Genomic DNA, 55,353 nt, shown 5'->3' with positions numbered 1-55,353 from the left:
GTTCTGCGCGACACCTTCTTCTATGAGATTCCCCGAATCGTCCGACGCCCGATCTCGAACTCGGTCCGGAAATCGGTCTTGAAAGGCCTTCGGTCCCAAGGGATCGGGCGCTTCTCCGAGGCTGAACGGATGGCGCGGGTCGAACGCGACCTCGAGGCGATCTCAGCCTATCTGTGGCAGGCCCCGTATCTTTTGGGGGATCACCCCACTTCGGCCGACCTCAGCGTCGGCCCGATGCTGGCTGCGATGCGGGCCACTCCGGCCGATACCCGGCTGACCCGGCGCATCAAACAGGATACGCTGCTGAACAGTTATGTTGACCGGATGGAACAGGCTATCCCCCTGCCATGAGGCTTTTCGATGACCCCAACGTGGCGTCTGCCTACGAGGCATTCGCCGCGGACACCAGAAGCGGCGCTCTGGCTCTGCGCGATCTGGTCTTCGCCACTGCGCAGGAACTTCAGCCGGCGGTTTCGGTGACCGAGGCTCTGCGATGGGGTCAACCGGCCTATCTGAGTCCCAAGGGGACAACCATCAGGCTGGGTGGACACACCTCCGCCCGGTTTGCCCTGTTTGTCCACTGCCAGACCCGGCTTATCGGTGAGTTTACCTCGGCCTTTCCCGACGCTGACAGGATTGACGGCAATCGCGCCATCCTGTTCGACGGGATCGAACAGATCGACCCCGTCCGGCATGGATGGCTGATCACCCGGGCGTTGACCTATCACCTCTGACGGCGCTTGCGCTCGACCTTGCGTTTGATCTTGTCCTTCTTGCGCTTGGTGCTGACCGCCTTGCGCCGTGTCGGACGGCCAGGCCGCCCACGTCCGCCGCCGCGCGGCATGGCCTGATCTTCGATCGACAGCAGCTCCAACTCCAACCCGCCGGTTACCGGCGTGGCCTCGGTCAGGCGCACGGTGACCCGCTGGCCGATGGCGATGGTCAGGCCGGTATCGGCCCCCATCAGGGTGCCGGCCTCGGCGTCGAAGTGGAAGAACTCGCGCCCCAGCGACCGCACCGGCACCAGCCCGTCGGCCCCGGTTTCGTCCAGTTTGACGAAGGCCCCGAACCGGGCGATGCCGCTGATGCGGCCGGTGAACTCGTTGCCGACGCGCTCGCTCAGATAGGCCGCCAGATAGCGGTCGGTCGTGTCGCGCTCGGCCATCATCGAGCGGCGCTCGGTGTCCGAGATGTGGGTGGCAATCTCCTCCAGACGCTCGATCTCGTCGGCGGTCAGCCCGTCCTTGCCCCAGCCATGGGCCGAGATCAGCGCCCGGTGCACGATCAGGTCGGCATAGCGGCGGATGGGCGAGGTGAAATGCGCATAGTTGCGCAGCGCCAGCCCGAAATGGCCAAAGTTCTCGGGGCTGTAATAGGCCTGCGCCATCGACCGCAAGGTGCTGAGATTGATCAGCTCAGCATCCTCGGTGCCGGCGGCGGCATTCAACAGCGCGTTCAGGTGACGGGTCTGCAGCACCTGCCCTTTGGCCAGATTCAGCCCGGCGGCCTGTGCCGTCTCACGCAGGCTTTCCAGCTTTTCGGGCGCGGGTTCCTCGTGCACGCGGAACAGCAGCGGGCTGCGCTTGGCGATCAGCGTCTCGGCCGCGGCCACGTTGGCCAGGATCATGAATTCCTCGATCAGCCGGTGCGCGTCCAGCCGCTCGCGGAACGCGACGCTTTCGACCTCGCCCTTGTCGTTCAGCACGATCTTGCGTTCCGGCAGGTCCAGGTCCAGCGGCTGGCGTTCGTTGCGGGCCGTCTTCAGCGCGCCATAGGCAGCATAGAGCGGCTTCAGAACGCTCTCCAGCAGCGGGCCGGTCCGGTCATTGGGGGTGCCGTCGATGGCCTCCTGCACCTCGGCATAATGCAGAGACGCGGCCGAGGGCATCAGCCCCCGCACAAAGCGGTGGTCGATCTTGTTGCCGTTTGCATCGATCCGCATCCGCACCGCGATACAGGCGCGCGGCACGCCTTCGTGCAGCGAACACAGATCGCCCGACAGACGGTCGGGCAGCATCGGCACGACGCGGTCGGGGAAATAGGTCGAGTTGCCCCGCCTGCGCGCCTCGCGGTCCAGCGCACTGCCGGGGCGCACATAGGCGGCCACATCGGCAATGGCGACCCAGATCACGTGACCGCCCGGGTTTTTCGGATCGTCATCGGCATGGGCATAGCAGGCGTCGTCATGGTCGCGCGCGTCCGACGGGTCGATGGTCAGCAGAGGGATGTCCCGCAGATCCTCGCGCCCTTTCAGCCCGACGGGCTTGGCCCGGTCGGCCTCGGCGATCACGTCATCGGGAAAATCATCCGGGATGCCATGCTGGTGGATCGCGATCAGCGACACCGCCTTGGGCGCGGACGGATCGCCCAGCCGTTCCACGATGCGCGCGCGCGGCAGCCCCATGCGGTTTTTCGGCCCCGCCTGCTCGGCCTCGACCAACTCGCCATCCTTGGCGCCCAGCGACGCGCCTTCAGCCACCAGCCATTCGGTCGATCCGGCCTTGTCGATCGGCACGATCCGCCCGCCCTCGGCGCCCTTGCGGAAAATCCCCACGACCCGGCGCGGATTGGCGCCGATGCGGCGGATCAGGCGGGCCTCGTAATTGTGGTCTTCTTCATGCACCTGGGTCAGCCGGGCCAAGATCCGGTCACCTTCGCCCAGCGCCGGGTCGCTGGCGCGGGAAATGATCAGCACGATCGGCTCGACCCCTTCGCCATGCCATTCCAGCGGCCGCGCGAACAGGTCGCCGTCGGCGTTCGGCGCCTTGACCTGCAGCACGCTGACCGGCGGCAGGCGGTCCGGGTCGCGATAGCTGCGCTTGCGCTTTTCCAGATGGCCCTCGGCCTCAAGCTCTTTGAGGATCCGTTTCAGGTCGATCCGGTCCGCGCCCTTGATGCCAAAGGCCTTGGCAATGTCGCGTTTCGAGGTGAGCGTGGGGTTCGCCGAGATCCAGTCGAGGATCTCCTGCTTGGTCGGTATGCGTTTCATGATTTCCGCCTAGCACGCCGATACGACCGCGTCATGACCAAAAAGTGGCCGGACGCATCAATCGCTCAGGCGAAATAATCGGCCAGGATCCGGGCATAGATCGCCTTGAGCTGACGGATCTGCTCGACCGGGACGGATTCGTCCACCTGGTGCATGGTGCGTCCGACCAGACCGAACTCGACCACGGGGCAATGATCCTTGATGAACCGCGCGTCCGAGGTGCCACCGGTGGTGGACAGCTCGGGCCGGCGGCCGGTCTCGGCCTCGACCGCGCGGGCCACCAGTTCCGACAGCGGCCCCGGAGGGGTCACGAAGCTTTCGCCCGAGACCTTGATCCGCGTGTCGATCTGAACGCCGAACTCGGCCGCCACGTCGGCCGCCTGCGCCTTCAGCCAGTCACTGAGACTGGCGCCTGTATGCAGGTCGTTGAACCGGATGTTCACCGCGCCACGGCACTGGGCGGGAATGACGTTGGTGGCCGCGTTGCCGGTGTCCATCGTGACCACCGCCAGGGTCGAAGCGTCGAAATGGTCCGTCCCCCGATCCAGTTCGTGACTGGCCAGCCGATCGATCAGCCGCGCCAAGGCCGGCAGCGGGTTTCTGGCGCGATGCGGATAGGCCGAATGGCCCTGCACGCCCGTCACTTCGAACCACGCGGTCATCGACCCGCGGCGGCCGATCTTCATCATCTCGCCCATCTCGTTGGGGCAGGTCGGCTCGCCCACCAGACAGACCGACATCCGCTCGTCTTGCGCCTGCATGTAGTCCAGCAGCGCGGTGGTGCCGTCAACCGCGTCGCCTTCCTCGTCCCCCGTGATGGTCAGGATGATCGCCCCGTCTGGCGGGGTGTCGCGCACGAAATCCACCGCCGCCGCGACAAAGGCCGCCACCCCCGATTTCATGTCGGTCGCGCCCCGACCGTACAGAATGCCATCATGGATTTCCGCGCCGAACGGCGGGCGGGTCCATGCGGCCTCATCGCCCACCGGCACCACGTCGGTATGGCCGTTGAACCCGAAACTGCGCGCATGCCCCTTGTCGCCCCACCGGGCGAACAGGTTGCAGACGCCGCCGCGATCCACCCGCGTGCAGGTGAAACCGGCCCGCGCCAGGATATCTTCCAGCAGAATCAGCGCCCCGCCTTCCTCGGGTGTGACCGAGGGGCAACGGATCAGGTCTGCGGTCAACTGGACAGAGTCGGTCATTCAGGGGCCTCGCAGGGTCGGCAGGATGTGGGTTCACGCACAGATTCAACGAATTGGCCGCAATGCCAACCCCGATCGGTGGTTTTCCGGTCGCCCAGCCCGAAAAAACGGCAAAAAAGAAATCCCGGTCGATGACCTCGCGACGACCTTGCCGCGCCATGGCAAATTGCGCTAGAGCGCCGCGAAACAGGTGAACCAGCCATGACGCGCGCCCTTTTCGCATTGATCTGCCTGACCTTCGCGGTCTTTGCACAACACAGCCAAGCCGAAACTCTGACGGTCACGACGGTGGAGCGTCCTCCGTTCTCGTATGTGGATGAGGGCGAGGACACCGGCTTCTCAATGGACCTGCTGGCCGCGCTGGCTGAAGAACTGGATTGGGAATACACGGTCGTTCGTGTCGATGCGTTCGGGGACATGCTGTCGGCGGTCGAAAACCGCGAAGCCGACATGGCGATCGCGAATATTTCGATCACCGCAGGCCGTGAAGCCCGAATGGATTTCAGCCAGCCGATTTTCGAAGCCGGCCTTCAGATCATGGTACCAGCAGACGCGGCGCGCAGCCCGTCCTTGATGCAGGCGCTTCTGTCACGCGAGCTGTTCATCGCCATCGGGCTGGCCTTTGCCATCCTGCTGGGTGGCGGCATGCTGATGTGGGGGTTCGAACGCCGATCCCAACCCTATTTCGACCGCGACCTGAACGAGGCCTGGTTCCCGTCCTTCTGGTGGGCGTTGAACCTGGTGGTCAATGGCGGATTTGAAGAGCGGATGCCCCGGACCCCGTTCGGGAGAGTTCTGGGTGTGATCCTGGTCGTATCCTCGCTGTTCATCGTGTCGGTTTTCACCGCGCGGATCACCTCGGTCATGACGGTGGATGCGATCACCAGCAACATCAACTCGGTCAATGATCTGTACGGCAAACAGGTCGGGACAATCTCGGGTTCGACCGCCGCCAGTTTCCTGAACCGGCGCGAGGTCGAATTCAACGGGTACGAAGACCTAGACAGCATGTTGACCGCGTTCAAGGATGGGGACCTAGATGCCGTCGTGTTCGACGCACCGATCCTGTCGTATTTCGCCGCACATGAAGGCCGCAAGATTGCGGCAATGACCGGCGGCGTCTTCCTGCGCGAAAACTACGGTATCGTCTTCCCGACCGGGTCACCTCTGGTCGAGGATGTGAACCAGGCGCTTCTGGGCCTCCGCGAAGATGGCACCTATGACCAGATCTATCGCAAGTGGTTCGGCACGCGCCGCTAGGCGCCTTCGGGCTTTTCGCCGAAGAAGGGCGTCATCTGCGCAACAATAACCGCGTTTTCCTCAAGCGCCCTCTGCATCAGAGCGCGTTCGTCGGGGTCGATCTCGTGCCCCTGCGCCTCGCGCTCGGCCAGGGTGCCATAGCCGGTTACGTCCAGCGGAGCCGTGTCGGCCTGCTTGAGAATGGCGACGGTTTCGCGCACGGCCTCGGCCTCGTCCACGCCGCTGGCATAGCACATGAGCGCCGCGCCGGTGGCGCCTTCGGGCAGGCCGTCGCCATCCTTGCGGCCAATCTGGACCAACAGAGTATAGACCTGCTGGCGCGAGGGTTTCTTTTGCTTTTCCATGCCGTGGGCCTTAGCCGGGGGCCGGTCGATGGTCAAGCATGGCAGCTGGACGCGGTTCCCGGATGCCGTGTCGTTTTTTGACGCGCTCAGGCCCACCGTCCAGTCAGACTGGTCGCGAAAAACGACGGAGGACATCATGACCAAACGCGGCCGCTGCTTGTGCGGTGAAACCCGCTGGGAGTTTGAGGGCGCCGAGACCTGGAGCTGCTACTGCCATTGTGACGATTGCCGCCGCAACTGCGCCGCGCCCGTGGTCGCATGGTTGGGCGTACCCTTGCGCAATTTCCGATGGACCGCCGCAACACCGCGTAGTTTCGCCAGTTCGAAAGGCGTCCAGCGACATTTCTGCGCAACCTGTGGCTCTCCGATGGGGTTCGAGGCCGACCACTATGAAGGCGGGATGCACCTGTACGCGGCCTCATTGGAAGACCCTGTGGACTTTGCGCCAACCTTTCACGTCAATTTTCAAAGCAAGCTGCCCTGGCTGGAACTGCACGATGACTTGCCGAAATACGACGGCACCCTGCTGCACGCGCCCGAGGATCTCGCCGACTACACGACGGGATAGGTCCGACCCTGCCGAACAAAAAAGGCCGCGGACCAGAGCCGCGACCTTTGGAACTTTGAACAATGCCTGCGATCAATCGCGCAGCAGCTCGTTGATCCCGGTCTTCGAGCGGGTCTTTTCATCCACCCGCTTCACGATCACCGCACAGTACAGGTTGATCCCGTTCTTTGACGGCATCGAACCGGACACCACCACCGAATAGGGCGGCACCTCGCCATAGAACACCTCGCCCGACTCGCGGTCGACGATCTTGGTGGACTGGCCGATATAGACGCCCATGCCCAGAACCGAGCCCTCGCGGATGATGCAGCCCTCGACCACCTCGGAGCGGGCGCCGATGAAGCAGTTGTCCTCGATGATGGTCGGGCCGGCCTGCATGGGTTCCAGCACGCCGCCGATGCCGACGCCGCCGGACAGGTGGACGTTCTTGCCGATCTGCGCGCAGGACCCGACCGTGGCCCAGGTATCGACCATCGTGCCTTCGTCCACATAGGCGCCGAGGTTCACGAAAGACGGCATCAGCACCACGCCCGGCGCGATATAGGCCGACTTGCGAACCACGCAGTTGGGCACCGCGCGGAAACCGGCCGCGCGCCACTGGTTTTCACCCCAGCCGGCGAACTTGCTGTCGACCTTGTCCCACCAGCCGCCGCCCTGCGGGCCGCCGGACTGGATTTCCATGTCCTTGATGCGAAAGCCCAGCAGAACCGCCTTCTTGGCCCACTGGTTCACATGCCAGCTGCCATCGGCCTGCTTCTCGGCGACCCGCAGCGCGCCGCTGTCCAGCGCGTTCAGCGTGTCCTCGATCGCTTCGCGCTGTTCACCGGTGGTGGCGGGCGTGATCGTGTCGCGGGCCTCCCATGCGGCCTCGATGGCGGTTTCCAGTTGGGCGTTGGACATGGGGTTACTCCGTGCTGACTCTCGTTTGGTTGGTGTTGCCTATATGAAAGCCGGGGCCAATGCGCAATGCGACGTTGGCGGAGCCGTTTGCGGCCACCCGGCGCGAAAACCCGTCGGTTTCAGCTGGCGCGGCGGATATGGCGCACCAGAATCGCTGTGGCCGTGGCGGTATCGCGGCGCTTCATCGCCTGCACGATGGCGGCGTGGTCGGTGTCTTTCCGCTGGACCCAGCGGTGACGCCAATGGGCGAACAGATGGCGGGCGCTGGCGATATGCAGATCGTCGATCGTATGCAGCAGGCGCGGCCGCGCGCAGGGTGTCAGGATCGCCCGATGAAAGGCGCGGTTCCGGGTTTCCCATGTGGGCATGTCCTGCGCCTCGTCGCAGGCGATGCGGGCCTTGTCGGCCGCCTTGAGATCCGCCGGTGTCAAATTCTGGATCGCATGTTGCAGGGCCAGCGATTCCAGGGCCACGCGCATCTCGATCACCTCGCGCACCTCGGCCGGGTCCAACGCGGTGACGCGCATGCCGCGCCGTGGTTCGCTGTGGGCGAGACCATGCGCCTGAAGCCGCAACAGCGCCTCGCGCACCGGGACATGGCTGGTGTCGAACGCCCGCGCGATATGGTCCTGCCGCAATTTCTCACCCGCGGGCAGCTCGCCCGTGATGATGCGCTGGCTGAGCCGGTCATAGATGGAATCTGCGATCGTGGCGGTCATGGGATTTTATCTATAATCCCAAGGCTCGGGCCTCAAGGCGCAAATTCAGGCGGTCAGAGGGTCAGGTGCGATATTGCCCCCGCAGACCAGAACCGCGACCCGTTCGCCCGGTTCCGGCGTGTAGACGCCCGAGGTCAAGGCCGCCAGGGCCGTCGCGCCCGCCGGCTCGACCAGAATGCGGTGCGCCTGCCACAGGCGCTGCTGCGCCTCGGCGATCGCGTCATCGCTGACCAGCACCGACGTCATCCCCTGCGCCAGCCCGAAACAGATGTCGCCGATCCGCCGCGCACCCAGCGCGTTGGCGGCTATGCCGGAAACGGACACATCCACGGGCGCTCCGGCCTGCAACGCCGCGTTCAAGGCACATGAGGTTTCCGGCTCGACCGCAACGACCTTGCGCGCGCCCTGAAACCAGGCCAGCGCCCCCGCGATCAGCCCGCCGCCGCCTACCGCCACCAATACGGTATCGGCCTGCAGGCCCTGGCTGTCCCATTCGGCAAAACATGTGCCCTGCCCGGCCACGGTGGCCGGCGCATCATAGGCATGGATCTGCATCGCACCTGTTCGATCTTCGTGTTCACGCGCCATCGCCAGGGCGTTTGCGTATTCACCCGGCACCACGCTCAGATCCGCGCCGATCCGTTCGATCAGAGCAATTTTGGACGGGCCGGCCATTTCGGGCACGAAGATCTTGGCCGGATGGCCCAGCGCCCGCGCGGCATAGGCTGCAGCCGCACCGTGATTCCCGCCCGATGCCGCCACGACCCCTGCCGCCGGAACATCGAGGCTGAGCAACGTGTTGAACGCCCCGCGCGCCTTGAAACTGCCGGTGTGCTGGAAATGCTCCAGCTTCATCTCGACCGGCTGCGCCAGTCCCAGCGCGTCGCTTGTCATGACCGGTGTCACCTGCGCGTGGCCATTGATGCGTTCGGCTGCGGCCGAAATTTCAGTCTTCCAATCCATTCTCGTCTTTCCGTGACTGGCACTCTGCCCGCGAACCCTATAGCTGTTTGAAAAACACGCAAGCAGGGAACCCCCAGCAATGAGAGAAGACCGCCTCAGCCCTTTCCGCGATGCGCATACCGACCGCTCGACCGCAAGCGAAGTCCCCGACACGCCGCAGACACGCTCGCCCTCGTACCGGCTGGCCTTTGCCGATGACGATTTCCTGTGCCGCGAGGAACTGCGGCCCGTGCGTCTGCAACTGGAACTGCTGAAGCCCGAAATGATCATGGCCGAACGCCAGATCACGTCGACCATCGTGATGTTCGGCGGCGCGCGAATCCCGGAACCGGCCAAAAAGGACAGCGCCCGGACGGCCACGTTGGCCGGTCTGTCGCAATACTATGACGAGGCGCGCGAATTCGCCCGGCTGATGACCGAGAAATCCAAGCAAAGCGGGTGCCGCGAGAACGTCATCGTCACCGGCGGTGGCCCCGGCGTGATGGAGGCCGGAAATCGCGGCGCCAAGGATGCCGGTGGCTGCTCGATCGGGCTGAACATCGTGCTGCCGCACGAGCAGGCGCCCAATGCCTATGTCACCCCTGAGCTGAGCTTCAATTTCCACTATTTCGCCATACGCAAGATGCATTTCCTGATGCGCGCCCGTGCGATCACCATCTTCCCCGGCGGATTCGGCACGATGGATGAGTTGTTTGAGTCCCTCACCCTGATCCAGACCGGCCGGATGGAGCGCGTGCCGTTCCTGCTGTTCGGGCGCGAGTTCTGGGAGCGGGTGATCAATTGGGAAGCGCTGGCCGATGCCGGGACCATTTCCGAAGAGGATCTGGACCTGTTCCGCTTTGTCGATACCGCGCAGGAGGCGGTCGACATCATCGAGCGCTGGGAACCCGCCCCGCCGCGCGACGACATTCCGGGGCGCTGAGCGATGGCGCGCACCCCCAAGACAGGTGAGATGCTGCATCTGCGCGGCAATGCCCTGAGCAAAGGCGACCCGGTGGCCTTGCCGCTGACCCAAAGCAGCATGTTCCACCTGCCCGGCGCGCCGGACGGTCACCCGACCTATGGCCGGGTGGACAACCCGACCTGGACACAGGTCGAGCATGTGCTGGCGCATCTCGAAGACGCACCCTGCCTGATTTTTCCGTCCGGCATGGGTGCAATTTCGGCTGCACTGTTCGCCACCGTGCGGGCGGGGTCGCGCATCCTGATCCCGTCGGACGGGTATTATGTCACCCGCCTGCTGGCCGACCGGTTCCTCGCCCCGCTGGGCGTGTCGGTCGAAGAGCGCCCAACGACCGCATTTGCGCAGGGCGGGTTCGACGGGTTCGACGTGGTCTTCGTCGAAAGCCCCTCCAACCCCGGGCTCGACATGATCGATCTGGCGCAGGTGGCCCGCGACGTGCGCGCCGCGGGTGGCATCACCATCGCCGACAACACGACGCTGACCCCGCTGGGACAGCGCCCGCTGGACCTGGGCATCGACATCGTCGTCGCCTCGGACACCAAGGCGATGGGCGGGCATTCCGACCTGCTGATGGGCCACGTGGCCAGCCGCGATGCCCAGATCATGGAACGGGTCGAGGAATGGCGTCGCGCCTCGGGCGCGATCCCCGGCCCGCATGAGGCCTGGCTACTGCATCGCGGGCTGGAGACGCTGGACGTCCGGTTCGACCGCATGAGCAGCTCGGCGCAGGTTCTGGCCGAACGGCTGGCCGATCATCCGGCGGTCACGCAGATCCGCTATCCAGGCCTGCCTTCGGACCCGTCGCACGATCTGGCCCGAAAACAGACCGCACGGTTCGGCTTTCTGCTGACTATCACGCTGGCCTCGGAAGACCAGGCCGAACGGTTCATCAATGGCTGCCCGCTGTTGCGCCCGGCCACGTCCTTCGGTGGCGTGCACAGCTCGGCCGAGCGGCGCGCGCGCTGGGGGGATCAGGTCGATCCCGGTTTCGTGCGCCTGTCGGTCGGGTGTGAACCAGTGGACGAGCTGTGGCAGGCTCTGAACGACAGCCTAAATGCGCTGGCCTGAGCCTTATTTCTTGGGCTCGCGCAGTTCGGTGAAGACGTAGATCGGCAGCAGAACCCCGGCGATCAGGGCGCCCAGCCACACCAGAAGCGTCGCCGCCAGCAGGTTCGAGATACCGCCGACGGTCAGCCCTGCGGCGACCAGATCGGTGATCAGCAGGCCCACGAAGGTGACCACCAGAGCGATACCGCCCTTCAGCGCCGGCACGTTCTTTTCCCCGATCTTCAGGATCAATGGCTCGGCCACGACCTGAACCAGGGTGAACACGATCACCACCACGATGAAGGACACCGGCTTGATCGAAAAGCCGGTCAGCAACAGGCTGGCCAACAACAGACCGATGGCATTGCCCGCCAACAGGGCCAGGGCCGACTTGATTCTGCGTGACATGCGTTTGACTCCATCCGCAACAGTTCAAAACATGCGGATATTATCAGGATGCCGGAATTTTTCGAGAAAATTCAATCTTCTCGGTATTCGGTCCTGTTGAAATTCCATGACACGACACAATCTGAAAGATTAACTGCCAACAACATCCACTGGCGCAACCCATCAGAAACGAGAGATATATGAGCGACAATCCATATTCGGTGTTGGGCGTCTCGAAAGACGCCAGTGCCGCCGAAATCAAGAAAGCCTACCGGCGCATCGCCAAGGACTGCCACCCGGACCTCAAGCCCGGGGACGCCAAGGCCGAGGCCAAGTTCAAGGCCGCCGCCGCAGCCTATGACCTGCTGAAGGACCCCGAAACCCGGGCAAAATTCGACCGGGGCGAGATCGACGCCTCGGGCCAGGAGCGCCCGCAGCAGCAATACTACCGCGAATATGCGGAAACCGCGGGCAACCCCTATCGCGCGGGTGGCGGGGTTGAGGACGATGACATGTCCGATATCTTTGCTCAGTTCTTCGGCAACCGTGGCAACGGAGGCTTCAACGGGGGGCGTGCGCGCGAGTTTCATGCGCCCGGTCACAACGTGAACTACAGCCTGCAGATCAGCTTCCTGGATGCCGTCTTTGGCGCCACGCAAAAGCTTACCCTGCCCAGTGGTGACCGGATCGAGGTGAAGATCCCTGCCGGCATCACCGACGGCCAGACCATCCGCCTGCGTGGCAAGGGCGCGCCGCGCTATGGCGAGGGGCCGCCGGGCGACGCGCTGGTCACGATCCGCGTGGCCGAACACCCGGTGTTCAAGCGCGAGGGCGACGACATCCGCATCACCCTGCCGATCACCATCGACGAGGCCGTTCTGGGCGGCAAGGTCCCCGCGCCCACGATCGACGGCCGCGTGAACGTGACCGTGCCCGAGGGCACAAGCAGCGGCAAGACCCTGCGCCTGCGCGGCAAAGGCGTCAGGAAACGCGGCTCGGACAAACGCGGCGACCAGCTGATCGAGCTGAGCGTGGTGCTGCCCGACCAGATCGACGACGAACTGAAGCAGTTCATGCAGAACTGGCGCAAGTCGCACAGCTATGACCCGCGGAAAGGAATGCCGGCATGACCCGTTCTCTGACCGAAGCCGAACTGATCGAAGCCGTCCAGAACCTGACATCAGAGCGGTTGTCCCGGTTCCTGTCCGCCCGGATCGTGATCCCGCGCCAGTCCGACCAGGGGCTGGTCTACGAGCGGCTGGACATGGCACGCCTGCAACTGGCTTGCGAGTTGGATGACCAGTACGAGATGGAGCCCGACGCCCTGTCGATGGTGCTGTCGCTGATCGACCAGATGCACGGCCTGCGGGCAGAACTGCGCGAGGTGCTGCGCGCCATCGACGCCCAACCCGACCCGGTCCGCAGCCAGCTGGTCGAACGGATCGGAACAGCGCGGTTCCGCCGCGGCTAGGACCTGTCTGCAAGGCAGGTTTGCCCTTCTGGACTCGGTGGTTTTGCCTTAGAAGGCACCATCGATTCAGAACCGGGTGCTGCGATGACACGGACCAAGTCGGAATTGCTGATGCCTGCGGGCAATCTGCGCAAGCTGAAACTGGCCATCCTGTACGGGGCGGATGCGGTGTATCTGGGCACGCCCGACATGTCTCTGCGCACCAAGTCCGAGTTTTCGCTGGACGAGGTGATTGAAGGGGTCGAGTTCTGCCACGCGCATGGCCGCCGCGCCTATCTGACGCTGAACCTGTTTTCGCACAACAAGGACATCCCCAAGCTGGACGAATACATCGACACCGTGCGCAAGGTACGGCCGGACGGGTTGATCATCGCCGACCCCGGCGTATTCCAGTATGTGCGCGACCGCGCGCCCGAACTGCCGCTGCATATCTCGACCCAGGCCAATATCTGTTCGTGGCTGTCGGTGAAGTTCTGGCAGGATCAGGGGGCCGAACTGGTGGTGCTGGCGCGCGAGGTCTCGTATCCCGAACTGGTGGAAATCCGAGAGAAATGCCCCGACATCCGGCTCGAGGCTTTCGTGCACGGCGCCATGTGCATGACCTATTCGGGCCGCTGCCTGCTGTCGAACTTCATGGCGGAACGTGGCGCCAACCAGGGCAACTGCGCCAATTCCTGCCGCTGGAACTATGCGCTGAAGCTGCGGCTGAAGGACGGCACCCATCAGGAACTGCGGATCACCGAGGAAAACGCCGACCTGTTCGAATTCCTGCTGGAAGAAGGCTGCCGCCCGGGTGAACTGATGCCGATCGAAGAGGATGATCGCGGCTCGTACATCCTCAATTCGCGCGATCTGTGCATCATGCCCAAGCTGGACGAATACCTGAAGATCGGCGTCGACAGCCTCAAGGTCGAGGGGCGCGGCAAGTCGGAATACTATGCCGCCATCGTCGCGCGCGCCTATCGCATGGCCATCGACGATTACTATGCCGATCCCGAGAACTGGGACCCGAAGCCTTACATGCGCGAGTTGGAGACCGTGGGAAACCGCGGCTACACGCTGGCCTTTCACGAAGGGCGGCTGACCAATTACGCCCATGATTACGAACACACCGCGACCATCGCCCAATGGGAATATGCCGGGCTGGTGACCGACGTGACCGAGGATGCCTTCCTGGTCGAAGTGAAGAACAAGCTTGAACCCGGCGACGTGCTGGATTTCGTCTCGCCCATCTCGCGCGAGACGGTCCTGCTGCGCGCCTACGAATTCGAACGCGCCAGTGACGGCGCCAGGCTGGACGTGGTGCATGGCAGCACGAAAACCGTGATCCGCCTGCCGTTTGCCCTGTTCGATCACGAAGACCCCGACGACCTGCGCGCCCGTTTCCCGGTATATTCGGTCCTGCGCAAGGAGCGCGCCCTGACCGACGAACATTGGAGCCGCATCCGTTTTGACAAGCTGGTGCAGGGCTTGGAAACCTCGGGGCGCGACAATCCAGCCGCCTATGCCCGCCGCCGGGACGAGCTGGTGGAGAAGATCGGTCAGGACGGCACCGAGCGCCTGTTCAAGACCAACCGCGTGGGCACCGAGGGCTGTTGCGGCAAGGGGTGCAACGGCTGCCTGATCTTCTGGCAGGATGACAAATACGCCCTGGCGCGCGAGGTTCTGTCAAAACGCAAGCAGGGAGAGCAGCTCAGCCGGCGCGAGGCCGCCGCCCTGAAACTGCCCGGCGACGCGGCCCGCGATCAGTTGCCGACGCGGTAATCCTCGGGCACGAAGAACGTATAGTCGCGGTCAGCCACCGCTTCGTGGCAGTCATGGCAATAGGCAACCGCCCCCGCGCGATCCCCCATCGTGTCACCGAACAGAGACCCGTCGGGCATCACCATGACATAGCGCCAGTCGGCGGTGTCGGGGCTGGTGCCTTCGGGCAGTTTCTCCATCACGAACAGGGCGCCGGGATGCACCCGGCCCTCATCCGTGACGGTCATGCTGTCCTTGGCCAGAACCGAGCCCACGGGCAGCTTTTCCCCCGGTTGCAAGGTGCCGTAATTGTGGGCCATCCGGTTGGCATAGCTGTTGACGTAGCGCTGCCCATGCGTGGCCGACAGGTACGGCGCGTCGTTGAACAACGGCCAGTTCTGATAGTTCATCAGTTGATCCAGATGCGCGGTGGCATAGCCGCGATCCATCTGTTTCCTGAGGGCGCGATAGTGCTGCTGCGCGTCCTCTTTGCTCAGGTCCGCCGGGTTCTCGATCGCCAGATGCGCCTCGGTCTCGTTGGATTGCGCCCATGCAATGGCTGCGCCCGATGCAACCAATACGGCGGTCATGCAGATCGTGGACAGGTTCGTCAGTGCGTTCATGTATTGGCCCACCCTGTTCCAGGCTTGCCTGAATTCCGCAGATTTCCCCGACAAATTTGAGCGGACTGGACGAAACGCACCAGAACCGGACTGTCCAACTCACCGTCTTGTGCGCAGATTTTACGTGCGCGCAACCGCGCACCTCTCATGCCTCAAGACTACCAAATTCAGCCGTAGAATTACAGACCATTTGCCCGCGAACCCGCGGGCATCGGATCAACCTTTCAGCCCGGCCTCGGCCTCGATCTGGCGGCGCGACTTGCGGGCGCGCTCGGTGGCCGATTTCAACTGACCGCAGGCGGCCATGATGTCCTCGCCCCGCGTCTTGCGGATGGGCGAGGCGTACCCGGCCTGATAGATGATGTTGGCAAAGGCCCGGATCCGGTTGTTCGAGCTGCGCTTGTAGGGCGCGCCGGGCCACTCGTTGAACGGGATCAGGTTGATCTTGGCCGGAATGTTGTGGCGTTTGATGTGGTCGATCAGGCGATGCGCGTCCTCGTCGCTGTCGTTCACGCCGTCCAGCATCACGTATTCAAAGGTGATCCGCTCGGAATTCGACGCGTTGGGATAGCTGGCCAGCGCCTGCAGCAGTTCCTCGATGTTCCAACGCTTGTTGATCGGCACCAGAACGTCGCGCACCTCGTCCATGGTGGCGTGGAACGAGATCGCCAGCAGGCAACCGATCTCTTCCGCCGTGCGCGCGATTTCGGGCACCACGCCCGACGTCGACAGAGTGATCCGCCGGCGCGACAGCGAAATGCCCTCGGGATCCATCGCGATCTTCATCGCGTCGCGGACGTTTTCGAAATTGTAGAGCGGCTCGCCCATGCCCATCAGCACGATGTTGGAGAGCAGGCGCGTCTCGTTCTTGGGCGCGCCCGGGGTGGGCCATTCGTCCAGATCGTCACGCGCCATCATCACCTGACCGATGATCTCGGCCGCAGTCAGGTTGCGCACCAGCTTCTGCGTTCCGGTGTGGCAGAACGAACAGGTCAGCGTGCAGCCCACCTGCGACGAGATGCACAGCGTGCCGCGATCCTCTTCGGGGATGTAGACGACCTCGACCTCGTGCCCACCGGCGATGCGCACCAGGTACTTGCGGGTACCATCTTCCGAGACCTGGCGGGTGACCACCTCGGGGATTTCGATCACGAAATTCTCGGCCAGCTGCGCGCGATAGGCCTTGGCCAGATTGGTCATCTGGTCGAAGTCGCGCACGCCCCATTGATAAATCCACTGCCAGATCTGGTTCACCCGCATCTTGGCCTGCTTTTCAGGCGTGCCATGTTCGATCAGAACCTCGCGCAGCCGGTCGCGGGTGACGCCCACAAGGTTGATCTTTCCCTCGGGCAATTTGCGGGGAATGGTCATGACATCCTGGGTGATCGGCGCTTTGGCGGACATGGCGGTTCTCGGGCGTTCTGGCTTGGGATGCGCCTCTATATAGGAACGCTGCCAAAGATCAAAAGGATTCGTGCGAACCTGTCCGAATGTCAGTCGAGGAGCCGCAACAGCTCGGTGACACGGGCCCGCCCCAACTCGACCCGGCACGAGGTGATCGCAATGCCCGTTCCGGATCCACCACCAAAAGACGCGCCAACTGCTTCGCACTGCGCATCGCGGTAGGTCTTCCAGGCCTCTTGAGAAGTTTCAAGCGCCGGCAAAGCAACAGCCCGACCCGTCACTTCGTCCAGTTCCTTCGCCGCATCGACCGCGAACCCAAAGGCCTCGACCAAAGCGGCCTCGACATTGGTTTCAGCCCGACCGACGCATGTCCCGATCTCGACCTGAGATCCGGCATCGGCACATTCCAGCGCAGGGTCTGCAAATGCCGATACCGGAAGAAGAATTGCTGCCCAAACCCAACGCATGTCCGTCTCCTCGCCTGTCTACCCACGGTTTCAGACAGAGCTTAGCACAGCGGTCAGGCTTGGGCACGATTTAGGTGCAGCGGGCGATCACACCCCGGCTGGCGGGATGTAGCAGTCCTCGGCATCCAGTGTCTTGACCGGATCATTCGGGCCGCATTGCTCGCCCGTGACCGGATAGGTTTCGGTGGATTTCTCGCACGCGCTCAGAGTTGCCGCTGCAACAATCAGAACCGCAATAAGGGGTTTGGTCGACATGTCTGGACTCCTTCTTCGTTGTCTGAACAGATTGGTTCAGAAATTGAGTCCGTCAGCCTTGATGCGGATCAAGTTTTGGTGCCGACGTTGCGTAAACGGATGGCACAAAAACGCAAAACCCCGCCATTTTGGCGGGGCTTGAGATCTGGACTGGTTGGGCAGTTACTTGGTGCAGCGCTTCTCGGCGTCTTCGATGGCTGCGGTAAAGCCCAGCAACGAGAACGTGTCCTTGGTCTGGGTCCCGCGTTCGGACCGTGCGGTCAACACGGCCTCGGTCCCGCGCTTCATCGCCGTGACGATCTTGGCATCATCCGCGGCGCTGGCGGGCCACGCCCACTCGCCCTCGGTGAACAGTTCGAACTCGGACCCGTCGATTTCCAGGTTCACCGTGGACCCGGGGGCGAATGGGTAGCCTCCGGTGAATGTCACCTGACCTTTGACCTCGGCGTTGGGGCGATAGAACACGAACAGCAAAATGTCGCTGCGACGCACCGATACCACACGGCCACCGCGGGTATTCACGGTCTCCTTGGGGGCGGATACGCTCCAGCACTCGGTCGGATCGTCTTCGACGAACACGCTCCAATCAGTCTGAGCGGACACACGGTTCGTACTGGTCGCCTGCTGGGCGATCGCTGTCGTGGCCATCCCTGCCACACAAAGGCCCGCGCATACGCGGGCGAGCATTGTTTTCATTCGTTCAGCCTCCTGGCTCGACCCACACCTCAACTCCATCCCGGAAGGCCGCGAACTCTGACGGTCCGTCTGTTGCAGTTGCGCATCCGGATGATTGCCGACATACACACACTAACGCAGGTTTCGCCACAGGCGAAAGGGCGATTGGCAGAATTTTGCGCACATTCCGGAGGGACGACATGACGCAGCCAGTACCGATGACCGAACTGTGGCGCGGACCGCTGTTGGAGAGCCTTCATCTGGGCCATGCGGTGATCTGCGACGACAGCGGCCAGATCGTGCGCAGCTGGGGCGATCCGAACGCGGTGATCTATCCGCGGTCGTCAGCCAAGATGATCCAGGCGCTGCCGCTGATCACCTCGGGCGCGGCGGCCAAATACGGGCTGGGCTCCGAGCATCTGGCGCTGGCCTGCGCCTCGCACAACGGCGCGGCGATCCATACCGAGCGCGTGACCGCTTGGCTGGATCACCTGGGCCTGTCCGAGCCCGATTTGCGCTGCGGCCCGCAGGAGCCGGCCGACATGGCCGCGCGCGACGGCCTGATCCTGGCCGACGACACCCCCTGCCAGATCCACAACAACTGCTCGGGCAAGCATTGCGGGTTCCTGACCCTGGCCCGGCACATGGGCGCAGGCCCCGAATATATCGAAATCGACCACCCCGTGCAGCAGGCCTGCCTGTCGGCCTTCGAAGAGACCACGGGCGAGGACAGCCCCTGTTACGGGATCGACGGTTGCTCGGCGCCCAATTTCGCCACTTCGCTGGTGGGGCTGGCGCGGTCGATGGCGTGGTTTGCCTCGGCCGGCGACCGGTCGGACCGGGCCAGCGACGCGGCCCTGCAATTGACCCGGGCGATGGTCGCCCACCCCGAGCTGGTGGCCGGCGAAACTCGCGCCTGCACCGAACTGATGCGGGCGATGAACGGCCGTGCCGCGATCAAGACCGGGGCCGAGGCCGTGTTCGTCGCGATCATCCCGGAAAAGAAGATGGGTGTGGCGCTTAAGATCACCGATGGCGCCACCCGCGCCAGCGAATGTGCCATCGCCGCCATTCTCGTCAGCCTCGGCGTGCTCGAGGCCGATCACCCGGCCACGCGCAAATTCATGAACGCCACGCAATACAGCCGCCGCGGGCTGGAATGCGGCGTGATCCGCCCCGCGCCGGGTTTCCCCGGCTGAGGGTCACATCTCGATCTCGTGGATCTCGGCCACCTCGACCGAGCCCGAGCCGTTGACCACCATGGGGCAGCCCTTGGCCATGTCGGTGGCGGCTTCGATGCTGTCGGCCTTGACGACGGTAAAGCCCGAGGCCGGGTTCGGCCCGCCATTGCCGGCCACGCCATCGGCGCTGACGGTATGGGACTGGCCCACCGGGTTGCCGGGGATTTCCAGCGCCGGCCCCATGTTCTGGAACCACGCGCCCCAGGCGGCCATGGTGGCTTCGATCTCGGCCGGGTCGGTCGGCGTGGTGCCGCCGTGATAGACAAACAGGTACTGAGGCATTTTCTGGTCTCCCTTTTGGTCAGACGGGGTTGGCAAGCCGGGCTTCCAGCTTGCGCAGCGACGAAGTCCAGCCGCTTTCATGATTGGCCGAGACGTCGTCATCGCCCAGATCGCGGTGATCCAGGATCAGGCGCGCTCCGGTGTCGGTCGGCTCGACCGCCAGCTTCACATGGCTCTCGGCGCCGCGCTGGTCCTGGTCGTCATGCCAGCCCCAGGTGAACCCGACCGAGTTCGGTGGGTCCACATGGGTCACATGCCCGGACACCTTGAAACGCTGCCCCTCGCGATTGACCATGACCGAATACCACGGACCTAGGCGCGAGAAATCCAGATCGTGCTCCGGCACCTCGACCCCTTCGGGCCCCCACCACTGCAACAATCTGGTTCCGTCGCTGATCCAGGCGAACAGGGTTTCGGCGCTGACCGGAAAGTCGCGCACCAGCTTCAGGTCGGCCATGAGGAGTCCTCCTGCAGAATGTCGCCCAGGCGGTCCAGGCTGGCCTCCCAGAACTGTCGTTTCGAGATGGTCCATTCGGCAATCGCGCGCAGCCCCTCGGGGCGGATCGAATAGATGCGCTGGGTGCCGTTGACGCGCTGATTCACCAGCCCGGCCTGCCGCAGAACCTTCAGGTGCCGGGAAATGGCTGCGCCGGACATGCCCTTGCCCTGGGCTAGGTCTCCGGCAGGCAGTTCGCCGTGATCCATCAGTTGTTCAACGATCGTGAATCGGGTCGGGTCGGACAGGGCCGAAAAGGCATCGAGCAGCGTGTTCATAGCTATTGATTAACACGAACGTTAAACAATGGGAACCCGAAACCGTCGGATCAGCCCCGCGCAAAGTCCGATCGGGCATATCCCTGCAGGTACAGCAGCGCGGTCAGGTCGCCATGGTTGATGCGCACGTCGCATTGCGCGGCGACCGAGGGCTTGGCGTGCAGGGCCACGCCCGTCCCGGCGCGCTCCAGCATGCCCAGATCATTCGCCCCGTCGCCCACGGCGATCACTTCGGCCTCGGAAATACCCAGCCGGGCCGAGATCTGTTCCAGCGCCTCGACCTTGGCCTGACGGCCCAGGATCGGGCGCTGCACGTCACCGGTCAGCTTGCCGTCCTCCGCCAGTAGCGAGTTGGCGCGGTTCTCGTCAAAGCCCAGCAGCTCGGCCACGCGGGCCGTGAACGCCGTGAACCCGCCCGAGACCAGCGCGGCATAGCCACCATTGGCCCGCATCGTCGCCACCAGTTCGCGGCCGCCCGGCATCAGGGTGATGCGCTGGTTCAGCACCCGGTCGATCACCGACACGTCCAGCCCCTTCAGCAGGCCCACCCGCTCGGTCAGCGCGCCTTCGAAATCCAGCTCGCCATTCATGGCGCGGGCGGTGATGTCCTTGACCCGCTCGCCTACCCCGGCCTCGTCGGCCAGTTCGTCGATGCATTCCTGCTGGATCATCGTGCTGTCCATATCGGCCAGCAGCATCTTCTTGCGGCGGCCCTCGGCCGGCTGCACCACCAGATCGACGCCCAATTTCTGCAGGTCGGCCCAGACATCCCAACGGTTGGCCGGAACCGCCGGCAGGGCAAATTCGGCCGCCTCGTCGGGGCTCAGCCACTGGATGTCGCCCCCGCCCCAGGCATTGCGCAGCGAGTCGATCAGCGCCCCGTCCAGCGATGGCGTCTTGGGGTTGGTCAACAGGGTGGCAACGTACATCTTGATCCTCCGGCAGCCTGCCCTGCGCATATCGCAGGTGCAGCATTTCCGCCAGAGGCCAATTCCGCGCCGCTAGCCCAGAATGCCCGGCAGGCGCAGCCCGTGTTCGCGGGCGCAGTCCTTGGCGATGTCATACCCCGCATCCGCATGACGCCACACGCCCGAGGCCGGGTCGTTCCACAACACCCGCTCCAGCCGCCGCGCGGCGTCCTCGGTGCCGTCGGCGCAGATCACCACGCCCGCGTGCTGGCTGAAGCCCATGCCGACCCCGCCGCCGTGATGCAGCGACACCCAGGTCGCGCCGCTGGCGGTATTGATCAACGCGTTCAGCAGCGGCCAGTCCGACACGGCGTCGGACCCGTCCAGCATCGCCTCGGTCTCGCGGTTGGGGCTGGCGACCGAGCCGCTGTCCAGATGATCCCGTCCGATGACGACCGGTGCGCTCAGTTCTCCGTTCGCGACCATCTCGTTGAAGGCCAGACCCGCGCGGTGCCGGTCGCCCAGCCCGATCCAGCAGATCCGCGCGGGCAGGCCCTGAAACGCGATCCGGTCACGGGCCATGTCCAGCCAGCGATGAAGATGCTCGTTCTCGGGGAACAACTCCTTCATCTTGGCGTCGGTCTTGTAGATATCTTCGGGGTCGCCCGACAGCGCGCACCAGCGGAACGGGCCGATGCCTCGGCAGAACAGCGGGCGGATATAGGCCGGGACGAAGCCGGGAAAGGCAAAGGCGTTCTCAAGCCCCTCGTCCTGCGCGACCTGACGGATGTTGTTGCCATAGTCCAGCGTCGGCACGCCCGCGTTCCAGAAATCGACCATCGCCGCGACATGCTGCTTCATCGAGGCGCGCGCGGCCTTTTCCACTGCTTTAGGGTCTGTTTCCCGCTTTTCGCGCCATTGCGCCAAGGTCCAGCCCAAGGGCAGATACCCGTTGATCGGATCATGGGCGCTGGTCTGGTCGGTTACGATGTCGGGGCACATCCCACCGGCGGCCATGCGGCGGTAGATCTCGGGAAAGATCTCGGCCGCATTGCCCAGCAGACCCACGGACTTCGCCTCGCCCGCCTTGGTCCAGCGGTCGATCATGGCGAGCGCCTCGTCCAGTGTTTCGGCCTTTTCATCCAGGTATTTGGTGCGCAGGCGAAAATCGATGCTGTCAGGATTGCATTCCACCGCCAGACAGCAGGCCCCGGCGAAGACTGCCGCCAGAGGCTGTGCTCCGCCCATGCCGCCCAGCCCACCGGTCAGGATCCATCGGCCGGTCAGGTCGCCGCCATAGTGCTGGCGCCCGGCCTCGGCGAAGGTCTCATAGGTGCCCTGAACGATGCCCTGCGTTCCGATATAGATCCACGACCCGGCCGTCATCTGGCCGTACATCATCAGGCCCTTCCGATCCAATTCGTTGAAATGGTCCCAGGTCGCCCAATGCGGCACGAGGTTGGAATTGGCGATCAGCACCCGCGGCGCGTCCTTGTGCGTGCGGATGATCGCCACCGGCTTGCCGGACTGCACGATCAGGGTCTCGTCGGCCTCGAGATCCTTCAAACTCCCAACAATAGTGTCGAAATCTTTCCAGGTCCGCGCCGCACGGCCGATGCCGCCATAGACCACCAATTCGTGCGGGTTTTCAGCCACATCGTGGTGCAGGTTGTTCATCAGCATCCGCAACGGGGCCTCGGTCAGCCAGCTCTTGGCATTCAGCTCCGGCCCGGTCGGCGGAAAGACGTCACGGGTGTTCTTGCGCGGGTCACTCATTTCGGGGCTCCTTTTTCGGCCAGTGCGCCCGACAAGGCCAAGGCAAGCAGGCGGTCAAGCATCTCTTGCAGGTGCGGGCGCAGGCGTTCAGCCCGGTCCGCGCGCCAGGTCCAGGGCGGGGTCTCGTCCATATAGGCGCGTTGGGCGATCTCCATCTGGATCGCATGTATACCCTTGTCTGGGCGGCCATAGTGCCGGGTGGTCCAGCCGCCCTTGAATCGGCCGTTCAGCACCGCGGTACAGCCCGACGCATGGGCCACGGCATCCACCGCATGCGCGACCTCGGGTGCGCAGGTGGTGCCGTCATTGGTGCCAGTGTTGAACACCGGCAACTCTCCGTCGAACAGGAAGGGGATCAGGGACCGGATCGAGTGGCAGTCGAACAGGATCGCCACGCCATGCCTGGCCCGCACCCGCTCCAATTCTTCCTGCAACGCGGCGTGGTAGGGGGCGTGGAACTTCTCGCGCCTCTCCTCGATTTCATCTTCCGACGGCTCCTGCCCTTCCAGCCATATGGGTTGCCCGTCGAAATCGGTCAGCGGCACCAGGGTCGTCGTGTTCTGCCCCGGATAGAGCGACACGTCCGCCGGATCGCGATTGGCGTCGATCACATAGCGGTGCACGCGGGACTGAACCACCGTCGCATCGCCCAATAGCCTCTTATAGAGCCTATTTATGTGCCAATCCGTATCGGCCAACGCCCGGCCAGTCTGGTTCAGGCGCGCATGGATCTCCTCGGGCACGACGGTTCCGCCATGCGGTTGGCCCAGCACGATCGGGCCCTGCCCCCGCTGCACCTCGACCATGGTCATGCCGTCACCTCCGGCAGCGGTACGCCCAGCGCCTCGAGTATCGCGCCGCTGGCCACAAGATCCTTGGCCTGCTCCAGTTCCGGGGCCAGGTACCGGTCCTCCGCCAAAGGCGGGATATCGGCGCGCAGCCGCGCAATCACCCGCTGCAAGGGCGCGCTGGTGACCAGCGGGGCGCGGAACTCGACGCCCTGGGCGGCGCAGAGCAGTTCGATCCCCAGAATATGGTTCAGGTTTTTCACCATGCGCGTCAGACGCCGCGCCCCATGGGCGGCCATCGAGACGTGATCTTCCTGGTTGGCCGAGGTGGGCGTGCTGTCGGTGACGCACGGATTGGCCAGATGCTTGTTTTCGCTCATCAGCGCGGCGGTCGTGACCTCGGCGATCATGAAGCCGGAATTCAAGCCCGGGTCGGGGGTCAGGAATGGCGGCAGATCGAAGCTGAGCGTCGGATCCACCATCAGCGCGATCCGGCGTTGCGCGATGGCCCCGATCTCGGACAGGGCCAGCGCGATCATGTCGGCGGCAAATCCCACCGGTTCGGCGTGAAAATTGCCGCCCGAAACGATCATGTCGGGATCGGACAGCACCAGCGGGTTGTCAGTGGCCGCGTTGGCCTCGGTCTGCAGGGTGGCGGCAGCCTGCCGGATCACGTCCATCGCGGCACCGGTGACCTGCGGCTGGCAGCGAATGCAATACGGATCCTGCACGCGGCTGTCGCCCTCGCGATGGCTTTCGCGTATTTCCGACCCCTGCAACACGGCCCGCATGGCGCTGGCGGCCTCGATCTGGCCGCGATGACCGCGCAGGGCATGGATCTCGGGTTGCAGCGGCGCGGTGGAGCCCATGATGGCATCGGTCGATACGGCCGAAACGACGAGCGCGTTCTGCGCCGCGCGCCAGCCCTCGAACAGGCCCGCCAAGGCGTAGGCCGTCGAAAACTGGGTGCCGTTGATGAAGGCCAGCCCCTCTTTCGGCCCCAGCTGAACAGGCTCTAATCCGGCCTTTTTCAAGGCTTGTGCGCCTGGCATGACCGTACCGTTCAGCTCGGCTTCGCCTTCGCCGATGATCACCGCCGTCATGTGGGCCAGCGGCGCCAGATCACCCGAGGCCCCCACCGAGCCCTGCGCCGGGATCACCGGTGTCACGCCACGGGCCAGCATCTGCTGCAGCAGCTCCACCAGCGCCCACCGCACCCCAGATGCGCCGCGCCCGAAAGACAACAGCTTGAGCGCCATCATCAGGCGCGCCAACCGCCGCGGCACCGCCGGGCCGACCCCGCAGCAATGGCTGAGGATCAGGTTGCGCTGCAGCGCCGAGGTGTCCTTGGCCGCGATCTTGAGGCTGGCCAGCTTGCCGAAACCGGTATTCACGCCATAGACGGGCTGATCTCCGGCGGCGGCCTCGGCGATGCGGGCGGCGGCGGCCTCGACAGCCGGGCGACGGCCCTGATCCAGAACCACCGGCGTTTCGTTCCAGTAGATCTCCGCCAGTTGGGCCAGCGAGACCAGCCCCGGAACCAAGGTCAAAGCGCTCATGCCGCCCCTCCGAAAATGCGCGCGTGCAGCGGGTTGAACCCGATCCGATAGGCCAGCTCGGCCGGGTGAGAGACGTCCCACACGGCCAGATCCGCCCGCTGGCCCGGCGCGATCGTGCCGACATCGGTCAACCCAAGTGCGCGGGCGGCATTGCGGGTGACCCCGGCTAGTGCCTCGGCCGGGGTCATGCGAAACAGGGTGCAACCCATGTTCATCGTCAGCAGCAGCGACGTCAGCGGCGAGGACCCCGGGTTGCAATCGGTGGCCAGGGCCATCGGCACCCCGGCCTTGCGGAACAGGTCGATCGGTGGGGCCTGCGTTTCCCGCAACGTGTAGAACGCGCCGGGCAGCAGAACCGCGGTCGTTCCAGCCTCGGCCATGGCAGCCACGCCGGCGGCGTCCACATATTCGACGTGATCGGCTGACAGGGCGCCGTAGGAGGCCGCCAGCCGGACCCCTCCCAGGTTTGACAATTGCTCGGCATGCAGCTTGACCGGCAGCCCCAAATCACGCGCGGCGTCGAACACCCGGGCGATCTGAGCCGTATCGAAGGCGATTCCCTCGCAGAACCCGTCAACGGCATCCACCAGCCCCTTGGCATGGGCCGCGCGTAGGGTCGGGATGCAGACCGTGTCGATATAGGCGTCCGCGCGCCCCGTAAATTCGGGCGGCACTGCATGAGCGCCCAGAAAGCTGGTCCGGACCCGCACCGGGCGCTGCTTTGCAATTTCCCGGGCCGCGCGCAACATGCGCAGCTCGGTGTCCTGATCCAGTCCGTAACCGGACTTGATTTCAATGCAGGTCACACCCTCGGCCAACAGCGCGTCTATGCGAGGCAGCGACTCTTGGATCAAGTCCTGCATACTGGCGGCGCGTGTGGCGGTGACCGTCGACAGAATTCCCCCGCCGGCGCGCGCGATCTCCTCGTAGGTTGCCCCGTTCAACCGCATTTCGAACTCAACCGCCCGGTTGCCCCCGAAAATCGCATGCGTGTGCGGATCGATCAGGCCCGGAGTGATCAACCGATCTGCGAAATCGACGATCGGCCAGTCGGTGTGATCCGGCGGCAGATCTCGGTGCGGTCCGATCCATTGGATCCGGCCCGACGAAACAGCAATCGCCGCGTCTTCGACCAAGCCATAGGACGCAACCCCATCCGCCATGGTTGCGATCCGCCGACAACAAATCACCGAATTTCTGGTCATCGCGATTCTTTTGGACTCCCCTCGGGTTTCAATTTTTCGTATACGTGTAAAAAATTAAAGTCTACACAAAAAGAGACACCGATGCAGATCCACGCCAAAACCGCCTTGTTAGGCTCTGACTGGATTTCGGACCTGAGGGTCGAAACTGCGAATGGCGTCATCACGGGATTGGAGACCGGTGCGCGTCCGCAGTCGGCCGACACCTGCGTTGATGTCCTGCTGCCAGCCTTGTCGAACCTGCACAGCCACGCGTTTCAGCGCGCCATGGCAGGTATGACCGAGTTTCGCGCAGCCGGGCGGGAAAGCTTCTGGTCCTGGCGAAATCTGATGTACCGCTTTCTGGACAGGTTGACGCCCGAGCAGATGGAGGCCATCGCCGCGCTGGTGTTCCTTGAGATGCAGGAGGCCGGATATGCCGCAGTCGGGGAATTCCACTATGTGCATCACCAGCCCGGCGGAGCGCCCTACGACCAGCTTTCCGAGCTGAGCCAGCGGATCTTCTCAGCAGCTTTGCGGACGGGAATCGGTCTGACCCATTTGCCGGTTCTCTATTCCTACGGCGGCGTCCGGCAAGAGCCCCTGTCTGGCGGCCAGCTGCGGTTCGGCAATGACGTGGACCGGTTCATGGACTTGTATCACGAGTGCCGATCGGCTGCCGCAGATCTTGCCGCGGACACGGTGGTCGGCATCGCGCCGCACTCGTTGCGCGCCACCTCTCCCACAGACTTGGCCCTGCTGCTGGCGCAGGTTCCGGAGGGTCCGGTTCACATCCATATCGCCGAACAGGTGAAAGAGGTCGAGGACGTGCAATCCGCTTTGGGCCAACGCCCGGTCGCCTGGCTTCTGGACAATGCCCAGGTCGACTCACGCTGGTGTCTGATCCATGCCACCCAGATGAACGACGCCGAAACCCGCGCTCTGGCGCGTTCGGGGGCCGTGGCCGGCCTTTGTCCGATCACAGAAGCCAACCTGGGCGATGGGATCTTCAACGGAGTGCCCTACCTTGACGCTGGAGGACGGTTCGGTGTCGGATCAGACTCTAACGTGCGGGTTTCTCTGCCAGAGGAGTTGCGCAGTCTGGAATATTCCCAGCGCCTTCGCGACCGATCCCGCGCGGTTCTGGCGGCAGCCAACGGTTCCGTGGGACATGCGTTGTACACCGGCGCGGCTCAAGGCGGGGCGCAGGCTCTGGGCCGCAATGCCGGAGAGATCGCGGTCGGCAAACTGGCCGACCTGGTAGCGCTCGAACGGTCGCACCCGACGCTTTGCGCGCTGGCGGATCATCAACTTCTGGACGGCTTGTGCTTTGCCGCACCCGATGGTCTGGTAACGGATCTGTGGTCGGCGGGCCGTCATATGGTGCGGGATGGCAGGCATATTGCGCGCGAGACGATAATCAGAGACTACAAAGCCGCGATTGCAGACCTGTTGACCGACGTCTGACCCGAAAAAGAACTGAGTTGAGATCAAGATGACCCAGACCGCTGACACGACAGGCTACAAGGAAATCAAGCAGACTGTGCTTGACCGCATCCGCTCGGGTCAGTGGCTGCCGGACATGTTGCTGCCCAACGAGCAGGACCTTGCGGTTGAGTTTTCCTGCACGCGTACAACGGTCAATCGGGCACTGCGAGAACTGGCCGAGGAAGGATTTCTGGAACGTCGCCGCAAGGCCGGTACCCGGGTGCTGAGCGCGCCGCAGAGACAGGCCCGGTTCACCATCCCGCTGGTCCGGGAAGAGGTCGAGGCTCTGGGCGGCACCTACCGCTATGCACTTGTCTCGGCCCAAGCCGAACAGGCGCCCGACTGGCTGGCCGCGCGGCTGGCGCTGGGATCGGATCGGCGGGTGATGCATGTTCGGTGCATGCATTTTTCGGACAACACCCCGTTTCAGTTCGAGGATCGCTGGATCGTTACGGCCAGCGTTCCGGCTGTCGAACAGGCTGATTTCTCGACGCTGGGACCCAATGAATGGCTGATTCAGACGGTCCCCTTCACCAATGTCGAGCTGTCTTTTCTGGCAAGCCGCGCCGATGCCGAACTGGCCGGATTTCTGGACGTAACGGTTGGCGAGCCGGTCTTTACCGCGGAACGTATCACCTGGTTGCAAGGCAGCCCAGTTACCTTCGCCAAGATGTATTTCGCGGCCGGTTACCGGATGACCACCCGGTTCTGAGGCTGTCCGGGCCTTTACCGCGGCCCGATTCCGGTACAGGTTCGCCTTGACCGAGCAACGGCAACACGGAGAACGAGATGAGCAACCCGCTATACGATCGACTTTTCGGCATTCACGCGGGTAAGACAACGCCGTTCCTGCATCTGCCGGACGGACGCGTTCTCTCACATGCCGATTTCCTGGACATGGCGGCCCGGATCGCCAACGCTTTGACGGCCTGCGGACTGGAACCGGATGACCGCGTTGCGGTGCAGGTCGCGAAATCGCCCGAGGCGCTGGCGCTTTATGCAGCCTGCGTTCAGGCCGGGCTGATATTTCTGCCGCTGAACACCGCCTACACGACAGACGAGCTGCGGTATTTCATCGAAAACAGCGGTGCTCGGATGGTTGTCGCGGATGCCAATTCACAAGCCGATATCGAGCCGATTGCCCAAGCGCAGAATGCAATGCTCGAAACCCTGAACGCGGACGGTTCCGGCAGCCTGATGCGGCGCGCACTTGGGATGTTGCCAGCCTTCGAACCCGCGCATAGGACCGAGGATGACCTCGCAGCTTTCCTTTACACATCGGGCACCACCGGGCGGTCCAAGGGTGCCATGCTGACGCAGGCGAACCTGCTGTCGAATGCCGAAACGCTGGTGCAGGAGTGGCGCTTCACCGCGGACGACGTGTTGCTGCACGCGCTGCCGATCTTTCACACCCACGGCCTGTTCGTGGCCACCAATGTCATGCTGTCGGCCGGTGGATCGATGATCTTTCTACCGGGCTTCGATCTGGACGACATCCTGCGCCTGATGCCCAAGGCCACCTCGATGATGGGGGTGCCGACCTTCTACACCCGGCTTCTGGACGACGACCGGTTCACCGGAGATCTGACCCGGCACATGCGGCTGTTCATTTCCGGCTCGGCGCCGCTGCTGGCCGAAACCCACACGCGGTTCGAGCAACGCACCAGTCACCGCATCCTTGAACGCTATGGCATGACCGAGACCAACATGAACACCTCGAACCCCTATGACGGCGAACGTCGGGCCGGAACCGTGGGCTTTTCGCTGCCGGGGGTCGAGTTGAAGATCACCGACCCCGAAACGGGCGATCCGCTGCCGCAGGGCGAGATCGGCATGATCGAGGTGCGCGGCCCGAACGTGTTCAAGGGTTATTGGCAGATGCCCGAGAAAACCGCCGCCGAACTGCGCGAGGACGGGTTCTTCATCACCGGTGATCTGGGCCGCATCGACGCGGACGGCTATGTGCATATCGTTGGGCGCGGCAAAGACCTGATCATCTCGGGCGGCTACAACATCTATCCCAAGGAAGTCGAGCTGGTTCTGGATGACCAGCCCGGCGTGCTGGAAAGCGCGGTGATCGGCGTACCGCACCCGGATTTCGGGGAGACCGTGCTGGGCATCCTGGTGCCCGAGGCCGGCGCGGCGCCGGATCTGGATGCGATCATGGAGGCGGTGAGCCAAAGCCTTGCCCGTTTCAAACATCCCCGCAGGCTGATCCTGCTGGACGAACTGCCGCGCAATACGATGGGCAAGGTGCAGAAAAACGCCCTCCGCGAGGCCTACAAGAACATGTTCGCGGGCGGCTGATCAGGGGCGCAGCGGCACGCGTCCGGCTTCGGTCAGCAGCCAGCAGTCGCGCCCCTCGAACACGGCAACCCCGGTTTGGCGGCCATAGCCCGCGCCGCTGTCCAGGTTGATGCGGTTCCCGTAATGGGTGGGGCGGTCCACCACCGTGTGGCCATGCACGATCAGCTTGGGGTGCGGGGTTTCGCAGGCGTGAAAACTCTGACGGATCCAGACCAGATCGTCCTCGGCCTGCGCGCCCAGCGGCACGCCCGGCCGGATGCCGGCGTGGACAAAGGCAATCTCGGGGGTCTGATGCATCCGCACCAGGTCGCGCAGAAAAGCCCTGTGCGCGACCGGCACTGCCGCAACGGCCGCGCGATGCACATCCTGCAGCCGGGTGCGGTCTTCGAACTCGACGCCATAGCTGCGCAGGGTTTCGGTGCCGCCCAGCCGCTCGTGCAGCCAGTGGTAGCCGACCAGAAGATGCGGATCATGGCGCGGCTCATCCTGCAGGAACCACGCGAACATCCGGTCATGGTTGCCCAGCAGCGTGACCCAGTTCCGCCCGGCGTCGCGCCCGGCAATCAGCCGGTCCAGCAGGCCCTTGCTGTCGGGGCCGCGATCGACGTAGTCGCCCAGAAACACGATCCGCGCATCGCGCCCGCCATCCTGTTCGATCAGGGACAGGGCGCGGTCGAACTCGGCCGTCTGGCCGTGCAGATCACCGATGGCGTAGGTGGGCGCGGTCATGTCCATGTCTCCGTTCCAGGCGGGGTTGGATTTGCGGGCCTTTGCAACGACAACGCCTGCACCGGGCGGGTGCAGGCGTCAATCGCTTTCATCCGGGTCTTGCCGGATCAAACCACGTCGAACTCCAGCGGCTTGATCTGGGTGAACAGCCCGGTTTCGGCCAGCTTGGCGCGGGCTTCGGCCGGAACCGGCTCGTCAACATACAGCAGCGCGATCGCCTCGCCACCCGCCTGGGCGCGGCCCAGGGTAAAGTTGGCGATGTTCACGCCATGCTCGCCCATGGTCTTGCCCAGGGTGCCGATGATGCCCGGCACGTCCTCGTTGGTGGTATACAGCATGTGCGCGCCGACCTCGGCATCAATGTTGATGCCCTTGATCTGGATGAAGCGCGGCTTGCCGTCGCTGAACACGGTACCCCCGATCGAGCGTTCGCGCTTGTCGGTCACCACGGTCACCTTGATATAGCCCTCGAAGGCGCCCGACTTGTCCTGGTTGGTGGTCGAGATCTTGATGCCGCGTTCCTTGGCCACGACCGGGGCCGAGACCATGTTCACCTCGGGGTTCGAGCGTTTCATGATCCCCGCCACCACCGCGCAGTTCAGCGCCGCCAGGTTCATCTGCGCCGCCACGCCATCATACAGGATATTGATCGCCTTGATCGGCTCGTCGGTCATCTGGCCGATGAAGCTGCCCAGATGGCCGGCCAGCTTGATCCACGGCCCCATGACCTTGGCCTCTTCGGCGGTGACGCTGGGCATGTTCAGCGCATTTTCCACCGCGCCGGTCAGCAGATAGTTCGAGATCTGCTCGGCCACCTGCAGCGCCACGTTTTCCTGCGCTTCGGTGGTCGCCGCGCCCAGATGCGGGGTGCAGACCACGTTGGGCAGACCGAACAGCGGGTTTTCCTTGGCCGGTTCCTCGCTGAACACGTCGAACCCCGCACCGGCGACATGGCCGGATTTGATCAGTTCGGCCAGCGCCTCTTCGTCGACCAGACCGCCGCGGGCGCAGTTGATGATGCGCACGCCTTTCTTGGTCTTGGCCAGATTCTCACGGCTGAGGATGTTGCGGGTCTGGTCGGTCAGCGGCACGTGCAGGGTGATGAAATCGGCCCGCGCCAGCAGTTCGTCCAGCTCGACCTTTTCCACGCCCATCTTGTCGGCCTTCTCCTGGCTCAGATAGGGGTCATAGGCGATGACCTTCATCTTCAACCCGTGCGCCCGGTCGCAGACGATGCCGCCGATATTTCCGGCGCCGATCACGCCCAGCGTCTTGTTGGTCAGCTCGACCCCCATGAACTTGGACTTTTCCCACTTACCTGCATGGGTGCTGGCATTGGCCTCGGGGATCTGACGCGCCACGGCGAACATCATCGCGATGGCATGCTCGGCAGTGGTGATCATGTTGCCGAAGGGCGTGTTCATCACGATCACGCCCTTTTTCGAGGCCGCGTCCTTGTCGATGTTGTCAGTGCCGATACCGGCGCGGCCGATCACTTTCAGCTTGTCGGCCTTTTCCAGAATCTTCTCGGTGACCTTGGTGGCCGAGCGGATGGCCAAGCCGTCATAGTTGCCGATGATCTCGACCAGCTTTTCCTTGTCCTTGCCCACGTCGGGCATGAAATCCACGTCGATGCCGCGGTCGCGGAAGATCTGAACCGCGGTTTCGCTGAGCTTGTCGGATACGAGTACTTTGGGGGCCATGTGCGTGGTCCTTGAATGGAATGATGACTCCGGGCCGGACGCGGCCCGGATCTTGTCGGGGAAAGGAGTCAGGCGGCTTCGGCCTGGGCTGCGATCTCGGCCTCGAACGCCCATTTCAGCCAGGGCAGCATCGCCTGGATGTCGGACGTTTCGACCGTGCCGCCGCACCAGATGCGCAGCCCGGCCGGCGCGTCGCGATAGGCGCCAATGTCCAGCGCCACGTTCTCGGCCTCCAGCCGCTTGGCGACCGCCTTGGCAAAGCTGGCGCCGTCGCGAATGCGCGGATCGGTGAATTTCAGGCAGACGCTGGTGTTCGACCGGGTGGCCGGGTCCTCGGCCAGGTTGTCGATCCAATCGTTCTGGTCGCAGAACTCGAAAATCGCCTGCGCATTGGCATCGGCGCGGGCGATCAGGCCCTGCAGCCCGCCGACCGAGCGCGCCCAGTCCAGCGCGAACAGGTAATCCTCGACCGCCAGCATCGACGGCGTGTTGATGGTGGCACCCTGGAAGATGCCCTCGATCAGCTTGCCGCCCTTGGTCAGACGGAAGATCTTCGGCAGCGGCCACGCGGGGGTATAGCTTTCCAGCCGTTCGACCGCGCGGGGGCTGAGGATCAGCATGCCATGTGCGGCCTCGCCAGCCAGAACCTTCTGCCAGCTGAAGGTGGTGACATCCAGCTTGTCCCAGGGCAGGTCCATCGCGAAAGCGGCGCTGGTGGCGTCGCAGATGGTCAGGCCGGCGCGGTCATCGGCGATCCAGTCGCCATTCGGAACCCGCACGCCCGAGGTGGTCCCGTTCCAGGTAAAGACCACGTCATTGTTGAAATCGATGGACGCCAGATCGACGATCTGCCCGTAATCGGCGGTTTTCACCTCGGCGTCGATCTTCAGCTGTTTGACCACGTCGGTAACCCAACCCGCGCCAAAGCTTTCCCAGGCCAGCATCTCGACCTTGCGTTCGCCCAGAAGCGACCACAGCGCCATTTCCACCGCGCCGGTATCCGAGGCCGGAACGATCCCGATGCGATAGTCGGCCGGAATGCCCAGCAGCTCGCGCGTGCCTTCGATGGCGGCCTTCAGCTTGTCCTTGCCGACGGCGGCGCGGTGCGATCGGCCCAGCGCGGCACCAGCCAGCTTGTTCAGCTCGAATGTAGGGGGTTTGGCGCAGGGGCCCGAGGAAAAACGCGGATTGGCCGGCCGCGCTGCCGGTCGTTCGATGGTCATTGGTGTTACCCTTCCAGATATACGCCCCTCGTTGGGGAGGGGTGTCCCGCGGCCAGACCTAGGGGGCCGCGGTTGGGCGGGCAAGCGGAAAAGACGCTTTGAATATCAAAAACGACACGGGCGGTGACGCCAAATCGGAACACAGGTTTCCGATCGGCGCATTTTGCACCCGCAGAAAGACCTCAGCGATCCAGCCGGACGGTTTCGCCCGTGGCCAGCGATTGCTGCGCCGCCAGACCCATGCGTACTGCCCACATGCCGTCGGTCAGGCTGACATCCGGGGCGTCGCGCTCACCGCGCACCAGCGCCAGAAAGCCCTGGTGCTGATAGAAGGTCGAGCCGTTGTGGTCGCCCGCCGCCAGCAGGCGCGGGTCGACGGGAATGTCGCGGGCGACAGGGCCCTTGGGGTCGCGCGGGCTGACGATCAGCTGCGGCACCGGCGGCGCGCCCAGATGTTCGGGCCAGAACCGGCCCGGCCCGGGGACCAGCGCCTCGATCTTGGCCTTGGGGCCGACGACCGAGATTTCCTCCTGATACTGCGCACCTTCGGCGAACATGCACAGCTCCAGCATCGCCCGCGCGCCCGAGGCGAAATCGACGATGACATAGCCGTGGTCGAGGATGTCGGGCGTCTCGCCGTCATAGGTTTCGTCCAGATGGTTCACGGCCTGCCCGCCGCTGGCGCTGACGCGTACAGGATCGGATTGCAGGATCAGGCGCATCAGGTCGAAGAAATGACAGCATTTCTCGACGAAGGTGCCGCCCGTGTTGCGGTTGAACCGGTTCCAGTTGCCGACCTTTTCCAGGAACGGAAAGCGGTGTTCGCGGATGCTCAGCATCTTGACCCCGCCGCTGGTGTCCTGCGCCTCGGTGATCAGGGCGGCGATGGGCGGCATGTAGCGATATTCCATCGCCACCCAGATCGGACAGGGATAGCTGCGCTCGATCTCGGCCAAACGGGCCGCATCGCCGGGGTTGGTGAACAGCGGCTTTTCCACCAACAGCGGCAAGGGACGGGTCTGGGCGATCTGGGCGATCTGATCCACATGCAGATGGTTGGGGCTGGCGATGACCAAGCAGTCCAACTCCTCGACCGCCAGCAGATCCTGCACCGAAGCCACCATTCTGGCCCCCGGCGCAATCGCCTGCGCGGCGCGCGCCATCTCGGGGTCGGGCTCGAAAATGGCGGCCACTTGCGTGCCCTCCAGCAGGGCGATGTTGTGCTGGTGTTCCTGCCCCATCATGCCACATCCGATCAGCCCGTAATTGATGGTCCGGGTCATGCGCGTTTCCTCGTCATTTCAGTCGTTGGACGTAAGTTGCCCGGTCCGGGTCGAACCAGGTTTTCGAAAACTCTACGGGTTCAGGCCGTTCCGACCAGCTGAACCGCTCGATGTAACCGACGGTCTCGCCCGCCGGCCGGGTGAAGTTCGCGGGGGTCCAGTCGGGCAGCCGACCGACCGAAACCCGATCCTCGGCGCGGGTGATCCAGAACCCAAGCTGCTGCTGGTAATAGCGATAGAGCGAGTCCGACAGCAGCCGCCGGTCGATCAGACCGGCTGATTCGTCCAGCCATATCTCCTCGACCGCAATGATTGTGTCATTCAGATAGCGCATCCGCCGCACGCGCGACCCGCGCCGCGAGGTGCCGAAATCGGGCAGGTCGGCGGGCTTGCCCAGGTGATCGACCGACAGGATGTCGGCGCGCGGCAGGCCGCCGCCCTCGGGCAGTTCCAGCCGGAACATGGCATAGACGCTGTTCTGGGTCCCGGTCTCGCGCACATAGTTGCCCGAGCCCTGGATCCGCTCGAGCATCCCCTTTTTTTCCAGCTCGGCGAGCGATTTTCGCAGCGTCCCGACCGAGACGTTCAACTGCGCCGCCATGTCCCGCTCGGGCGGCAGACGCTCGCCGTCGATCAGCCGGCCGGCGGCGATGTCGCGGATCAGCAGCTCGGCGATCTGCACATAGATCGGCAGGGCGTTGGGGTTTCTGGTGGATGGGGGCACGCGGGCGCTTCACTTGGTCGCAGAAAAAATTGATACACTATTGATCTACATCAATGTGGTTGCTACGCAAGAGAAAAGTTGAGCCCGGCAGGAGAGAGAATCAGATGACGATCGTCCCCATCACATCCCCCGATCTGGATGCGGCCGAGGTTTCGTGGTTCGCGGCGCTGTGCTCGGACGATTATCAGTTTCTCGGCGTGCCCGACGGCGATTTGCGCTCCAGCTGGGTACATTGCTCGGGCATCGTGAAAGAGGCCGAGGCGCAGGGCTTTCGCAACATCCTGTGCCCGTCCTCGTATCAGGTGGGGCAGGACACGCTGAGTTTCGTGGCCGGCTGCGCGCCGATCACAGAAAAGATCAACCTGCTGGCCGCCGTGCGCTGTGGCGAGATGCAGCCGATCATGCTGGCGCGCACCATCGCGACGCTGGATCACATGCTGAAGGGTCGGCTGACAGTCAACATCATCTCGTCGGATTTTCCGGGGGAAAAAGCCGAAAGCAGCTATCGCTACCAGCGCTCGCGCGAGGTGGTCGAGATTCTGAAACAGGCTTGGACGCAGGATGAGATCAATTACCAGGGTCAGGTCTACAATTTCTCGGGTCTGACGACTGATCCGGCCAAACCCTATCAGACCGGCGGGCCGCTGCTGTATTTCGGGGGCTATTCGCCCGATGCGCTGAAGCTGTGCGGCCAGCATTGCGACGTCTATCTGATGTGGCCCGAAACCAAGGACCAACTGGCCGAGCGGATGAAGGCCGTGCACGCGGTGGCCGACGAGTACGGCCGCACGCTGGATTATGGCCTGCGGGTGCACATGATCGTGCGCGATACCGAGGCCGAGGCCAAGGAATACGCCGACTACATCGTGTCGAAACTGGATGACGAATACGGCCGCGCGATCCGCGAACGGGCGCTGGACGCCACCTCGCTCGGTGTTTCGCATCAGGCCAGGAACCGCGAGCTGGCCGACAAATACGGCTATGTCGAGCCGGGCCTGTGGACGGGCGTCGGCCGGGCGCGGTCAGGCTGCGGCGCGGCGCTGGTGGGGTCGACCGACCAGGTGCTGTCGAAGATCGAAGAGTATCAGAAGATGGGCATCCGCGCCTTCATCTTCTCGGGCTATCCGCATATGGACGAGGCCCGCCATTTCGGCACCCGCGTGATGCCGCATCTGAAAACCTGTTCCCTTCCCGAAGCCTATGGAAGGGTTCCTGCTGACACCCCGGCGACGCCGCTGGGCAACGGAGTTCGTCGTTGATGCAACGTATCAAGCTTTCTGACACCCTGGAACTGAGCCGCCTTGTCTATGGCATGTGGCGGCTGGGCGATGACAGCGACACCTCGGCCGCGCATGTGGCGGCCAAAATCCACGCCTGTCTGGATCAGGGCATCACCAGCTTCGATCAGGCCGACATCTATGGCGACTATGGCGCCGAGGCGATTCTGGGCAACACCCTCCGCGCCAATCCCGGCCTGCGCGACCGGATGGAGATCGTCACCAAATGCGACATCGTCGCCCCCTGCGGGCGCTATGCGGATGCCAAGGTGAAATACTATGACACCTCGCGCGCGCACATCCTGAAATCGGTCGACACCTCGCTGCGGGAAATGGCGATCGACCATATCGACCTGCTGCTGATCCACCGCCCCGACCCGTTCATGGACCACCATGAAACCGGCGCCGCGCTGGACGAGGTCGTGGCCAGCGGCAAGGTCCGCGCAGTGGGCGTGTCGAATTTCCGCCCCTGGGACTGGCAACTGCTGCAATCGGCCATGAAGACCCCGCTGGTGACCAACCAGATCGAGATTTCTCTGGGCGCGATCGCTCCGTTCACCAATGGCGATCTGGCCTTTCACCAGCAGCACGGCCACCCGGTGATGGCGTGGTCGCCGCTGGGCGGCGGAGCGCTGATGGCGGGTAATCCTCCGGTGGGCGTGGTCGCGGATGAGATCGGCGCGCAGTTCGGCGTCGACCGGGCCGCGGTGGCCGTGGCCTTCCTGCTGGCCCATCCGGCCGACATCCTGCCGGTTCTGGGCACCAATAGCCTGGACCGCATCAAGCGCATTTCGGACGCCCTCAAAGTCAATCTGGATCGTGAAGTCTGGTTCCGCCTCTACGAGGCGGCGCTGGGGCATGAGGTACCATGATGAACGCATTTTCGAACGACATGGCGCGCACCTTCATTCCGCACAAGGACGACACCCGCACCCTGCGGGACGCTTTCGGCCGGTTCGCCACCGGCGTTACCGTGGTGACGTGCGACAGCCCCGACGGGCCGGTCTGCATCACGGCCAACAGCTTTTCCTCGCTGTCGCTGGACCCGCCCTTGGTGATGTGGGCCGGCGACCGGAACTCGCGCCGGTTCCCCTATTTTTACAAGGCGCGTCATTTCAGTGTTCATGTTCTGTCGGCCGACCAGGCCGAGCTGTGCTTTGGCTGCTCGAAAGACGCCTTTGCCCTACGCGAAATCGACCACGACCGATGCGAAAACGGAACGCCGCTGCTGCGCGGATGCCTGGCGCGGTTCGAATGTGAACAACATGCGTATCACGATGCGGGCGATCACGTTATCGTGGTGGGCAAGGTCTTGCGGGCCAGCATGGCGGACGGAGACGCGCTGACCTTTTACGCCGGCAAGCTCGGCCAATTCGCGCACCAATAAGCGCGGGACACGGTCGCGGGCCAAACCCGCGGCCTGAACAGGGAGGATCCGCATGGGCGGATTGACGTCGGTGCTTGCGCCGATTGCATTCGTGAACGAAACCGCGCTGCGTCTGGGCCGCGCGGTTGGTGTCGTTGCGATCGCCTTCATGGTGATCGCGATCCTGATCCAGGTGTTCTTCCGATACGTTCTGGGCAACGCCCTGCCCTGGCCCGACGAGGCCGCGCGGTTCTGCATGTTGTGGATGACCGGCCTGATGGCACCCACCGCCTTCCGGCGCGGCGGGTTCGTGGCCATCGACATGCTGGTCCGCTTTCTGCCGCGCGTACCCGGCCAGTTGCTGAACCTGTTTCTGCTGCTGCTCAGCCTGACGGTTCTGGTGGTCGCCGTGCGCATCGGCTGGTCCGAGGTCACCGGTTTTGGCGGGCGTTTCGCCACCGCAGCGCTGTACCTGCCCACCTCGCTGGGCTTTGACGAATGGTACCGGATTCCGCGCAGCTGGATGATGGCCTCCCTGCTGGTGGGCGTGATCCTGCTGCTGTCGGTCAACATCGAACTGATCCTGCGGTCGATCATCACCATGCTGGGCGGCGGTGACCTGCTGCCCGAGATCCCCGAAGCCGCTGTGGGGGCCGAATAGATGCTGGTCTGGTTCCTGCCCGTCTTTCTGGTGTTGCTGCTGATCGGCCTGCCGGTCTTTTTCGCACTGCTTGCCGCGCCCGGCCTGCTGCTTTGGCTGAACGGCCAGACCAACGACATCACCTTGCTGTATCGCAACGTCTACAACGGGATGGACAGCTTTCCGCTGATGGCCATCCCCTTCTTCATGCTGGCCGGAGAGCTGATGAACCGCGGCGGCATCACCATCCGTCTGGTCGAGTTCAGCCAGGCGCTGATGGGGCATCTGCGCGGCGGGCTGGCGCATGTGAACGTGCTCAGCTCGATCCTCTTCGCGGGGCTGTCGGGCTCGGCGGTGGCCGATACCTCGGCACTGGGCTCGATGCTGATCCCGGCGATGGAGAAGCAGGGCTATACCCGCAAGTTCGCGGCAGCGATCACCGCCGCCAGCTCGGTCATCGGGCCGATCATCCCGCCCTCGGGGATCATGATCATCTATGCCTATGTGATGGGCGAAAGCGTCGCGGCCCTGTTCCTGGCCGGCATCGTGCCGGGCGTCATGGTGGGCATCGGCCTGATGCTGATGATCAAGGTCATGGCCAACAGGTATGATTTCCCGGTGGCCAGCCGCAAATACACCTGGCCCGAGCGCGGTCAGGCCAGCCTCAAGGCCTTTTTCCCGCTGATGACGCCGGTAATCATCCTGGGCGGCATTCTGGGCGGCATCTTTACCCCGACCGAGGCCGCAGCCGTTGCGGTGGGTTATGCCTTCATCATCGGGTTTTTCGTGCTGCGCACGCTGACCTTGAAAGAGGTGCCCGACGTTCTCAGCAACGCCGGCATGACCTCGGCCGTGGTGCTGCTGCTGGTGGGGGCCGCGATGGCGTTCAAGACCGTGGTCAGCCTCAGCCATGCGCCCGAGCAACTGGCCGCGCTGATTCTCGGACTGTCCGAAAACCCGCTAATCCTGCTGTTCCTGATCAACCTGCTGCTGTTCGTCGTGGGCATGTTCCTGGATGCAGGCCCGGCGATCATCATCCTGGGGCCGATCCTGGGCCCGATCTTCACCAGCCTGGGGGTCGACCCGATCCACTTCGCCATCATCATGAGCGTCAACCTGACCGTTGGCCTGGCCACGCCGCCCATGGGGCTGGTGCTGTTCGTGGCCGCCGCCGTGTCACGCGAACGGGTGGAAACCATCGCCAAGGCGATCCTGCCGTTCCTGGCCGTCGAAATCGCAGTGATCTTCCTGATCACCTATGTCCCCGCAATATCCATGACGATCCCGAGACTGACGGGATTTGCAAACTAGACTGAGTACCACAGGGAGGAAACGCATGCTCAGAACATTCTTCAAAACCGCAGCACTGGCCACGTCGCTGGTGGCGGCCTCGGCGCTGGCGGCCTCGGCGGCCGACTATACGCTGCGCGCCACCGCCAACTCGAACGAAAACGACGAGGACTATGACGGCCTGGTCGTGTTCAAGAACTTCGTCGAGAACGCCTCGAATGGCGCGATCGAGGTCGAGCTGTTCATCGGCACGCAGCTGTGCTCGAACGGGGCCGAATGCCTGCAGGGCGTGGCCGACGGCACCATCGACATCTACATCTCGACCTCGGGCGGGGCCTCGGGCATCTTCCCTTACGTGCAGGTTCTGGACCTGCCCTATCTGATGGCCGACGACCGCATCGCCGAGCGGGTCCTGTCGGGTGATTTCACCCGCAAGATGCGCGAAATGGCGCTGGAGGATTCGGGCGGCGCGATCCGCCTGATGACCATTGGCAACACCGGCGGCTGGCGCAATTTCGCCAACACCAAGCGCCGCGTGACCCAGCCGTCCGACATGGACGGGCTGAAGATCCGCACCGTGGTCGCAGACCTGCCGCAGGAACTGGTCAAGGCCCTGGGCGCCTCGCCCACTCCGATCCCGTGGCCGGAACTCTTCACCAGTTTCCAGACCGGCGTGGTTGACGGCTCGAAAAACGGCATCACCGACATCATGGGCATGAAATTCCCCGATGCCGGCCTGCAATATGTAACGCTGGACGGGCACGCCTATATGGGCGCGCTTTGGTGGATGAACAACGCCAAGTTCCAGGAAATGCCCGAAGACCTGCGCCGTGTCGTCGTCGATGGGTTCTATGCGCTGCAGCAGGCCACCTTTGCCTCGCCCAAGCGCAAGTCGATCCAGGCCTACGAGGATTTCGTGGCCGGTGGCGGCGACCTGTACGTGCCGACCCCCGAGGAAAAAGAAGCGTTCAAGCAGGCCGCGACCCCGGTCTATGACTGGTTCCAGCAGAACGTCGCGCGCGGGGACGAGATCTATAGCGCTCTGACCGCGGCCGTGGCCGAGGCCGAAGCCGAGATCAACGCGGAACGCGCCGCCGACCTGGACTGATACGGTTCGGGCCGGGGTGTCGCGTCATCCCGGCCCGCCCTTACCGAAAGGGGTACATCCACCCCTTGTAGTCATTGACCAGCACATGGGCCTTTTCGATCTGTTCGGGCGTCATCTTCTTGACCACCTCTTCCAGGCTGATCGCCGCATCGGGGTCGCCGCCGATGGCGCTGAGCGTGTACCACATATAGGCCCGAACCAAATCGGGCGCAGGCAGTCCCAGGCCCAGCTCGTAATACCACCCCACACCCGATTGCGCGCCCGGATGCCCCTTCATCGAGGCACGCAGATACCATTCGAACGCGCGCTCATAGTCCTGCTCGACCCCAAGACCAAGGCCGTACATCACGCCGATCAGCTCCTCGGCCTCGGCGTTGCCCGACCGGGCCGCGGGCAGAAGCTGTTCGCGCGCGGCGGCAAACTCGCCCGCCTCCATCAGATCGCGGGCCTGTTCCAGTTCGGCCCAGACGGGCGTGGCGGCAAGACAAAGGGCAAGCACAAGCTGGCGCATGGGGCGGCGGGTCTCCTGTTCTGCGGGGCGGCCTGGGCGCAGGATCTGCCCGCGCCGCTGACCGATGACGACTTTCTGTTCTTTGATAGGGAACAGGCCGCGATCGGTCACCAGCTATTTTATGACCCGATCCTGTCGGGCAACCGCAACATCAGCTGCGCCCATTGCCACCACCCCGATTTCGGCACCTCCGACGGCCTGTCGCTGGGCATCGGCGAGGGCGGCCAGGGCCTTGGCCCCGACCGTACGCCCGGCACCGGGGCGGACCGCATCCGCAAGCGCATCCCGCGCAACGCGCCGGGCCTGTGGAACCTGGGCGCGCGCGACATCCACACGATGTTCCATGACGGGCGGCTCAGCCTGTCGGACGTCTATGGCAACGGGTTCAACTCGCCCGCGCAGGAATGGCTGCCCGAAGGGCTGAACTCGCTGCTGGCCGCGCAGGCGCTGTTTCCGCTGACCGCGCAGTTCGAAATGGCCGGGAACGTGGCCGAGAACGAAGTCACCGGCGCCGTGCATGACCGGATCGACAAGGGCTGGCCGATCATCGCCAAACGGGTGCGGACCGACCCGAAATACGGCCCGGCGATGGTGGCCGCTTTTGACGACGTGGACAGCACCGAGGACATCACCATCACTCATGTCGCCAACGCTCTGGCCGCTTTCATGGCCATCGAATGGCGCAGCACCGACAGCCCGTTCGACCAGTACCTGGCCGGAGACAAGACCGCCCTGACCCCCGATCAGAAGGCCGGGATGCGGTTGTTCTACGGCAAGGCGCGGTGCGCCACCTGCCATTCGGGGCCGCTGCTGTCGGATCAGAAATTCCACGCGCTGGCCCTGCCGCCATTCGGCCCGGGCCGCACCCGGCAATGGGACGCCTATGCCCGCGACGTGGGCCGCATGGGCGAAAGCGACCGGCTGGAGGACGCCTATCGGTTCCGCACGCCCATGCTGCGCAACGTGGCGCTGACCGCACCCTATGGCCACAACGGCGCCTTTCCCGACCTCGAAGGGATCATCCGTCACCACCTGAACCCGGCAACCAGCCTGTCACGCTGGACAACCGATCAGGCCGCGCTGCCCCGGGTGCCGTGGCTGGAACAGGCCGATTTCATCGTCTGGCAGGACCAGTTCGAGATGGCACGCCAACGCGCCAAGGTCGACATCACGCCAGTTGACCTGAGCGACGGTGAAATCGCGCAACTGGTGGCGTTCCTACACGCCCTGACCGGGACAAGTGTGGAGACGCCGCCCTTTGGCGTGCCCGCGGACTTCAAGCCCTGAGAAAACCCCCGCCGGATCGGGCGGGGGTTTCGGTGTTTTTATTCTGCGGCTTCTTCGTATGCGTCCATGGGCGGGCATGTGCAGACGAGGTTCCGATCTCCGTAGGCGTTGTCGACGCGGTTGACGGGCGACCAGTATTTGTCGACGCCCATGGAACCCGGCGGGAAGCAGGCCTGTTCGCGGGTGTAGGGTCGGTCCCACTCGCCCACCAGGTCGCGCACCGTGTGGGGGGCGTTCTTCAGCGGGTTGTTCTCGGGGTCGATCCTGCCATCGATGACATCCTGCGCCTCGGCGCGGATCGACAGCATGGCGTCGCAGAATCGGTCCAGCTCGTCCTTGGGTTCCGATTCCGTCGGCTCGACCATCAGCGTGCCAGCAACCGGCCAGGACATGGTCGGCGCGTGGAAGCCGCTGTCGATCAGCCGCTTTGCGACGTCGTCGACGGTGATGTTGCCGGCCTCGGCCAGCGGGCGGGTGTCGAGGATGCATTCATGCGCCACACGACCGGTCTCGGAGGTGTAGAGGATCGGATAGGCCTCCTGCAGGCGCGCGGCGATGTAGTTGGCGTTCAGGATCGCCACCTTGGTCGCCTGGGTCAGACCCGCGCCGCCCATCAGCAGCACATAGGCCCAGCTGACCGGCAGGATCGACGGAGACCCGAAGGGCGCCGCCGAGACCGGACCCACGGCGGTGCCGTATTCCGGGTGGCCCGGCAGGTGCTCGGCCAGATGCGCCTTGACGCCGATCGGGCCCATGCCGGGGCCGCCGCCGCCATGCGGGATGCAGAATGTTTTGTGCAGGTTCAGGTGGCTGACATCGCCGCCGATGTCGCCGGGGCGCGACAGGCCCACCATGGCGTTCATGTTGGCCCCGTCGATATAGACCTGCCCGCCGTGGTCATGGGTGATCTGGCAGACCTCCTGCACGGTTTCCTCGAACACGCCGTGGGTCGAGGGGTAGGTGATCATGCAGCCGGCCAGATTGTCCGAGTGCTTCTCGGCCTTCTCGCGGAAGTCGGTCAGATCGATGTTGCCCTTCGCGTCCGCCTTCACCGGCACCACCTGCCAGCCGACCATCTGCGCCGAAGCCGGGTTGGTGCCATGCGCCGAGGTCGGGATCAGGCAGACATTGCGATGCCCCTGCCCGTTGGCGATGTGATAGTTGCGGATCGTCAGCAGGCCCGCATATTCGCCCTGCGCGCCCGAGTTGGGCTGCTGGCTGATCGCGTCATAGCCGGTGATCTGGCACAGCTTGTCGTTCAGGTCGGCGATCATCTCGTGATAGCCCTGCGCCTGATCTTCCGGCACGAAGGGGTGCATGTTGGCGAATTCGGGCCAAGTGACCGGGATCATCTCGATCGTCGCGTTCAGCTTCATGGTGCAGCTGCCCAGCGGGATCATCGCCCGGTCCAGCGCCAGGTCGCGGTCGGCCAGACGGCGCATGTAGCGGGTCATCTCGGCCTCGGCCCGGTTCTTGTGGAAGATCGGGTGGGTCAGATAGGGCGTCTCGCGCAGTGCATAGTCCGGCAGGCGGTACTGCTTGTTCGAGCTGTCGTCCTTCTTGTCGATGCCAAAGGCGCCCCAGACGGCCTCGATCGTCTCGGCGCGGGTCTGTTCATCCAGGCTGATGCCGACGCGGGTCTCGCCGACCTTGCGCAGGTTGACGCCGCGCGCCACCGCCGCCTCCATGACGGTCTTCTGCAGCGGGCCGACCTCGACCGTGATCGTGTCGAAGAACACCTCGGGTTCGACCTTGAAGCCGTGCTCTTCCAGGCCCGCGGCCAGGCGCGAGGTCTTGCGGTGCACCGACTGGGCGATCGCCTTGATCCCGTCGGGGCCGTGGTACACGGCATACATCGAGGCGATCACCGCCAACAGCGCCTGCGCGGTGCAGACGTTCGAATTGGCCTTCTCGCGGCGGATGTGCTGTTCGCGGGTCTGCAGCGCCAGGCGATAGGCCTTGTTGCCGCGGCTGTCGATGCTGACGCCGATGATCCGGCCCGGCATCGCCCGTTTCAGCTTGTCTGTGGTGGCCATGTAGGCGGCGTGCGGGCCGCCATAGCCCATCGGCACGCCGAAGCGCTGGGTCGAGCCCACGGCGATGTCGGCGCCCATCTCGCCCGGCGATTTCAGCAGCGCCAGCGACAGGATGTCGGCGGCCACGATGGCGATGGCGTTGTGTTCATGCAGCGCCGCGATTTCCTTGGTGAAATCGCGCACATGGCCATAGGTGCCCGGATACTGGAAGATCGCGCCAAAGACCGCGCCCGCGTCCAGCTCGTCAGGGTCGGCGACCTTGACGTCGATGCCAAGGGGTTCGGCCCGGGTCTTGATCACCGCGATGGTCTGCGGGTGACAGTTCTTGTCCACGAAGAAGGCGGCGTTGTTGGCCTTGGACCGGCCGCCGCGCTTGGCCATCGCCATCGCTTCGGCCGCTGCGGTCGCCTCGTCCAACAGTGAGGCGTTGGCCACGTCCAGCCCGGTCAGGTCGCTGACCATGGTCTGGAAGTTCAACAGCGCCTCGAGGCGGCCCTGGCTGATCTCGGGCTGATAGGGCGTGTAGGCGGTGTACCAAGCCGGGTTTTCCAGGATGTTGCGCAGGATCGGCGCCGGGGTGGTGGTGCCGTAATAGCCCTGACCGATCAGCGAGGTCAGAACCTTGTTCTTACCCGCCACTTTTTTCATGTGATAGAGCGCGTCGCGTTCCGTCATCGCCGGGCCCCAGTCCAGCGGCTCTTTCTGCCGGATCGCCGGGGGGACGGTGGCGTCGATCAGATCGTCCAGCGTCTTGAAGCCGATCACCTTGAGCATGTCGCGCATCTCGGTCGGGCTGGGACCGATATGGCGGCGGTTGGCAAAGTCATAGGCTTCGTAGTCGGTCAGTTTGAAGGCCATTGCAGCGCTCCCATGGATAGGTCAGGCCCGGCGGAAACTGCTGGAGCCTCCGGCGGGGAGTAAGGGCCGTCCCGGGAACTGTCCGGTGGACAGTTCCAGGTCCGAACGGGCGGAGCCCAAATTCGGCGGCACAAGTCAAAACGATGGAGCCCCATGCGGAGACTCCGCTTGGGTTTAGCCGATGAACGCCTTGTAGCCGGCCTCGTCCATCAGATCTTCCAGCTGCGCGGCATCGGTGATCTTGATCTTGTAGATCCAGGCCTCGCCCTCGGGATCCTCGTTCAGCGCGCCCGGGTTGTCGGCCAGCGTCTCGTTCACCTCGAGAATTTCGCCATCGACCGGGGCATAGATCTCGGAGGCCGCCTTGACGGATTCGATCACCCCGATCTCGCCGTCCTTCGCGAATTCCTCACCTACGTCCTGCTGCTCGACGAACACCACCTCGCCCAGCTGCTCGGCCGCGTGCTTGGTGATGCCCAGCGTGGCCGTGTCGCCCTCGACCGTCAGCCATTCATGTTCTTCGGAATAATAGGTTGCCATGCTGTCTCTCTCCTGACTTCAACGCTTGTAATTCTGTTTGACGAAGGGCAGCGCCACGATCCGCGCCGGCTGCGCCTTGCCCCGGATGATCAGATTCACCTTCTCGCCCGGCTCGGTGTGGCCGGCGGCGACGTAACCCATCGCAACCGGTCCGCCGACTGTCGGGCCGAACCCGCCCGAGGTGATCTGACCGATCGTGTTGCCCTGAAGATCCTGCACCTCGACCCCCTGTCGCGCCGGGGCGCGGCCTTCGGGTTTGATCCCCACCAGCTTGCGCGCGGGACCTTCGGCCAGTGCGCGCTGGATGCGGGCCGCGCCGGGAAAGCCGCCCTCTTCCTTGCGCCGCTTCTGGATCGCCCAGGCCAGGTTGGCCTCGATCGGCGAGGTTCTCTGGTCGATGTCATTGCCATAGAGGCACAGACCCGCCTCCAGCCGCAGGCTGTCGCGCGCGCCCAGGCCCGCAGGTTCACAATCCTCATGCGCCAGCAGGGCGCGGGTGACCTCGATCGCCTTGTCCTCGGGGATCGAGATCTCATAGCCGTCCTCGCCCGTGTAACCCAGTCGCGAGATCCGGCATTCGACTCCGTCGATCGGGGCAACGGTGGTTTCCATGAACTTCAGATCGCGGGCCGCCGGGCACAGTGCGCCCACCACGTCCTCGGCTTTCGGGCCCTGAACCGCCACCAGCGCGCGGTCGAAGATCTCGGTCACCTCGACCCCGTCCAGGTGCGCGCGCATGTGCGGAATGTCCTGATGACGCAGCGCCGCGTTCACCACCACGAAGAAATGATCCCCCGCGTTCGACACGATCAGGTCATCCATGATCCCGCCGTCCGCATTGGTGAAGAACCCATAGCGCGCCTTGCCCTCGGGCAATGTCGCGAAGGCCTGCGGACACAAAGCCTCGAGCTTCTCGCCCACATTCTCGCCCCGCAGTACCACCTGACCCATGTGGCTCACATCGAACAGCGCCGCCTTCTCGCGGCACTGCTTGTGCTCGCCCATGATTCCCAAAGGATACTGAACGGGCATCTCCCAGCCCGCAAAATCAACCAGCTTGCCTCCCAACTCAACATGAAGGTCATACAACGGCGTGCGCTTCATTCCAGGCATGTCAGTGTTCTTTCTTTTGGCAAAAGTGGCGCGATGGACCGGATCCAAAAGCACAAGGCTGGGAATACCATGCCACGGCAGCCTTTCCGGATCGAGTCAGTGAAATTCTGGCTGGTCGACATGCATTTTCCGGTACCAGCAACTTCACGGCTGGCGGTGTTCCGTCCGACTTCAGATCGCAGGTATTCATCACGGCCTAAATCGCTCATGGACAAGGAGTATACATCTGCATGCTGCAGCTTTGTGTCGTATAGGAAACTTTTTTCCGTTACGCAACAGCTGAAATTGCAATATTCACGGTCGGCGGCCCCATACCTCAGCGATCGGCAAGTGCCGCCTCCAAGGCCTTCAACCCCGTCACCAGATCGCCTTCAGCAGTGTCCTCCGCGAAGTCATGACTGATACCGTTGATGGATGGCACGAACAGCATTCCGACCGGCATCAAGGCTGCCACGTTCGACGCATCGTGCAAGGCCCCGGATGGCATGACCCGCCAGTTGCCGGGCGCGACGGTCTGGGCTCCGTGTTCCAGCGACCGCCGGAGGGTTGGATCCATCTCAACCGGTTCGATGCCCAACATTGGCCCGAACTGCGCATCGCCCCCGATGGATTCACTCACCTCTTGGGCGGTTGTACGAATGATGCTTTCCATTCGGGCCAGACGATCCGTCTCCTGATCGCGCCACTGCATCGAGAAACGGACCCGGCCAGGAACGATTGACGAGGCATTCGGAGACAGCTCAACATGACCGATCGTCCAGACCGTCTGCGGGGTCACCACGTTGCGGAACCGCTCGTTGATCAGGCCATTGAAGATCGTCAGAGCCTGGAACGCGTCTCGGCGCAGGTGCATCGGCGTCGTGCCGGCGTGGTTCTGCTGGCCGGAAAACTCGATGACCACGTCGCGAATGCCCACGATGTCCGAGACCACACCGATGGCCTCGGCGTTGGCATCCAGAACCGGACCCTGCTCGATATGCATTTCGATGAACCCGGTGAATTGGGCGGGGTTCACAAAATCCTGCGTCAGACTTTGCATCCGAGCGCGCGCATCGCCAAACCCTATGCCCGCGTGGTCGGTCAGGTCGTCGGCCTGCGCAAGGGGCAACTTGCCGGACCAGATGGCTGATCCGGTCGTGACGCCGAACCGGCCCTCCTCATCCTGAAAGCTGACCACCGAGATCGGGCGCTGGCTGGAGCGAGCCAGCTCCAACGCCGCGATTACGCCCAGCGCGCCATCCAGCCAACCGCCCTCGGGCTGGCTGTCTGAATGTGACCCCATCAAAAGCGACGGCGCGGATGCCAGACCGAACAGGTTTCCGACCGGATCAAAATGCGGTTGCAGCCCGGCCTCCTGAAACCGGTCGGCCAGCCATCGCCGCGCCGCAATGTCCGCGTCTGAATATGCCGGGCGCACGACGCCTTTACCAACCCCCGCAGCTCCGAATTCCCGCAGCTTGTGCAGATCATCCAGAAACCTCTGCGCATTCACGGCCATTGCGCTGTCCTTTCTTGTCGCTTGCCGCAACTCTATCGCCGAGCCGTCCGCCCGCAAGCCCGATTGCAGGCTGTCCCGGTTTTTTGACGGCAACCGGCCGAACACCTCTGGCCCCTACGGGCAAGCTGCCCTAAGACTTCGGGCCAAGAGGGACCGACATGTCATACATCACATTGGTACGCCACGGGCAGGCCAACACCACCGCACGGGACGAACACAGTTATGACAAGCTCAGCGAGCTTGGGCATCAGCAGGCGCGCTGGCTTGGGGCCCATCTGCGCGAGACCAAAGCCCATTATCCACGGGTGTTTTGCGGCACCCTGACCCGGCATGTGGAAACGGCGGCAAGCATGGGTCTGCCGGAACCCGTCCGTGATGCACGTCTGAATGAAATCGAGTATTTCACCCTTGCGCAATTGTTCGAAGAACAGCACGGCGTGACGATCCCGACGGACCGCGAAGGCTTCGTTCAGCACCTGCCGCTGACCTTCAAGGCCTGGGCCAACGGCGACATTCGGAACGCGCCCGAAACCTTCGAGCAGTTTGAAACCCGCGTCTCGGACGCTCTGCGTGAAATCCATGACGGCGACGGGCCGGCCATCGTGGTGACCTCGGGTGGGTTAATCTCGATGGTGGTGCGGCAGGCGATGGGGCTGGACATCCCGGCGATGGCGCGCGTGGCCCTTGCCATCATGAACACCTCATTGCATCGTCTGCACCCGATCGGAGCGGACCTGAGCCCGGTTCTGTTCAACGCGGTTCCGCATCTGGAAGCGCCGGACCGGCATTTCGCCCAGACCCACCTGTAACCGGATCGGAGGTCCCAGATGCAGATCTACTACGCACCCCGCACTATCTCGATCGCCGTCGTCATCGCGCTTGAGGAAGCCGGTCTGGACTATGAGGCGATCAGGCTCGACTTCGCAGCAGGCGAGCAGACGACGGCGGCCTACAAGCAGATCAACCCCAAGGGCCGCGTTCCCGCTCTGGTGGTCGATGGTGGCATTCTGACGGAAACCGGCGCTCTGCTTGAATACATCGCAGCCAAGGCCCCGAAGGCCGGGCTTGTTCCGGACAATCCGGTCCTGGCCGCGCGGATGCGCGAGGTGATGTACTACCTGGCCTCGACCATGCATGTGAACCATGCGCACAAGATGCGCGGTCATCGTTGGGCGGATCAGGAGTCCAGCTGGCAGGACATGAAAGGCAAGGTGGCCCAAACGATGACCGAGTCCTGCGCTTACATCTCGTCCAACGGGCTGCGCGGCCCGTTTGTTTTGGGCGAGGCATTCTCGCTGGCCGACGCCTATCTCTACGTGGTTTGCAGCTGGTTGGAAGGTGACGGGGTCGATGTCACGGCCTTTCCCAAGATCCAGGCCTTCCGCGCGGCGATGGAGGCCCGACCCTCGGTTCAGGCGGTACGGGCCGCCGGAATGCTCTGACAAAAGGACATCGCATGACACATCTTTGGGTCCGGGCTGAACAACGCCCGAACGAGGAACGGGTGGGCCTGACGCCCGATGGCGCGGCGCAACTGATCGCCGCCGGCATCCGCGTGACGGTCGAGGAGAGCCATGTCCGCGCCATCCCGATCGACGGCTACCGCGCGGCGGGCTGCGAAATCGCGCCGGAGAACTCGTGGCCGGATGCGCCGCTGGATGCGATCATCTTCGGCCTCAAGGAACTGCCCGAGGACGGCACGCCGCTGCCGCATCGCCACATCATGTTCGGCCATGCCTTCAAAGGCCAGCATTCGGGCCGCAAGCTGCTGGAGCGCTTCAAGGCCGGCGGCGGCACGCTGTATGACCTGGAACACCTGGTGGACGAGAACGGCCGGCGGGTCGCGGCCTTCGGCTATTGGGCGGGCTACGCGGGCGCGGCGGTGACGCTCAAGACCTGGGCGGCGCAGCAGCGCGGCGAGATCTGCGGCCCCGTCGGTGTCTATCCCGGCAAGGACGCGCTGAACGCCGAGCTGCTGGCCGAGCTGGACGCCACCGGCGCGCCCCGCCCCCGCGCCATCGTGATCGGCGCGTTGGGCCGCGTCGGCACCGGCGCGTCCGACCTGTGCGAGGCGATGGGGGTCGACGTGACGAAATGGGACATGGCCGAAACCGCCCAAGGGGGACCGTTCCCGGAAATCCTAGAACACGACATCTTCCTCAACTGCATCTTCGCACGCCCCGGCACCCCGGTCTTCGTCCCGCGGGAGGCGCTGAATGCCCCGCGCAAGCTGACCGCCATCGGCGATGTGGCCTGCGACCCCGACAGCGACTACAACCCGGTGCCGGTCTATGACCGCGCCACGACGTGGGAAGAACCCGCCCTGCGCGTGGCCACCGACCCGGTGCTGGACGTGATGGCCATCGACAACCTGCCCTCAATGCTGCCGGTCGAAAGCTCGGAAGACTACGCCGCGCAACTTCTGCCCTCGTTGCTGACCCTGACAGACCTGACCTCGGGCGTTTGGGCGCATGCCGAGGACACCTTCAAATCCCATATCGAAAGGATCTGAGCCATGACGATTCACTGGTGTGGCACCGGCCTGTCGGCCATCCCCGGCCTGCGCCGCCTGATCGAGGCCGGCCACAAGGTCACCGTCTGGAACCGGACCGTCGACAAGGCCCGCGCCGAGGTCGGCGACCTGACCGACGACATCCGGGCCTTCGACATTGATGCTCTGAGCGCGGTGCTGGAAAAGGGCGACGTGATCGTCTCGATGCTGCCGGGCGACTGGCACGTGCCGCTGGCGGAACTGGCGATCGCGAAGGGCGCGCATTTCGTCTCGTCCTCGTATATCGCGCCCGAGATGCGCGCGCTGGACGACAAGGCCCGCGAAGCCGGCGTCGCGCTGGTCAACGAGGTCGGGCTGGACCCCGGCATCGACCACCTGATGGCCCATGCGCTGGTCGATGACTACCGCGCGTCCGACGCCTTCGACCCGGAAAACCACCTCAGCTTCATTTCCTATTGCGGCGGCATCCCCAAGAACCCCAACCCGTTCCGCTACAAGTTCAGCTGGTCGCCCCTGGGCGTGCTCAAGGCGCTGCGCTCGCCCTCGCGGTCGATCCGCGACTATGCCCCGCTGGACGTGGCCCGGCCCTGGGACGCGATCAGCACCTATGTCGCGCCGCTGCCCACGCCCGAAAGCTTCGAGGTCTATCCCAACCGCGACTCGATCCCCTTCATGCAGCAGTACCATTTCGAGGAGCACTGGCCGGTCAAGGAATTCGTCCGCGGCACTCTGCGGCTGAACGGCTGGTCGGATGCGTGGTCGGACGTGTTCCGCGAAATCGAAACGCTGGAAGGCCCCGAGGGCGATGCCCGGCTCAAGGAAATGTCCGACCAGTTCTGGGCCGAGAACGCCTATGAGGAGGGCGAGCCCGACCGCGTCGTGCTCTGCGTCGGCCTGAAGGCCGAGAAGAACGGCATACCGGTCTGGCACAAGACCTATGTGATGGACGCCTGGGGCGACGCACGCGGCAGCGCGATGGCGCGTCTGGTGTCGATCCCGGTCTCGCTTGCGGTCGAGGCGGTGCTGAACCGCGCCATTCCCGCCGGCGTCCATGCCGCGCCCAGCGATCCGAAACTGGTTCAGAGCTGGATGGCCGAGATCGACAAGCTGGCACAGCACCTGCAGGTGGTCGACCACCTGGCCTGACCCAACCAAAAAGCCATTCCGGACGCACCGGAATGGCTTTTTACTGGTGTTTTCACCAACCGTTGGATTGGCGCTTGTGGTTCAGATGTAGCGCTCGATCGTTTCCTCAAGATCGCTGCGGTTGATGCCAAGCTCGGACAACTGCCGGTCATCCAGACCGCTCAGATGTTGCGCCGCGCGTACGATGTCATCCTTGACCGCCCGGATGCGCATGGCGCGGTCGAACAGAAGCAGCGCGCTGGCGGATGGGCAGGGTTGTTGAGTCGGTTGCATTGTGTCGAGCATCGGCTGTTTCCTCCCTGTTTGGCCGGTGTCCTGGTGGGGCGCGGCCCCGGTTACTGCGTCAGCGCGGCGCGCTGATAGACGCTCTGATAGGCCGTTTGGGGGATGTCTGAGCGGGTGATGCCGATATCGTGCAGCTGCTGGTCGCTCAGGCGTTCGAGGTCACGGACCGTCTTCGCAAAGATCTGCTTCCGAAACCGTTCGGTCTTGGCCTCGGCGTATTTTGCAAAAAGGTCATGAAACAGGCTGTGGTTCGACTGTGTGGTTTGTGCGGTTGCCATTGGTTTGTCCTCCTGAAATCCGAACTGCATTGCAGTACTGTCATCAGATAAAAGGACGCCGCGTTAACGGTTCCGGACCAACGGATTAAGCTTTGTTAACCTTACGTCAGGGTTGGCGGGGTCACTGACCGGATGGCAGGGCCACTCGGATGGCGAAGGCGGTGGCGGGGTCGATCTGCGGGTCAGCCAGAAGCGCCCGCAGCGCAGGGGCAAGCTTATCATCCCCCCAATCGCGCGTGGCCAGGGCGATCTGCCCGGCCGTGCTTTGGTCGTGCGCAATCTCGCCGGCAAAGATATCCAGGATCTTCCCGCGGTGTTCCGGCATCGCATCGCCGCCGTCGATCAGCGCCGCGATGATCGCCTGGCGATCCTTTGGAGAAAGCGGGCTGGCGGTCAGAGCCTCCTGGATCGTATTCAGGGCTTGGTCGCCGTCGATTTCGATACCGGCAAGCGCCCATTCGCGCAGGTTGAACCCTCCGGTGGCGACCGCCTTTGGATAGACCGTGCGCACCGCCTCTGCCGCGGCCGGATCAGATTGCAGGCCCAGCAGCCGGATCGTTGCCGGGGCATAGGCTACGCGATTCAGGCTCCGCAAATCGCGCAGAAGATCCGGGGTTGCAGCAGCGTCGCGCAGGCCGCGCACAGACGCATAGGGTGCCCGGTGGAGTTCAATGAGAGCGGTGTTCCGCAACAACCGGTCTCCGGAATTCAGATAGGCCGCGAAAAACGCGGCGCGCTCGGCGGATCGGGATCCGTCCAACCGCCAGCCTTGGCCTTGCGCCTGTACCTCGGCAACAAAATCGGCCCGCTGCGGCGTCATCAGAAATCCCTTGGTCCAGGACTGATCAAAGGCGCGCCCGGCCTTGTCCCGGCGGCCTGGGCCATAGATCATCAAGACCACCCGGTCAGGATCGGCGCGCAAGGCATTCCGGGTGCTGCTGTCCACCAGAAACGGTATCTGGGGGAGGTCTGCAACCTCGTCCCAACTGCCTTTCAGCAACCCGACGGGTGCATAGCGGAACGGGTCGTCGGGCGCGGGCGCGGCCAGAACGATGACCGAAGCAGACAACAACCGGTCGGCCAGAGAGTTTTCGGGAAGTGCCAGACAAACGGTGCAGGCCAGCGCCGGACGCTGCGGCCACGCCGGAACGGCCATAAGGGCCAACACCAATATCGTCTTCAACATACGCGGCATCTGGCGCCCCTGCTGTGGACCGGGCGCTGTGCAATACACGGCGCCCTCTGCCCCGGAGCATAGCGCAGAAACACCGTGCGGGCGACCAAGTCTACATCAGGTCGTTCTCGACATCTTCGGCCGAGATGCCCAGCGCGTCCAACCCGTTCTCAAGGTGATCCGACAGATGCGGCGTGCCGATGAGGTAATCGGCGCATGGCGTCGAGGCCTCGGCCTTGGCCGTAGCGATCGCCTCGCTGAGGTCGTCCGGGAAAAAGCTTTCACGTCCAATCCACATGATCGCGACCAACTCGGCTTGCTCGTCCTCGTCCATGCGATCGATAAAAGCCCGCAGCTCGCCCTCGGCGCGATCCAGCTCGCGGCCCATCATGGCGACCTGGGCGACTTTGGTTGGCGAGATTTCCAGCATTGGTTTCAACTCCTCTGTCCGCAATTGGAGTCCATCTCAACCATTGCATCACGC

58 protein-coding genes (1 of these 58 running past the window's edge) are annotated in these 55,353 nt (G+C 64.0%); 24 read left to right on the top strand and 34 right to left on the bottom strand.

Translation table 11 applies throughout. The features are described 5' to 3' along the window. Together AC2FML_RS12270 and AC2FML_RS12265 are read left to right on the top strand one after the other, a co-directional pair. Window positions 1-351 carry the 3' portion of a glutathione S-transferase family protein gene (locus tag AC2FML_RS12270; RefSeq protein ID WP_496783327.1) on the top strand. It extends 348 nt beyond the left edge of the window, so only the last 351 of its 699 coding nucleotides appear in the window; its start codon lies off the left edge, out of view; the stop codon is at window positions 349-351. Then, a complete protein-coding gene (locus tag AC2FML_RS12265) occupies window positions 348-734 on the top strand; it encodes a DUF1801 domain-containing protein (protein WP_170444259.1) in 387 nt (128 codons plus the stop codon). The genes AC2FML_RS12270 and AC2FML_RS12265 overlap by 4 nt, the downstream gene beginning before the upstream one ends. On the opposite strand, the gene rnr is transcribed toward AC2FML_RS12265, so the two are convergent. Both rnr and dapE read right to left on the bottom strand, forming a co-directional pair. Beyond that, window positions 725-2,989 carry a ribonuclease R gene (rnr, locus tag AC2FML_RS12260; protein WP_496783325.1) on the bottom strand — a complete coding sequence of 755 codons (2,265 nt, stop codon included), beginning with the start codon at window positions 2,987-2,989 and terminating at the stop codon, window positions 725-727. The genes AC2FML_RS12265 and rnr overlap by 10 nt on opposite strands. 65 nt (window positions 2,990-3,054) lie before the next feature. After that, window positions 3,055-4,194, bottom strand: coding sequence for a succinyl-diaminopimelate desuccinylase (gene dapE, locus AC2FML_RS12255; protein ID WP_496783323.1), 1,140 nt, complete (start codon window positions 4,192-4,194; stop codon window positions 3,055-3,057). Window positions 4,195-4,395: 201 nt separating this feature from the next. Between dapE and AC2FML_RS12250 the strand changes: the two genes are divergently transcribed. Continuing rightward, window positions 4,396-5,454, top strand: coding sequence for a transporter substrate-binding domain-containing protein (locus AC2FML_RS12250; protein ID WP_496783322.1), 1,059 nt, complete (start codon window positions 4,396-4,398; stop codon window positions 5,452-5,454). Here the strand turns inward: AC2FML_RS12250 and AC2FML_RS12245 are convergent. Next, entirely contained in the window at window positions 5,451-5,798 is a 348-nt protein-coding gene (locus tag AC2FML_RS12245; RefSeq protein ID WP_170364843.1) for a DUF8846 family protein, read from the bottom strand. The genes AC2FML_RS12250 and AC2FML_RS12245 overlap by 4 nt on opposite strands. A 136-nt stretch (window positions 5,799-5,934) precedes the next feature. Between AC2FML_RS12245 and AC2FML_RS12240 the strand changes: the two genes are divergently transcribed. Next, window positions 5,935-6,366: a GFA family protein gene (locus tag AC2FML_RS12240; protein ID WP_254428971.1), complete on the top strand. Its 432-nt coding sequence runs from the start codon at window positions 5,935-5,937 to the stop codon at window positions 6,364-6,366. Between the two features lie 72 nt (window positions 6,367-6,438). Here the strand turns inward: AC2FML_RS12240 and dapD are convergent, their stop codons facing one another. The 3 genes from dapD to AC2FML_RS12225 all read right to left on the bottom strand — a co-directional run bounded on the left by dapD (window position 6,439) and on the right by AC2FML_RS12225 (window position 8,948). After that, window positions 6,439-7,266, bottom strand: coding sequence for a 2,3,4,5-tetrahydropyridine-2,6-dicarboxylate N-succinyltransferase (gene dapD, locus AC2FML_RS12235; protein WP_170360728.1), 828 nt, complete (start codon window positions 7,264-7,266; stop codon window positions 6,439-6,441). 119 nt (window positions 7,267-7,385) lie between these two features. After that, complete coding sequence (locus AC2FML_RS12230; RefSeq protein WP_093964210.1) at window positions 7,386-7,985, bottom strand: GntR family transcriptional regulator; 600 nt, start codon at window positions 7,983-7,985, stop codon at window positions 7,386-7,388. Between the two features lie 45 nt (window positions 7,986-8,030). Then, the gene (locus AC2FML_RS12225; RefSeq protein WP_170369158.1) at window positions 8,031-8,948 is read right to left on the bottom strand and encodes a threonine/serine dehydratase; all 918 of its coding nucleotides are present in this window, start codon (window positions 8,946-8,948) and stop codon (window positions 8,031-8,033) included. Between the two features lie 79 nt (window positions 8,949-9,027). On the opposite strand from AC2FML_RS12225, the gene AC2FML_RS12220 reads away from it, so the two are divergent. Continuing rightward, entirely contained in the window at window positions 9,028-9,870 is an 843-nt protein-coding gene (locus tag AC2FML_RS12220; RefSeq protein ID WP_093964208.1) for an LOG family protein, read from the top strand. A gap of 3 nt (window positions 9,871-9,873) precedes the next feature. Beyond that, a complete protein-coding gene (locus AC2FML_RS12215) occupies window positions 9,874-10,980 on the top strand; it encodes a cystathionine gamma-lyase (RefSeq protein WP_496783320.1) in 1,107 nt (368 codons plus the stop codon). Between the two features lie 3 nt (window positions 10,981-10,983). On the opposite strand, the gene AC2FML_RS12210 is transcribed toward AC2FML_RS12215, so the two are convergent. Beyond that, window positions 10,984-11,367, bottom strand: coding sequence for a hypothetical protein (locus AC2FML_RS12210; protein WP_093964407.1), 384 nt, complete (start codon window positions 11,365-11,367; stop codon window positions 10,984-10,986). 179 nt (window positions 11,368-11,546) lie between these two features. On the opposite strand from AC2FML_RS12210, the gene AC2FML_RS12205 reads away from it, so the two are divergent. The 3 genes from AC2FML_RS12205 to AC2FML_RS12195 all read left to right on the top strand — a co-directional run bounded on the left by AC2FML_RS12205 (window position 11,547) and on the right by AC2FML_RS12195 (window position 14,581). Then, the gene (locus tag AC2FML_RS12205) at window positions 11,547-12,476 is read left to right on the top strand and encodes a DnaJ C-terminal domain-containing protein (protein WP_496783319.1); all 930 of its coding nucleotides are present in this window, start codon (window positions 11,547-11,549) and stop codon (window positions 12,474-12,476) included. Next, window positions 12,473-12,817, top strand: coding sequence for a hypothetical protein (locus AC2FML_RS12200; protein ID WP_170341224.1), 345 nt, complete (start codon window positions 12,473-12,475; stop codon window positions 12,815-12,817). The genes AC2FML_RS12205 and AC2FML_RS12200 overlap by 4 nt, the downstream gene beginning before the upstream one ends. Window positions 12,818-12,901: 84 nt before the next feature. Beyond that, window positions 12,902-14,581, top strand: a complete 1,680-nt coding sequence (locus AC2FML_RS12195) for a U32 family peptidase (RefSeq protein ID WP_496783317.1) — start codon at window positions 12,902-12,904, stop codon at window positions 14,579-14,581. Here AC2FML_RS12195 and AC2FML_RS12190 read toward each other — a convergent pair. The 5 genes from AC2FML_RS12190 to AC2FML_RS12170 form a co-directional block, all read right to left on the bottom strand. Continuing rightward, a complete protein-coding gene (locus AC2FML_RS12190; protein ID WP_170370147.1) occupies window positions 14,563-15,183 on the bottom strand; it encodes a cytochrome P460 family protein in 621 nt (206 codons plus the stop codon). The genes AC2FML_RS12195 and AC2FML_RS12190 overlap by 19 nt on opposite strands. Window positions 15,184-15,399: 216 nt before the next feature. Then, window positions 15,400-16,587, bottom strand: coding sequence for a dual-specificity RNA methyltransferase RlmN (gene rlmN / locus AC2FML_RS12185; RefSeq protein ID WP_496783316.1), 1,188 nt, complete (start codon window positions 16,585-16,587; stop codon window positions 15,400-15,402). An 89-nt stretch (window positions 16,588-16,676) separates the two neighbouring features. Then, on the bottom strand, window positions 16,677-17,054 hold the full coding sequence (locus AC2FML_RS12180; RefSeq protein ID WP_480637251.1) for a lysozyme inhibitor LprI family protein: 378 nt from the start codon (window positions 17,052-17,054) through the stop codon (window positions 16,677-16,679). An 87-nt stretch (window positions 17,055-17,141) separates the two neighbouring features. Next, window positions 17,142-17,309 (bottom strand): hypothetical protein, encoded by a 168-nt coding sequence (locus AC2FML_RS12175; protein WP_170342136.1) that lies wholly within the window; start codon window positions 17,307-17,309, stop codon window positions 17,142-17,144. A 162-nt stretch (window positions 17,310-17,471) separates the two neighbouring features. After that, window positions 17,472-18,005, bottom strand: coding sequence for an invasion associated locus B family protein (locus AC2FML_RS12170; RefSeq protein WP_170342134.1), 534 nt, complete (start codon window positions 18,003-18,005; stop codon window positions 17,472-17,474). A gap of 179 nt (window positions 18,006-18,184) precedes the next feature. On the opposite strand from AC2FML_RS12170, the gene AC2FML_RS12165 reads away from it, so the two are divergent. Then, the gene (locus tag AC2FML_RS12165) at window positions 18,185-19,183 is read left to right on the top strand and encodes an asparaginase (RefSeq protein ID WP_170510131.1); all 999 of its coding nucleotides are present in this window, start codon (window positions 18,185-18,187) and stop codon (window positions 19,181-19,183) included. 3 nt (window positions 19,184-19,186) lie between these two features. On the opposite strand, the gene AC2FML_RS12160 is transcribed toward AC2FML_RS12165, so the two are convergent. The 8 genes from AC2FML_RS12160 to hutI all read right to left on the bottom strand — a co-directional run bounded on the left by AC2FML_RS12160 (window position 19,187) and on the right by hutI (window position 26,517). Further along, complete coding sequence (locus AC2FML_RS12160) at window positions 19,187-19,507, bottom strand: YciI family protein (protein ID WP_170341211.1); 321 nt, start codon at window positions 19,505-19,507, stop codon at window positions 19,187-19,189. A 19-nt stretch (window positions 19,508-19,526) separates the two neighbouring features. Then, window positions 19,527-19,964, bottom strand: coding sequence for an SRPBCC family protein (locus tag AC2FML_RS12155; protein ID WP_170341210.1), 438 nt, complete (start codon window positions 19,962-19,964; stop codon window positions 19,527-19,529). Next, complete coding sequence (locus AC2FML_RS12150) at window positions 19,952-20,281, bottom strand: ArsR/SmtB family transcription factor (RefSeq protein ID WP_170364822.1); 330 nt, start codon at window positions 20,279-20,281, stop codon at window positions 19,952-19,954. The genes AC2FML_RS12155 and AC2FML_RS12150 overlap by 13 nt, the downstream gene beginning before the upstream one ends. A gap of 50 nt (window positions 20,282-20,331) precedes the next feature. Beyond that, on the bottom strand, window positions 20,332-21,210 hold the full coding sequence (gene serB / locus AC2FML_RS12145) for a phosphoserine phosphatase SerB (protein WP_496783314.1): 879 nt from the start codon (window positions 21,208-21,210) through the stop codon (window positions 20,332-20,334). Window positions 21,211-21,282: 72 nt separating this feature from the next. Next, entirely contained in the window at window positions 21,283-22,965 is a 1,683-nt protein-coding gene (hutU, locus tag AC2FML_RS12140) for a urocanate hydratase (RefSeq protein ID WP_496783313.1), read from the bottom strand. Further along, a complete protein-coding gene (gene hutG / locus AC2FML_RS12135; protein ID WP_170391206.1) occupies window positions 22,962-23,777 on the bottom strand; it encodes an N-formylglutamate deformylase in 816 nt (271 codons plus the stop codon). Before hutG ends, hutU begins: the two co-directional genes overlap by 4 nt. After that, on the bottom strand, window positions 23,774-25,312 hold the full coding sequence (gene hutH, locus AC2FML_RS12130) for a histidine ammonia-lyase (protein WP_496783311.1): 1,539 nt from the start codon (window positions 25,310-25,312) through the stop codon (window positions 23,774-23,776). Before hutH ends, hutG begins: the two co-directional genes overlap by 4 nt. Then, on the bottom strand, window positions 25,309-26,517 hold the full coding sequence (hutI, locus tag AC2FML_RS12125; protein ID WP_496783310.1) for an imidazolonepropionase: 1,209 nt from the start codon (window positions 26,515-26,517) through the stop codon (window positions 25,309-25,311). Before hutI ends, hutH begins: the two co-directional genes overlap by 4 nt. Window positions 26,518-26,598: 81 nt before the next feature. Here hutI and AC2FML_RS12120 point away from each other — a divergent pair, with 81 nt between their 5' ends. The 3 genes from AC2FML_RS12120 (at window position 26,599) to AC2FML_RS12110 (ending at window position 30,288) form a co-directional block, all read left to right on the top strand. Further along, window positions 26,599-27,960: a formimidoylglutamate deiminase gene (locus AC2FML_RS12120; protein WP_496783308.1), complete on the top strand. Its 1,362-nt coding sequence runs from the start codon at window positions 26,599-26,601 to the stop codon at window positions 27,958-27,960. Window positions 27,961-27,988: 28 nt separating this feature from the next. After that, window positions 27,989-28,693, top strand: coding sequence for a histidine utilization transcriptional repressor HutC (gene hutC / locus AC2FML_RS12115; protein ID WP_170459850.1), 705 nt, complete (start codon window positions 27,989-27,991; stop codon window positions 28,691-28,693). A 77-nt stretch (window positions 28,694-28,770) separates the two neighbouring features. Then, window positions 28,771-30,288: a malonate--CoA ligase gene (locus AC2FML_RS12110; RefSeq protein WP_496733568.1), complete on the top strand. Its 1,518-nt coding sequence runs from the start codon at window positions 28,771-28,773 to the stop codon at window positions 30,286-30,288. On the opposite strand, the gene AC2FML_RS12105 is transcribed toward AC2FML_RS12110, so the two are convergent. The 5 genes from AC2FML_RS12105 to AC2FML_RS12085 form a co-directional block, all read right to left on the bottom strand. Continuing rightward, a complete protein-coding gene (locus tag AC2FML_RS12105; RefSeq protein WP_170360686.1) occupies window positions 30,289-31,017 on the bottom strand; it encodes a metallophosphoesterase in 729 nt (242 codons plus the stop codon). 107 nt (window positions 31,018-31,124) lie between these two features. Beyond that, window positions 31,125-32,720 carry a phosphoglycerate dehydrogenase gene (gene serA, locus AC2FML_RS12100; protein WP_496783306.1) on the bottom strand — a complete coding sequence of 532 codons (1,596 nt, stop codon included), beginning with the start codon at window positions 32,718-32,720 and terminating at the stop codon, window positions 31,125-31,127. A gap of 68 nt (window positions 32,721-32,788) precedes the next feature. Next, on the bottom strand, window positions 32,789-33,943 hold the full coding sequence (locus AC2FML_RS12095; RefSeq protein ID WP_496783304.1) for a phosphoserine transaminase: 1,155 nt from the start codon (window positions 33,941-33,943) through the stop codon (window positions 32,789-32,791). Window positions 33,944-34,125: 182 nt separating this feature from the next. Next, window positions 34,126-35,226 (bottom strand): Gfo/Idh/MocA family protein, encoded by a 1,101-nt coding sequence (locus AC2FML_RS12090; protein ID WP_496783302.1) that lies wholly within the window; start codon window positions 35,224-35,226, stop codon window positions 34,126-34,128. A 13-nt stretch (window positions 35,227-35,239) separates the two neighbouring features. Beyond that, window positions 35,240-35,950: a GntR family transcriptional regulator gene (locus AC2FML_RS12085; RefSeq protein WP_496783301.1), complete on the bottom strand. Its 711-nt coding sequence runs from the start codon at window positions 35,948-35,950 to the stop codon at window positions 35,240-35,242. A 104-nt stretch (window positions 35,951-36,054) separates the two neighbouring features. On the opposite strand from AC2FML_RS12085, the gene AC2FML_RS12080 reads away from it, so the two are divergent. Genes AC2FML_RS12080 through AC2FML_RS12055 form a run of 6 tightly spaced genes read left to right on the top strand, consistent with a single transcriptional unit; the run spans window position 36,055 to window position 41,631 of the window. After that, window positions 36,055-37,209, top strand: a complete 1,155-nt coding sequence (locus AC2FML_RS12080) for an LLM class flavin-dependent oxidoreductase (RefSeq protein WP_170342099.1) — start codon at window positions 36,055-36,057, stop codon at window positions 37,207-37,209. Beyond that, entirely contained in the window at window positions 37,209-38,099 is an 891-nt protein-coding gene (locus AC2FML_RS12075) for an aldo/keto reductase (protein WP_496783299.1), read from the top strand. Before AC2FML_RS12080 ends, AC2FML_RS12075 begins: the two co-directional genes overlap by 1 nt. Next, window positions 38,096-38,614 (top strand): flavin reductase family protein, encoded by a 519-nt coding sequence (locus AC2FML_RS12070; RefSeq protein WP_170341184.1) that lies wholly within the window; start codon window positions 38,096-38,098, stop codon window positions 38,612-38,614. The genes AC2FML_RS12075 and AC2FML_RS12070 overlap by 4 nt, the downstream gene beginning before the upstream one ends. A 52-nt stretch (window positions 38,615-38,666) precedes the next feature. After that, on the top strand, window positions 38,667-39,254 hold the full coding sequence (locus tag AC2FML_RS12065) for a TRAP transporter small permease (protein ID WP_005980318.1): 588 nt from the start codon (window positions 38,667-38,669) through the stop codon (window positions 39,252-39,254). Then, window positions 39,255-40,544: a TRAP transporter large permease gene (locus AC2FML_RS12060; RefSeq protein WP_496783297.1), complete on the top strand. Its 1,290-nt coding sequence runs from the start codon at window positions 39,255-39,257 to the stop codon at window positions 40,542-40,544. Between the two features lie 25 nt (window positions 40,545-40,569). Further along, window positions 40,570-41,631 (top strand): TRAP transporter substrate-binding protein, encoded by a 1,062-nt coding sequence (locus tag AC2FML_RS12055; RefSeq protein ID WP_496783296.1) that lies wholly within the window; start codon window positions 40,570-40,572, stop codon window positions 41,629-41,631. 40 nt (window positions 41,632-41,671) lie between these two features. On the opposite strand, the gene AC2FML_RS12050 is transcribed toward AC2FML_RS12055, so the two are convergent. Next, window positions 41,672-42,142, bottom strand: a complete 471-nt coding sequence (locus AC2FML_RS12050) for a tetratricopeptide repeat protein (RefSeq protein ID WP_005980315.1) — start codon at window positions 42,140-42,142, stop codon at window positions 41,672-41,674. 45 nt (window positions 42,143-42,187) lie between these two features. Here AC2FML_RS12050 and AC2FML_RS12045 point away from each other — a divergent pair, with 45 nt between their 5' ends. Then, entirely contained in the window at window positions 42,188-43,429 is a 1,242-nt protein-coding gene (locus AC2FML_RS12045; protein WP_496783468.1) for a cytochrome-c peroxidase, read from the top strand. Window positions 43,430-43,467: 38 nt separating this feature from the next. On the opposite strand, the gene gcvP is transcribed toward AC2FML_RS12045, so the two are convergent. The 4 genes from gcvP to AC2FML_RS12025 all read right to left on the bottom strand — a co-directional run bounded on the left by gcvP (window position 43,468) and on the right by AC2FML_RS12025 (window position 49,474). Further along, on the bottom strand, window positions 43,468-46,323 hold the full coding sequence (gcvP, locus tag AC2FML_RS12040) for an aminomethyl-transferring glycine dehydrogenase (protein ID WP_496783294.1): 2,856 nt from the start codon (window positions 46,321-46,323) through the stop codon (window positions 43,468-43,470). Between the two features lie 174 nt (window positions 46,324-46,497). Further along, window positions 46,498-46,863, bottom strand: coding sequence for a glycine cleavage system protein GcvH (gcvH, locus tag AC2FML_RS12035; RefSeq protein WP_093964179.1), 366 nt, complete (start codon window positions 46,861-46,863; stop codon window positions 46,498-46,500). A gap of 18 nt (window positions 46,864-46,881) precedes the next feature. Further along, a complete protein-coding gene (gcvT, locus tag AC2FML_RS12030; protein WP_496783293.1) occupies window positions 46,882-47,976 on the bottom strand; it encodes a glycine cleavage system aminomethyltransferase GcvT in 1,095 nt (364 codons plus the stop codon). Window positions 47,977-48,292: 316 nt separating this feature from the next. Beyond that, the gene (locus AC2FML_RS12025) at window positions 48,293-49,474 is read right to left on the bottom strand and encodes a hydantoinase/carbamoylase family amidase (RefSeq protein WP_480637218.1); all 1,182 of its coding nucleotides are present in this window, start codon (window positions 49,472-49,474) and stop codon (window positions 48,293-48,295) included. A gap of 158 nt (window positions 49,475-49,632) precedes the next feature. On the opposite strand from AC2FML_RS12025, the gene AC2FML_RS12020 reads away from it, so the two are divergent. From AC2FML_RS12020 to AC2FML_RS12005, 4 genes are read left to right on the top strand one after another with little or no spacing between them, the layout of a single operon-like run. Beyond that, window positions 49,633-50,283, top strand: a complete 651-nt coding sequence (locus AC2FML_RS12020; protein ID WP_170364170.1) for a histidine phosphatase family protein — start codon at window positions 49,633-49,635, stop codon at window positions 50,281-50,283. 18 nt (window positions 50,284-50,301) lie between these two features. Beyond that, entirely contained in the window at window positions 50,302-50,916 is a 615-nt protein-coding gene (locus AC2FML_RS12015; RefSeq protein WP_170433886.1) for a glutathione S-transferase family protein, read from the top strand. A gap of 14 nt (window positions 50,917-50,930) precedes the next feature. Continuing rightward, complete coding sequence (locus tag AC2FML_RS12010; protein WP_496783291.1) at window positions 50,931-51,986, top strand: saccharopine dehydrogenase; 1,056 nt, start codon at window positions 50,931-50,933, stop codon at window positions 51,984-51,986. A gap of 3 nt (window positions 51,987-51,989) precedes the next feature. Continuing rightward, on the top strand, window positions 51,990-53,132 hold the full coding sequence (locus AC2FML_RS12005) for a saccharopine dehydrogenase family protein (RefSeq protein ID WP_496783289.1): 1,143 nt from the start codon (window positions 51,990-51,992) through the stop codon (window positions 53,130-53,132). A gap of 81 nt (window positions 53,133-53,213) precedes the next feature. Here AC2FML_RS12005 and AC2FML_RS12000 read toward each other — a convergent pair whose 3' ends face one another. The 4 genes from AC2FML_RS12000 to AC2FML_RS11985 all read right to left on the bottom strand — a co-directional run bounded on the left by AC2FML_RS12000 (window position 53,214) and on the right by AC2FML_RS11985 (window position 55,299). Beyond that, window positions 53,214-53,417 carry a DUF1127 domain-containing protein gene (locus AC2FML_RS12000; RefSeq protein WP_093964173.1) on the bottom strand — a complete coding sequence of 68 codons (204 nt, stop codon included), beginning with the start codon at window positions 53,415-53,417 and terminating at the stop codon, window positions 53,214-53,216. Window positions 53,418-53,467: 50 nt separating this feature from the next. After that, on the bottom strand, window positions 53,468-53,695 hold the full coding sequence (locus tag AC2FML_RS11995) for a DUF1127 domain-containing protein (protein WP_170360650.1): 228 nt from the start codon (window positions 53,693-53,695) through the stop codon (window positions 53,468-53,470). Window positions 53,696-53,816: 121 nt separating this feature from the next. After that, complete coding sequence (locus tag AC2FML_RS11990; RefSeq protein WP_496783288.1) at window positions 53,817-54,890, bottom strand: hypothetical protein; 1,074 nt, start codon at window positions 54,888-54,890, stop codon at window positions 53,817-53,819. Between the two features lie 91 nt (window positions 54,891-54,981). Next, the gene (locus tag AC2FML_RS11985) at window positions 54,982-55,299 is read right to left on the bottom strand and encodes a DUF3775 domain-containing protein (protein ID WP_093964170.1); all 318 of its coding nucleotides are present in this window, start codon (window positions 55,297-55,299) and stop codon (window positions 54,982-54,984) included. Window positions 55,300-55,353 lie beyond the last annotated feature (54 nt).

This window comes from Ruegeria sp. BHSC029, from assembly GCF_059613085.1.
Note: the sequence above shows the minus strand (reverse complement) of the source record. Positions and strands in the feature narration are given on the sequence as shown.

Coding starts and splice junctions, on each gene's coding strand:
- AC2FML_RS12175 (WP_170342136.1), bottom strand. CDS start 17,309: ATGTCGACCAAACCCCTTATTGCGGTTCTGATTGTTGCAGCGGCAACT.
- AC2FML_RS12120 (WP_496783308.1), top strand. CDS start 26,599: ATGCAGATCCACGCCAAAACCGCCTTGTTAGGCTCTGACTGGATTTCG.
- serB (WP_496783314.1), bottom strand. CDS start 21,210: ATGTACGTTGCCACCCTGTTGACCAACCCCAAGACGCCATCGCTGGAC.
- AC2FML_RS12080 (WP_170342099.1), top strand. CDS start 36,055: ATGACGATCGTCCCCATCACATCCCCCGATCTGGATGCGGCCGAGGTT.
- serA (WP_496783306.1), bottom strand. CDS start 32,720: ATGGCCCCCAAAGTACTCGTATCCGACAAGCTCAGCGAAACCGCGGTT.
- AC2FML_RS12220 (WP_093964208.1), top strand. CDS start 9,028: ATGAGAGAAGACCGCCTCAGCCCTTTCCGCGATGCGCATACCGACCGC.
- dapD (WP_170360728.1), bottom strand. CDS start 7,266: ATGTCCAACGCCCAACTGGAAACCGCCATCGAGGCCGCATGGGAGGCC.
- AC2FML_RS12005 (WP_496783289.1), top strand. CDS start 51,990: ATGACGATTCACTGGTGTGGCACCGGCCTGTCGGCCATCCCCGGCCTG.
- AC2FML_RS12165 (WP_170510131.1), top strand. CDS start 18,185: ATGACGCAGCCAGTACCGATGACCGAACTGTGGCGCGGACCGCTGTTG.
- AC2FML_RS12110 (WP_496733568.1), top strand. CDS start 28,771: ATGAGCAACCCGCTATACGATCGACTTTTCGGCATTCACGCGGGTAAG.
- AC2FML_RS12090 (WP_496783302.1), bottom strand. CDS start 35,226: ATGACCCGGACCATCAATTACGGGCTGATCGGATGTGGCATGATGGGG.
- AC2FML_RS12075 (WP_496783299.1), top strand. CDS start 37,209: ATGCAACGTATCAAGCTTTCTGACACCCTGGAACTGAGCCGCCTTGTC.
- hutH (WP_496783311.1), bottom strand. CDS start 25,312: ATGAGCGCTTTGACCTTGGTTCCGGGGCTGGTCTCGCTGGCCCAACTG.
- dapE (WP_496783323.1), bottom strand. CDS start 4,194: ATGACCGACTCTGTCCAGTTGACCGCAGACCTGATCCGTTGCCCCTCG.
- AC2FML_RS12200 (WP_170341224.1), top strand. CDS start 12,473: ATGACCCGTTCTCTGACCGAAGCCGAACTGATCGAAGCCGTCCAGAAC.
- AC2FML_RS12245 (WP_170364843.1), bottom strand. CDS start 5,798: ATGGAAAAGCAAAAGAAACCCTCGCGCCAGCAGGTCTATACTCTGTTG.
- gcvT (WP_496783293.1), bottom strand. CDS start 47,976: ATGCCTGGAATGAAGCGCACGCCGTTGTATGACCTTCATGTTGAGTTG.
- AC2FML_RS12240 (WP_254428971.1), top strand. CDS start 5,935: ATGACCAAACGCGGCCGCTGCTTGTGCGGTGAAACCCGCTGGGAGTTT.
- rnr (WP_496783325.1), bottom strand. CDS start 2,989: ATGAAACGCATACCGACCAAGCAGGAGATCCTCGACTGGATCTCGGCG.
- AC2FML_RS12055 (WP_496783296.1), top strand. CDS start 40,570: ATGCTCAGAACATTCTTCAAAACCGCAGCACTGGCCACGTCGCTGGTG.
- gcvH (WP_093964179.1), bottom strand. CDS start 46,863: ATGGCAACCTATTATTCCGAAGAACATGAATGGCTGACGGTCGAGGGC.
- AC2FML_RS12215 (WP_496783320.1), top strand. CDS start 9,874: ATGGCGCGCACCCCCAAGACAGGTGAGATGCTGCATCTGCGCGGCAAT.
- gcvP (WP_496783294.1), bottom strand. CDS start 46,323: ATGGCCTTCAAACTGACCGACTACGAAGCCTATGACTTTGCCAACCGC.
- AC2FML_RS12195 (WP_496783317.1), top strand. CDS start 12,902: ATGACACGGACCAAGTCGGAATTGCTGATGCCTGCGGGCAATCTGCGC.
- AC2FML_RS12150 (WP_170364822.1), bottom strand. CDS start 20,281: ATGAACACGCTGCTCGATGCCTTTTCGGCCCTGTCCGACCCGACCCGA.
- AC2FML_RS12265 (WP_170444259.1), top strand. CDS start 348: ATGAGGCTTTTCGATGACCCCAACGTGGCGTCTGCCTACGAGGCATTC.
- hutC (WP_170459850.1), top strand. CDS start 27,989: ATGACCCAGACCGCTGACACGACAGGCTACAAGGAAATCAAGCAGACT.
- AC2FML_RS12065 (WP_005980318.1), top strand. CDS start 38,667: ATGGGCGGATTGACGTCGGTGCTTGCGCCGATTGCATTCGTGAACGAA.
- AC2FML_RS12000 (WP_093964173.1), bottom strand. CDS start 53,417: ATGCTCGACACAATGCAACCGACTCAACAACCCTGCCCATCCGCCAGC.
- AC2FML_RS12205 (WP_496783319.1), top strand. CDS start 11,547: ATGAGCGACAATCCATATTCGGTGTTGGGCGTCTCGAAAGACGCCAGT.
- AC2FML_RS12250 (WP_496783322.1), top strand. CDS start 4,396: ATGACGCGCGCCCTTTTCGCATTGATCTGCCTGACCTTCGCGGTCTTT.
- AC2FML_RS11995 (WP_170360650.1), bottom strand. CDS start 53,695: ATGGCAACCGCACAAACCACACAGTCGAACCACAGCCTGTTTCATGAC.
- AC2FML_RS12070 (WP_170341184.1), top strand. CDS start 38,096: ATGATGAACGCATTTTCGAACGACATGGCGCGCACCTTCATTCCGCAC.
- rlmN (WP_496783316.1), bottom strand. CDS start 16,587: ATGTCCGCCAAAGCGCCGATCACCCAGGATGTCATGACCATTCCCCGC.
- AC2FML_RS12020 (WP_170364170.1), top strand. CDS start 49,633: ATGTCATACATCACATTGGTACGCCACGGGCAGGCCAACACCACCGCA.
- AC2FML_RS12095 (WP_496783304.1), bottom strand. CDS start 33,943: ATGACCATCGAACGACCGGCAGCGCGGCCGGCCAATCCGCGTTTTTCC.
- AC2FML_RS12015 (WP_170433886.1), top strand. CDS start 50,302: ATGCAGATCTACTACGCACCCCGCACTATCTCGATCGCCGTCGTCATC.
- AC2FML_RS12060 (WP_496783297.1), top strand. CDS start 39,255: ATGCTGGTCTGGTTCCTGCCCGTCTTTCTGGTGTTGCTGCTGATCGGC.
- AC2FML_RS12225 (WP_170369158.1), bottom strand. CDS start 8,948: ATGGATTGGAAGACTGAAATTTCGGCCGCAGCCGAACGCATCAATGGC.
- AC2FML_RS12180 (WP_480637251.1), bottom strand. CDS start 17,054: ATGCGTTGGGTTTGGGCAGCAATTCTTCTTCCGGTATCGGCATTTGCA.
- AC2FML_RS12230 (WP_093964210.1), bottom strand. CDS start 7,985: ATGACCGCCACGATCGCAGATTCCATCTATGACCGGCTCAGCCAGCGC.
- AC2FML_RS12160 (WP_170341211.1), bottom strand. CDS start 19,507: ATGCCTCAGTACCTGTTTGTCTATCACGGCGGCACCACGCCGACCGAC.
- AC2FML_RS12050 (WP_005980315.1), bottom strand. CDS start 42,142: ATGCGCCAGCTTGTGCTTGCCCTTTGTCTTGCCGCCACGCCCGTCTGG.
- AC2FML_RS11985 (WP_093964170.1), bottom strand. CDS start 55,299: ATGCTGGAAATCTCGCCAACCAAAGTCGCCCAGGTCGCCATGATGGGC.
- AC2FML_RS12210 (WP_093964407.1), bottom strand. CDS start 11,367: ATGTCACGCAGAATCAAGTCGGCCCTGGCCCTGTTGGCGGGCAATGCC.
- hutU (WP_496783313.1), bottom strand. CDS start 22,965: ATGAGTGACCCGCGCAAGAACACCCGTGACGTCTTTCCGCCGACCGGG.
- hutI (WP_496783310.1), bottom strand. CDS start 26,517: ATGACCAGAAATTCGGTGATTTGTTGTCGGCGGATCGCAACCATGGCG.
- AC2FML_RS12190 (WP_170370147.1), bottom strand. CDS start 15,183: ATGAACGCACTGACGAACCTGTCCACGATCTGCATGACCGCCGTATTG.
- AC2FML_RS11990 (WP_496783288.1), bottom strand. CDS start 54,890: ATGCCGCGTATGTTGAAGACGATATTGGTGTTGGCCCTTATGGCCGTT.
- AC2FML_RS12105 (WP_170360686.1), bottom strand. CDS start 31,017: ATGACCGCGCCCACCTACGCCATCGGTGATCTGCACGGCCAGACGGCC.
- hutG (WP_170391206.1), bottom strand. CDS start 23,777: ATGACCATGGTCGAGGTGCAGCGGGGGCAGGGCCCGATCGTGCTGGGC.
- AC2FML_RS12010 (WP_496783291.1), top strand. CDS start 50,931: ATGACACATCTTTGGGTCCGGGCTGAACAACGCCCGAACGAGGAACGG.
- AC2FML_RS12170 (WP_170342134.1), bottom strand. CDS start 18,005: ATGAAAACAATGCTCGCCCGCGTATGCGCGGGCCTTTGTGTGGCAGGG.
- AC2FML_RS12155 (WP_170341210.1), bottom strand. CDS start 19,964: ATGGCCGACCTGAAGCTGGTGCGCGACTTTCCGGTCAGCGCCGAAACC.
- AC2FML_RS12025 (WP_480637218.1), bottom strand. CDS start 49,474: ATGGCCGTGAATGCGCAGAGGTTTCTGGATGATCTGCACAAGCTGCGG.